The 56628-nt window shown below is 68.3% G+C and carries 54 protein-coding genes (2 of these 54 only partly in view); 34 read left to right on the plus strand and 20 right to left on the minus strand.

Annotated elements, in window-relative coordinates; all coding sequences use genetic code 11:
• The 7 genes in view from alr to ACZYYX_RS10055 are tightly spaced (each overlapping or abutting the next) and all read left to right on the plus strand, a layout consistent with a single transcriptional unit that may run on beyond the window.
• On the plus strand, positions 1-535 hold the 3' portion of the coding sequence (alr, locus tag ACZYYX_RS10025; RefSeq protein WP_463814241.1) for an alanine racemase. It extends 629 nt beyond the left edge of the window; only the last 535 of its 1164 coding nucleotides appear in the window; its start codon lies off the left edge, out of view; it ends in the stop codon at positions 533-535.
• On the plus strand, positions 532-1620 hold the full coding sequence (locus ACZYYX_RS10030; protein WP_463814242.1) for an alpha/beta fold hydrolase: 1089 nt from the start codon (positions 532-534) through the stop codon (positions 1618-1620). Before alr ends, ACZYYX_RS10030 begins: the two co-directional genes overlap by 4 nt.
• Positions 1613-2074 carry a tRNA (adenosine(37)-N6)-threonylcarbamoyltransferase complex ATPase subunit type 1 TsaE gene (gene tsaE / locus ACZYYX_RS10035; RefSeq protein WP_463814243.1) on the plus strand — a complete coding sequence of 154 codons (462 nt, stop codon included), beginning with the start codon at positions 1613-1615 and terminating at the stop codon, positions 2072-2074. Before ACZYYX_RS10030 ends, tsaE begins: the two co-directional genes overlap by 8 nt.
• The gene (tsaB, locus tag ACZYYX_RS10040) at positions 2071-2697 is read left to right on the plus strand and encodes a tRNA (adenosine(37)-N6)-threonylcarbamoyltransferase complex dimerization subunit type 1 TsaB (RefSeq protein ID WP_463814244.1); all 627 of its coding nucleotides are present in this window, start codon (positions 2071-2073) and stop codon (positions 2695-2697) included. Before tsaE ends, tsaB begins: the two co-directional genes overlap by 4 nt.
• Positions 2694-3146 (plus strand): ribosomal protein S18-alanine N-acetyltransferase, encoded by a 453-nt coding sequence (gene rimI, locus ACZYYX_RS10045; protein ID WP_463814245.1) that lies wholly within the window; start codon positions 2694-2696, stop codon positions 3144-3146. Before tsaB ends, rimI begins: the two co-directional genes overlap by 4 nt.
• A complete protein-coding gene (gene tsaD / locus ACZYYX_RS10050) occupies positions 3143-4165 on the plus strand; it encodes a tRNA (adenosine(37)-N6)-threonylcarbamoyltransferase complex transferase subunit TsaD (protein WP_463814246.1) in 1023 nt (340 codons plus the stop codon). Before rimI ends, tsaD begins: the two co-directional genes overlap by 4 nt.
• Positions 4162-4602, plus strand: a complete 441-nt coding sequence (locus ACZYYX_RS10055; protein ID WP_463814247.1) for a nuclear transport factor 2 family protein — start codon at positions 4162-4164, stop codon at positions 4600-4602. Before tsaD ends, ACZYYX_RS10055 begins: the two co-directional genes overlap by 4 nt.
• On the opposite strand, the gene ACZYYX_RS10060 is transcribed toward ACZYYX_RS10055, so the two are convergent.
• Positions 4599-6266, minus strand: a complete 1668-nt coding sequence (locus tag ACZYYX_RS10060) for an HNH endonuclease signature motif containing protein (RefSeq protein WP_463814248.1) — start codon at positions 6264-6266, stop codon at positions 4599-4601. The two genes, ACZYYX_RS10055 and ACZYYX_RS10060, sit on opposite strands and share 4 nt — an antisense overlap.
• Positions 6267-6530: 264 nt before the next feature.
• Here ACZYYX_RS10060 and groES point away from each other — a divergent pair, with 264 nt between their 5' ends.
• From groES to ACZYYX_RS10075, 3 genes are all read left to right on the plus strand, one after another.
• On the plus strand, positions 6531-6833 hold the full coding sequence (groES, locus tag ACZYYX_RS10065; RefSeq protein ID WP_032668542.1) for a co-chaperone GroES: 303 nt from the start codon (positions 6531-6533) through the stop codon (positions 6831-6833).
• Between the two features lie 88 nt (positions 6834-6921).
• Positions 6922-8553, plus strand: coding sequence for a chaperonin GroEL (gene groL, locus ACZYYX_RS10070; RefSeq protein WP_463814249.1), 1632 nt, complete (start codon positions 6922-6924; stop codon positions 8551-8553).
• 84 nt (positions 8554-8637) lie between these two features.
• A complete protein-coding gene (locus ACZYYX_RS10075; protein WP_463814250.1) occupies positions 8638-10152 on the plus strand; it encodes an adenylate/guanylate cyclase domain-containing protein in 1515 nt (504 codons plus the stop codon).
• 33 nt (positions 10153-10185) lie between these two features.
• Here ACZYYX_RS10075 and ACZYYX_RS10080 read toward each other — a convergent pair whose 3' ends face one another.
• A complete protein-coding gene (locus ACZYYX_RS10080; RefSeq protein ID WP_463814251.1) occupies positions 10186-11466 on the minus strand; it encodes a carboxylesterase family protein in 1281 nt (426 codons plus the stop codon).
• A gap of 173 nt (positions 11467-11639) precedes the next feature.
• Here ACZYYX_RS10080 and ACZYYX_RS10085 point away from each other — a divergent pair, with 173 nt between their 5' ends.
• The gene (locus tag ACZYYX_RS10085; protein ID WP_463814252.1) at positions 11640-13025 is read left to right on the plus strand and encodes a threonine/serine exporter family protein; all 1386 of its coding nucleotides are present in this window, start codon (positions 11640-11642) and stop codon (positions 13023-13025) included.
• On the opposite strand, the gene ACZYYX_RS10090 is transcribed toward ACZYYX_RS10085, so the two are convergent.
• The 4 genes from ACZYYX_RS10090 to ACZYYX_RS10105 all read right to left on the minus strand — a co-directional run bounded on the left by ACZYYX_RS10090 (position 13022) and on the right by ACZYYX_RS10105 (position 15317).
• Complete coding sequence (locus tag ACZYYX_RS10090) at positions 13022-13336, minus strand: thiocyanate hydrolase (protein WP_463814863.1); 315 nt, start codon at positions 13334-13336, stop codon at positions 13022-13024. The two genes, ACZYYX_RS10085 and ACZYYX_RS10090, sit on opposite strands and share 4 nt — an antisense overlap.
• Positions 13337-13362: 26 nt before the next feature.
• Positions 13363-14025: a thiocyanate hydrolase subunit gamma gene (scnC, locus tag ACZYYX_RS10095; protein WP_463814864.1), complete on the minus strand. Its 663-nt coding sequence runs from the start codon at positions 14023-14025 to the stop codon at positions 13363-13365.
• Positions 14026-14105: 80 nt separating this feature from the next.
• Positions 14106-14942, minus strand: a complete 837-nt coding sequence (locus ACZYYX_RS10100; RefSeq protein ID WP_463814253.1) for an SH3-like domain-containing protein — start codon at positions 14940-14942, stop codon at positions 14106-14108.
• Positions 14943-15026: 84 nt separating this feature from the next.
• Positions 15027-15317, minus strand: coding sequence for a WhiB family transcriptional regulator (locus tag ACZYYX_RS10105; protein WP_043406099.1), 291 nt, complete (start codon positions 15315-15317; stop codon positions 15027-15029).
• Between the two features lie 397 nt (positions 15318-15714).
• Here ACZYYX_RS10105 and ACZYYX_RS10110 point away from each other — a divergent pair, with 397 nt between their 5' ends.
• The 3 genes from ACZYYX_RS10110 (at position 15715) to ACZYYX_RS10120 (ending at position 18355) form a co-directional block, all read left to right on the plus strand.
• Positions 15715-16494, plus strand: coding sequence for a hypothetical protein (locus tag ACZYYX_RS10110; protein ID WP_463814254.1), 780 nt, complete (start codon positions 15715-15717; stop codon positions 16492-16494).
• A gap of 99 nt (positions 16495-16593) precedes the next feature.
• Positions 16594-17172, plus strand: a complete 579-nt coding sequence (locus ACZYYX_RS10115) for a sigma-70 family RNA polymerase sigma factor (RefSeq protein ID WP_463814255.1) — start codon at positions 16594-16596, stop codon at positions 17170-17172.
• Positions 17165-18355 (plus strand): anti-sigma-D factor RsdA, encoded by a 1191-nt coding sequence (locus ACZYYX_RS10120; RefSeq protein WP_463814256.1) that lies wholly within the window; start codon positions 17165-17167, stop codon positions 18353-18355. The genes ACZYYX_RS10115 and ACZYYX_RS10120 overlap by 8 nt, the downstream gene beginning before the upstream one ends.
• 19 nt (positions 18356-18374) lie before the next feature.
• Here the strand turns inward: ACZYYX_RS10120 and ACZYYX_RS10125 are convergent, their stop codons facing one another.
• A complete protein-coding gene (locus ACZYYX_RS10125) occupies positions 18375-18779 on the minus strand; it encodes a DUF5319 domain-containing protein (protein WP_043406106.1) in 405 nt (134 codons plus the stop codon).
• A 159-nt stretch (positions 18780-18938) separates the two neighbouring features.
• Between ACZYYX_RS10125 and guaB the strand changes: the two genes are divergently transcribed.
• The 5 genes from guaB (at position 18939) to ACZYYX_RS10150 (ending at position 26120) form a co-directional block, all read left to right on the plus strand.
• On the plus strand, positions 18939-20492 hold the full coding sequence (guaB, locus tag ACZYYX_RS10130; RefSeq protein ID WP_463814865.1) for an IMP dehydrogenase: 1554 nt from the start codon (positions 18939-18941) through the stop codon (positions 20490-20492).
• 42 nt (positions 20493-20534) lie between these two features.
• The gene (locus ACZYYX_RS10135; protein ID WP_463814866.1) at positions 20535-21662 is read left to right on the plus strand and encodes a GuaB3 family IMP dehydrogenase-related protein; all 1128 of its coding nucleotides are present in this window, start codon (positions 20535-20537) and stop codon (positions 21660-21662) included.
• A gap of 85 nt (positions 21663-21747) precedes the next feature.
• On the plus strand, positions 21748-23514 hold the full coding sequence (locus tag ACZYYX_RS10140) for a GMC family oxidoreductase N-terminal domain-containing protein (protein ID WP_463814257.1): 1767 nt from the start codon (positions 21748-21750) through the stop codon (positions 23512-23514).
• Positions 23515-23543: 29 nt separating this feature from the next.
• Positions 23544-25103, plus strand: a complete 1560-nt coding sequence (gene guaA, locus ACZYYX_RS10145; RefSeq protein ID WP_463814258.1) for a glutamine-hydrolyzing GMP synthase — start codon at positions 23544-23546, stop codon at positions 25101-25103.
• A gap of 36 nt (positions 25104-25139) precedes the next feature.
• Positions 25140-26120 carry an alpha/beta hydrolase gene (locus tag ACZYYX_RS10150; protein ID WP_463814259.1) on the plus strand — a complete coding sequence of 327 codons (981 nt, stop codon included), beginning with the start codon at positions 25140-25142 and terminating at the stop codon, positions 26118-26120.
• Here ACZYYX_RS10150 and ACZYYX_RS10155 read toward each other — a convergent pair whose 3' ends face one another.
• Genes ACZYYX_RS10155 through ACZYYX_RS10175 form a run of 5 tightly spaced genes read right to left on the minus strand, consistent with a single transcriptional unit; the run spans position 26121 to position 31312 of the window.
• Positions 26121-26993, minus strand: coding sequence for a MerR family transcriptional regulator (locus tag ACZYYX_RS10155; protein ID WP_463814260.1), 873 nt, complete (start codon positions 26991-26993; stop codon positions 26121-26123).
• 5 nt (positions 26994-26998) lie between these two features.
• On the minus strand, positions 26999-28498 hold the full coding sequence (locus ACZYYX_RS10160) for a flavin-containing monooxygenase (protein ID WP_463814261.1): 1500 nt from the start codon (positions 28496-28498) through the stop codon (positions 26999-27001).
• Positions 28499-28501: 3 nt separating this feature from the next.
• Positions 28502-29461 (minus strand): ferritin-like domain-containing protein, encoded by a 960-nt coding sequence (locus tag ACZYYX_RS10165; protein WP_463814262.1) that lies wholly within the window; start codon positions 29459-29461, stop codon positions 28502-28504.
• Between the two features lie 12 nt (positions 29462-29473).
• Positions 29474-30301, minus strand: coding sequence for an SDR family NAD(P)-dependent oxidoreductase (locus ACZYYX_RS10170; protein ID WP_463814263.1), 828 nt, complete (start codon positions 30299-30301; stop codon positions 29474-29476).
• Positions 30302-31312: an alpha/beta hydrolase gene (locus ACZYYX_RS10175; protein WP_463814264.1), complete on the minus strand. Its 1011-nt coding sequence runs from the start codon at positions 31310-31312 to the stop codon at positions 30302-30304.
• 155 nt (positions 31313-31467) lie between these two features.
• Between ACZYYX_RS10175 and ACZYYX_RS10180 the strand changes: the two genes are divergently transcribed.
• The 3 genes from ACZYYX_RS10180 (at position 31468) to ACZYYX_RS10190 (ending at position 34252) form a co-directional block, all read left to right on the plus strand.
• On the plus strand, positions 31468-32163 hold the full coding sequence (locus tag ACZYYX_RS10180; RefSeq protein ID WP_463814266.1) for a hypothetical protein: 696 nt from the start codon (positions 31468-31470) through the stop codon (positions 32161-32163).
• A gap of 45 nt (positions 32164-32208) precedes the next feature.
• The gene (locus tag ACZYYX_RS10185; RefSeq protein ID WP_463814267.1) at positions 32209-33750 is read left to right on the plus strand and encodes a DNA polymerase Y family protein; all 1542 of its coding nucleotides are present in this window, start codon (positions 32209-32211) and stop codon (positions 33748-33750) included.
• Positions 33751-33829: 79 nt separating this feature from the next.
• Positions 33830-34252, plus strand: coding sequence for an organic hydroperoxide resistance protein (locus tag ACZYYX_RS10190; RefSeq protein ID WP_463814268.1), 423 nt, complete (start codon positions 33830-33832; stop codon positions 34250-34252).
• On the opposite strand, the gene ACZYYX_RS10195 is transcribed toward ACZYYX_RS10190, so the two are convergent.
• Both ACZYYX_RS10195 and ACZYYX_RS10200 read right to left on the minus strand, forming a co-directional pair.
• On the minus strand, positions 34239-35273 hold the full coding sequence (locus tag ACZYYX_RS10195; protein WP_463814269.1) for a nucleoside hydrolase: 1035 nt from the start codon (positions 35271-35273) through the stop codon (positions 34239-34241). The genes ACZYYX_RS10190 and ACZYYX_RS10195 overlap by 14 nt on opposite strands.
• On the minus strand, positions 35270-37258 hold the full coding sequence (locus ACZYYX_RS10200; protein WP_463814270.1) for an SDR family oxidoreductase: 1989 nt from the start codon (positions 37256-37258) through the stop codon (positions 35270-35272). The genes ACZYYX_RS10195 and ACZYYX_RS10200 overlap by 4 nt, the downstream gene beginning before the upstream one ends.
• A gap of 87 nt (positions 37259-37345) precedes the next feature.
• Here ACZYYX_RS10200 and ACZYYX_RS10205 point away from each other — a divergent pair, with 87 nt between their 5' ends.
• The 3 genes from ACZYYX_RS10205 to ACZYYX_RS10215 are packed head-to-tail and all read left to right on the plus strand — an operon-like array spanning position 37346 to position 40391.
• The gene (locus tag ACZYYX_RS10205) at positions 37346-38068 is read left to right on the plus strand and encodes a GntR family transcriptional regulator (RefSeq protein WP_463814271.1); all 723 of its coding nucleotides are present in this window, start codon (positions 37346-37348) and stop codon (positions 38066-38068) included.
• A gap of 53 nt (positions 38069-38121) precedes the next feature.
• Entirely contained in the window at positions 38122-39678 is a 1557-nt protein-coding gene (locus ACZYYX_RS10210) for an NCS1 family nucleobase:cation symporter-1 (RefSeq protein ID WP_463814272.1), read from the plus strand.
• Positions 39675-40391 (plus strand): aspartate/glutamate racemase family protein, encoded by a 717-nt coding sequence (locus tag ACZYYX_RS10215; RefSeq protein WP_463814273.1) that lies wholly within the window; start codon positions 39675-39677, stop codon positions 40389-40391. Before ACZYYX_RS10210 ends, ACZYYX_RS10215 begins: the two co-directional genes overlap by 4 nt.
• Here ACZYYX_RS10215 and puuE read toward each other — a convergent pair.
• Together puuE and alc are read right to left on the minus strand one after the other, a co-directional pair.
• Positions 40373-41278: an allantoinase PuuE gene (puuE, locus tag ACZYYX_RS10220; protein ID WP_463814274.1), complete on the minus strand. Its 906-nt coding sequence runs from the start codon at positions 41276-41278 to the stop codon at positions 40373-40375. The genes ACZYYX_RS10215 and puuE overlap by 19 nt on opposite strands.
• Positions 41275-42237, minus strand: a complete 963-nt coding sequence (alc, locus tag ACZYYX_RS10225; RefSeq protein ID WP_463814276.1) for an allantoicase — start codon at positions 42235-42237, stop codon at positions 41275-41277. Before alc ends, puuE begins: the two co-directional genes overlap by 4 nt.
• Positions 42238-42330: 93 nt before the next feature.
• On the opposite strand from alc, the gene ACZYYX_RS10230 reads away from it, so the two are divergent.
• From ACZYYX_RS10230 to ACZYYX_RS10245, 4 genes are all read left to right on the plus strand, one after another.
• On the plus strand, positions 42331-43197 hold the full coding sequence (locus tag ACZYYX_RS10230; protein WP_463814277.1) for a MaoC/PaaZ C-terminal domain-containing protein: 867 nt from the start codon (positions 42331-42333) through the stop codon (positions 43195-43197).
• A gap of 120 nt (positions 43198-43317) precedes the next feature.
• Positions 43318-44481 carry a diguanylate cyclase domain-containing protein gene (locus tag ACZYYX_RS10235; protein WP_463814278.1) on the plus strand — a complete coding sequence of 388 codons (1164 nt, stop codon included), beginning with the start codon at positions 43318-43320 and terminating at the stop codon, positions 44479-44481.
• Positions 44482-44513: 32 nt separating this feature from the next.
• Positions 44514-47807: an error-prone DNA polymerase gene (locus ACZYYX_RS10240; protein WP_463814279.1), complete on the plus strand. Its 3294-nt coding sequence runs from the start codon at positions 44514-44516 to the stop codon at positions 47805-47807.
• 16 nt (positions 47808-47823) lie between these two features.
• Positions 47824-48465: a nitroreductase family protein gene (locus ACZYYX_RS10245; protein WP_463814280.1), complete on the plus strand. Its 642-nt coding sequence runs from the start codon at positions 47824-47826 to the stop codon at positions 48463-48465.
• A 15-nt stretch (positions 48466-48480) separates the two neighbouring features.
• On the opposite strand, the gene ACZYYX_RS10250 is transcribed toward ACZYYX_RS10245, so the two are convergent.
• A complete protein-coding gene (locus ACZYYX_RS10250; RefSeq protein ID WP_463814281.1) occupies positions 48481-48945 on the minus strand; it encodes a tRNA (cytidine(34)-2'-O)-methyltransferase in 465 nt (154 codons plus the stop codon).
• Positions 48946-48966: 21 nt separating this feature from the next.
• Positions 48967-49119, minus strand: coding sequence for a hypothetical protein (locus ACZYYX_RS10255; protein ID WP_185976216.1), 153 nt, complete (start codon positions 49117-49119; stop codon positions 48967-48969).
• Positions 49120-49358: 239 nt separating this feature from the next.
• On the opposite strand from ACZYYX_RS10255, the gene ACZYYX_RS10260 reads away from it, so the two are divergent.
• From ACZYYX_RS10260 to ACZYYX_RS10280, 5 genes are read left to right on the plus strand one after another with little or no spacing between them, the layout of a single operon-like run.
• Positions 49359-51722, plus strand: a complete 2364-nt coding sequence (locus tag ACZYYX_RS10260; protein WP_463814282.1) for a HAMP domain-containing sensor histidine kinase — start codon at positions 49359-49361, stop codon at positions 51720-51722.
• On the plus strand, positions 51688-52107 hold the full coding sequence (locus ACZYYX_RS10265; RefSeq protein WP_463814283.1) for a roadblock/LC7 domain-containing protein: 420 nt from the start codon (positions 51688-51690) through the stop codon (positions 52105-52107). Before ACZYYX_RS10260 ends, ACZYYX_RS10265 begins: the two co-directional genes overlap by 35 nt.
• Positions 52108-52114: 7 nt before the next feature.
• A complete protein-coding gene (locus ACZYYX_RS10270; RefSeq protein WP_463814284.1) occupies positions 52115-52471 on the plus strand; it encodes a DUF742 domain-containing protein in 357 nt (118 codons plus the stop codon).
• Entirely contained in the window at positions 52452-53036 is a 585-nt protein-coding gene (locus ACZYYX_RS10275) for a GTP-binding protein (protein WP_463814285.1), read from the plus strand. Before ACZYYX_RS10270 ends, ACZYYX_RS10275 begins: the two co-directional genes overlap by 20 nt.
• A 5-nt stretch (positions 53037-53041) precedes the next feature.
• On the plus strand, positions 53042-53593 hold the full coding sequence (locus ACZYYX_RS10280; protein WP_463814286.1) for a pentapeptide repeat-containing protein: 552 nt from the start codon (positions 53042-53044) through the stop codon (positions 53591-53593).
• Here the strand turns inward: ACZYYX_RS10280 and ACZYYX_RS10285 are convergent, their stop codons facing one another.
• Positions 53594-54160: a TetR-like C-terminal domain-containing protein gene (locus ACZYYX_RS10285; RefSeq protein WP_463814287.1), complete on the minus strand. Its 567-nt coding sequence runs from the start codon at positions 54158-54160 to the stop codon at positions 53594-53596.
• A gap of 166 nt (positions 54161-54326) precedes the next feature.
• Positions 54327-56628, minus strand: partial view of an FHA domain-containing protein gene (locus tag ACZYYX_RS10290; protein WP_463814288.1) — the 3' portion only. The gene runs 272 nt beyond the window's last position; only the last 2302 of its 2574 coding nucleotides appear in the window; its start codon lies off the right edge, out of view; the stop codon is at positions 54327-54329.

The following is a 56628-nucleotide window of genomic DNA, read 5'->3' on the forward strand; positions in this document are numbered from 1 at the left end:
GGTCGTGCACCTGAGCAACTCCCCGGCGGCGCTGACGCGGCCCGATCTGGCCTTCGACATGGTCCGGCCGGGCATCGCGGTCTACGGCCAGACACCGATCCCGGAGCGGGGCGACATGGGGCTGCGGCCGGCGATGACGCTGACGTGCCCGGTCGCCATGGTGCGCTCTGTACGCGCCGGTGACGGTGTCTCCTACGGCCACACGTGGATCGCCGAGGCCGATACGACGGTCGCGCTGATCCCCGCCGGATACGCCGACGGGGTGTTCCGCCTGCTGAGCAACAAGATCTCCGTGCAGATCAACGGCCGTCGCTACCCGAACGTGGGGCGCATCTGCATGGATCAGTTCGTGGTGGACCTGGGGCCGGGGCCGGTCGGCGTGACCGAGGGCGACGAGGCGATCCTGTTCGGTCCGGGCACCCAAGGTGAGCCGACGGCGCAAGACTGGGCGGACCTGCTGAGCACCATCAACTACGAGGTGGTCACCAGCCCGCGCGGCCGGATCACCCGGGCCTACCGGGGCGGTGCACGTTGAGCCCCCGTGCCGGGTGGCTGGCGGGAGCGGCGGGGATCGTCGCGGTCGGCTCGGCGGCGGGAGTCACCGCGGCGCGCTCGCTGCGCCGCCGGGTGACGGACGACGATCCGTACCGGGACGAGGATTTCGAACTGCTCGACGCCGACCGCAGCACGGTCGTCACCACCCCGGACGGGGTACCGCTGGCGGTGCGTGAGGTCGGGCCGACAGATGCGCCACTGACGGTCGTGTTCGCGCACGGCTTCTGTCTTCGCATGGGCTCCTTCCACTTTCAGCGGGCCCGTCTGAGCGAGCAGTGGGGCGCGCAGGTGCGCATGGTGTTCTACGACCAGCGAGGCCACGGACAATCCGGCGAGGCGCCGCCGGACACCTACACGGTCGAACAGCTGGGCCAGGACCTCGAGAGCGTGCTGGCGGTCATGGCACCGCGCGGGCCTGTGGTGCTCGTCGGGCACTCGATGGGCGGGATGACGGTGCTCTCCCACGCCCGCCAGTACCCGCAGCGTTACCCGAGCCGTATCGTCGGCGCGGCGATCATCGCCTCCGCCGCCAAAGGGGTGTCACGATCGCCCCTCGGTGAGATCCTGAAAAACCCTGCGCTGGAGGCGGTTCAGTTTGCCGCCCGCTATGCACCCAAGACAGTGCACCGCTTCCGTGGCAGCGCACGGTCGGTCATCGGGCCGATCCTGCGGGCGGCGTCATACGGTGACGAGAAGATCAGCCCCAGCGTGGCGGCGTTCTCCGAGAGGATGATGCACGACACCGCGATCACCACGCTCGTCGAATTCCTGCACGCGCTGGAAGTGCACGACGAGACTGCGGGCCTGGAGACGCTGCGGAAGGTGCCGACGCTGATCGCGTGCGGAGACCGGGATCTGTTGACGCCTGCCGAGTCGTCGCGGGAGATGGCGGAGGCGCTGCCGAAGTCGGAATTGGTGATCGTCGGTGGCGCAGGACATCTGGTGCAGTTGGAGCAGCCCGAGATCATCGACGAGGCCCTGGTGAGGTTGGTCGAGAGGTCGACACCGTCAAAGCTGGTGGCGATCACCCGTCGGGTGCGCGATCGGGTGCGCAGCAATGGCTGACTCGGGGGTACAGCAACTGGCCAGCGCGCAGGACACGCTGGCATTTGGTGTAGAACTGGGGCGTGGGCTGCGCGCAGGCGACCTGGTGGTGCTCTCAGGTCCGCTCGGTGCGGGAAAGACAGTGCTGGCCAAGGGAATCGCCGAGGGTATGGACGTCGAGGGTCCGGTGTTGTCGCCGACGTTCGTGCTGGCTCGGGTGCACCGGCCGCGTCGGCCGGGGGCGGCGGCGATGGTGCACGTCGATCTGTACCGGTTGCTGGACGAGAGCTCGGTGGATCTGCTCGCCGAACTCGATTCGCTGGACCTCGACACCGATCTCGACGACGCGGTCGTCGTCGTGGAATGGGGCGAAGGGGTGGCCGAGCGGTTGTCGGAGCGGCACCTCGACATTCGGCTCGAGCGAACCTCGGACAGTGACGAGCGCACTGCCATCTGGCAGTGGTGCACGCCATGAGCAGGCTGGTGCTCGCCGTCGACACAGCCACCCCCGCGGTGACGGCGGGAGTGGTGCGGCTTGGCGCCGGAATCGAGGTGCTCGCCGAACGTGTGACGGTCGACCCCCGCGCGCATGCAGAAACGTTGACGCCCAACATCGTCGGGGCACTGGCGGACGCCGCCGTCGAGGTGAGCGCACTGGATGCCGTGGTGGTCGGGTGCGGGCCGGGACCGTTCACGGGGTTGCGAGTGGGTATGGCGACCGCGGCGGCGTTCGGCCATGCGCTCGGCGTCGTCGTGCACGGAGTGTGCAGCCTGGATGCCATCGCCGCGGGAACGACGGGGGAGGTGCTCGTCGTCACGGATGCGCGCCGACGTGAGGTGTACTGGGCGCGGTATCGCGACGGGGTGCGGATGGACGGTCCCGCGGTCAACGCTGCGGCCGACGTGCCGGCCGACGCGGCTGCGGTGGCCGGTTCACCCGAGCACGCGGCGCTGTTCGAGCTCCCGAGGCTCGCGCCGGTGTCGCCGTCGGTGGCGGGTCTGGTTGCGGCGGTGGCGGATTGGGACGCGGAGCCGGAGCCGCTGGTGCCGCTGTATCTGCGCAGACCCGATGCGAAACCGTCGGCGGTGAAGCGATGAACGTGCAGTACGCGACGCTGATGGCCGCGGACGCGGCGCGGTGCGCGGAACTCGAGGCGCAGGTGTTCGACGGGGACGATCCGTGGCCCGAACGCGCCTTTCTGGCCGAGATCGCGGCCAAGCACAACCATTACGTGGCGGCGCGGGCCGACGACAAGCTGGTGGGATATGCAGGCATCGCGCGGCTGGGGCGCTGCAAGCCGTTCGAGTACGAGGTGCACACCATCGCCGTCGATCCCACCTATCAGGGCCAGGGCATCGGCAGGGAGATGTTGCGCAGGCTGGTCGAGTACGCCGATGGAGGGGCGATCTTCCTGGAGGTGCGCACCGACAACGAAGCCGCGATCAAGCTCTACGAGAGCGAGGGATTCGCGAGGATCGGGCTGCGCAAGCGGTACTACCGCGTCAGCGGCGCCGACGCCTATTCGATGAAGCGGGAGCCGCGATGATCATCTTGGCGATCGAGAGTTCGTGTGACGAGACCGGTGTCGGTATCGCGCAATTGGACGACGACGGGACGGTGACGCTGCTGGCCGACGAGGTCGCCTCCAGCGTCGACGAGCACGCCCGCTTCGGTGGAGTGGTTCCCGAGATCGCGTCCCGGGCGCACCTGGAGGCGCTGGGGCCGACGATGCGACGCGCACTCGAGAGGGCCGGGCTCGATCGGCCGGACGTGGTGGCGGCGACGATCGGCCCGGGATTGGCGGGTGCGCTGCTGGTGGGAGTGGCCGCGGCCAAAGCGTATGCGGCGGCATGGCAGGTGCCGTTCTACGCCGTGAACCATCTCGGAGGGCATCTGGCCGCCGATGTCTTCGATCACGGGCCGCTGCCGGAGAGCATCGGCCTGCTGGTGTCCGGCGGGCACACGAATCTCCTGCACGTGCGGTCGCTCGGTGAGCCGATCGTGGAGCTGGGCTCGACGGTCGACGATGCGGCGGGGGAGGCCTACGACAAAGTGGCGCGACTGCTGGGCCTGGGATACCCGGGTGGCAGGGTGCTCGATGAACTGGCGCGCGAGGGTGATCCCGACGCGATCGTCTTTCCTCGCGGCATGACCGGCCCACGCGATGACCGGTATGCGTTCAGCTTCTCGGGCCTCAAGACCGCGGTCGCGCGCTACGTGGAGAGTCATCCGGAGGCCTCGCAGGCCGACATCGCGGCGGGCTTCCAGGAGGCGGTCGCGGACGTGCTGACGGCGAAGGCGGTGCGCGCGGCTGGCGAGCTGGGTGTGTCGACGCTGTTGATCGCCGGTGGCGTGGCAGCGAACTCGCGTCTGCGGGAGCTGGCCGAGGAGCGTTGCGCGGCGGCCGGTCTGACGCTGCGGGTGCCGCGGCCGCGGTTGTGCACGGACAACGGGGCGATGATCGCGTCGTTCGCGGCGCACCTGATTGCGGCCGGTGCCGAGCCGTCACCGCTTGGCGTCGCGAGCGATCCGGGCCTGCCGGTGGTACGGGGGCAGGTCGCATGAGCGGGTGGGCCGACTCGTCGGCCGTCACCGAATTGCTCTACCGCTATGCCGAATTGATCGACGCCGGTGACTTCGACGGTGTCGGTCAGTTGTTGGGTCGAGGCAACTTCATGGGTGTCGCGGGCAGTGAGGCGATCGCGGCTCTGTTCGCCGCCACGACCCGCCGCTTCCCCGATCACGGAAACACCCCGCGGACCCGCCATCTCGTTCTCAATCCGATCGTCGATGTCACCGGCGATACTGCGGCTGCCCGGTCCACCTTCTGTGTGGTGCAGCAGACGGATTCCGTCGCGCTGCAACCGATCGTCGTCGGTCGGTATGCGGACACCTTCGCCCGCGACCACGGCGGCTGGTACTTCACCGAGCGCACGGTCGACGTCGAGATGATCGGCGACGTGTCCGACCACCTGCTGATGGACCCCAGCCAACTCCGCTAGAACGGCGGCGGGTCGTCGCCGTGCGGGGTGAAGTCTGCATCCCAGTTGTGTTGCGGTGAAGCATGTTTGGTACGTCCGTGTATGCGTTCGCGTTGGTTGAGTTCGCGTTCGCGGGCGACGTAGGCGGCGCGGTTCTGCCTGCGGCTGCGGGCGCGGGTGGGCATCTTGAGGTGGCGGCCCGGGGCGGGTCGCTGCGAGGTGGCGGTGGGCGCGGGTGGTGGTCCGGTGCGGGTGTTCCAGGATGGGAACAGCAGCGCCGACAGAGGTGTGGTGGTGTAGGTGTGGCCGGTCGGGCTGGTCAGATGCAGCCGCCCGTCGGGGGTTTGGCGTTCGGTCCAGCCCTCCCAGAACGTTTTCACGAGATGATGTGCGCGGCAATAACATTTGGTGTTAGCCGGGTGGGTGGCCCCGATGGGGTAGGGGATGGTGTGGTCGATGTCCGCGTGGGTGGCGGGTCGGTCGCAGCCGGGGAAGCGGCAGGTCAGATCACGCGAACGCACGAACCGGTCCAGGGCCGCTGAGGGTCGGTAACCCTCGGTAGCTCCGCAGTCGGGATCGATGACGCTCACGGTGGCGCCGTGGGCGATCAGTTCGGCCAGCAGCGGCGCGGGCACGATGCCGCCGCCGGGGCCGACGATCAGCGCCGCGCGGCGAGGTGGTTTCGCGATGGGCTCAGGCTCCGCGGGTTGTGCAGAGCCGACAGGCCCCGTCACCGCATCCACTTCCGCGACAGTGCTGTCGCCATCTTCGACGACGGTCTCAGCGCATTGCTCAGGCCCCGCCGGCTCAGGCTCGGCGGGTGTGGTGTTGCGCGGCGTATAGGCGGGCTGGGGTGCTTCGCCGTGCAGCGCAGGGTCGGGCTCGGCATCGAGGGCGGCCTGGTCGGCGATCACCGTAACCGTGATGCTGGATGCGCGGCCGTCGTCGATCTGCGCGGCCGCACAGTCGGGGCGGCCGCAGCGGCAGGCCAACACCATCGACCCCGCGGCGATCGCACCGAGCGAGTCCGCGCGCTTTTGATCCAGGGTCCGGGGGTCGAACTCGCACACCGCGGCGATCATCATCGCCAACCGCGTTGCCAGCAGCGCGGCGTCCGAGGCGGCCAGCTGCCCGTACACGCTGGTGATGCCGGCCGCGTCGTGGCGATCGCCGATGGTGAACGAGCGATCCCGAGACCGGTCGCGCACCCGCCGGACCGCATCGGGGTCGTAGGTCTCGATCCACACATCGATGGCGGCCTCGAGCTTCTTCTGCGACAACACGCCCCACCCGGTGGCTGCGTCGACGAAGTGTCCGTCGAGCCGCGCCAAAGTAGCCGGGTCGAGGACCAGCGCGGTGCGGGACACGATCGTGGTGACCACATCCATCGTCACCTGCCCGTCGGCCAACAGTGCTCCCAGGCGGGGGAGACGGTCGCGCAGTGTCAGCGCCAGGTCCATCTGCACCGATGCCCGCCCGGGGCTGATGGTCAACGCGGCACCGATCTCGGCGGCGGTGGCGTCCCAGTCCGAGCACACCCACCGCTCCCGCTCGGGGCGGCGCCGCCGACGCCACAACTCAGCGATCGCGGCGAGCTTGATCGCCTCAGCGCGCGCAGCGGCGGCCGCGGAACTGGTCATCACATCGACCAGATCCGCCTCACCCACCCGAGTTAGTTCGAACACATGTACTAATTTACCGACAGGCGGCCCGGGCGGGCGCAGCAAAAACCCAGCCTGTGGATAGCTAGCGGGCTGTGGATGAATCCGCTGCCGTTCGCTCGGGGCGTACACACGAGCCCCAACCTTGAGCACCTAGCACTCACATGTATAGAGTGCTAGGTGGCAGTCGGTTCAGCCCTGTGTCGGCACCCGCGACGACGGCGCGAGGGCGGTCACTGACCGCCGTGTACGCACACCCACATCAATATCTCCAGTGAAGGGGCTCCAATCGTGGCAGTCAACATCAAGCCACTCGAGGACAAGATCCTCGTACAGGCCAACGAGGCCGAGACCACGACCGCTTCCGGTCTGGTCATCCCCGACACCGCCAAGGAAAAGCCGCAGGAAGGCACCGTCGTCGCAGTAGGCCCCGGCCGCTGGGATGAGGATGGCGAGAAGCGGATTCCTCTGGACGTGTCTGAGGGCGACGTGGTCATCTACAGCAAGTACGGCGGCACCGAGATCAAGTACAACGGCGAGGAGTACCTGATCCTCTCGGCCCGCGACGTGCTGGCTGTCGTCTCCAAGTAAGCGAATCGTGTTCCGCCCCGGACGTTCCCGCATCGACGGGTGATGTCCGGGGCGGTGCGCGTTACACCCGTCCTAGGGAAAGACATTCATGAGTAAGCAAATTGAGTTCAACGAAACCGCGCGTCGCGCCATGGAAGCAGGCGTCGACAAGCTCGCCGACGCGGTCAAGGTGACGCTGGGTCCCCGCGGTCGCCACGTGGTGCTCGCCAAAGCCTGGGGTGGACCGACCGTCACCAACGACGGCGTGACCATCGCCCGAGAGATCGATCTCGAGGATCCGTTCGAGAACCTCGGGGCACAGCTGGTCAAGTCGGTGGCCACCAAGACCAATGACGTCGCCGGCGACGGCACCACCACCGCCACCGTTCTGGCTCAGGCGCTCGTCAAGGCCGGCCTGCGCAACGTGGCGGCAGGCGCCAACCCGATCGCCCTCGGTTCGGGCATCAGCAAGGCCGCCGACGCCGTGTCCGAGGCGCTGCTGGCTGCGGCCACCCCGGTCGCCGACAAGAAGGCCATCGCACAGGTCGCCACCGTGTCCTCGCGTGACGAGCTCGTCGGTGAGTTGGTCGGCGAGGCCATGACCAAGGTGGGCACCGACGGCGTCGTCACCGTCGAGGAGTCCTCGACGATGAACACCGAGCTGGAGATCACCGAAGGTGTCGGCTTCGACAAGGGCTTCGTCTCGGCCTACTTCGTCACCGACTTCGATTCCCAGGAAGCAGTTCTCGAGGACGCGCTGGTGCTGCTGCACCGAGAGAAGATCAGTTCGCTTCCCGACCTGCTGCCGCTGCTGGAGAAGGTCGCCGAGGCCGGCAAGCCGCTGCTCATCGTCGCCGAAGACGTTGAGGGCGAAGCTCTCTCGACGCTGGTGGTCAATGCGATCCGCAAGACGCTGAAGGCTGTCGCCGTCAAGGCGCCGTTCTTCGGTGACCGTCGCAAGGCCTTCCTCGACGACCTCGCGGTCGTCACCGGCGGACAGGTCGTCAACCCCGACGTCGGCCTGATCCTTCGCGACGTCGGCCTCGAGGTGCTCGGTACCGCGCGCCGCGTCGTCGTCGACAAGGACAGCACGGTGATCGTCGACGGCGGTGGCACCCAGGACGCGATCGACGGCCGCAAGTCGCAATTGCGTGCGGAGATCGAGGCATCCGATTCCGACTGGGATCGGGAGAAGCTCGAGGAGCGGCTGGCCAAGCTCTCCGGCGGTGTTGCGGTCATCAAGGTCGGCGCAGCCACCGAGACCGACCTCAAGAAGCGCAAGGAAGCCGTCGAGGACGCCGTGGCCGCAGCCAAGGCTGCCGTCGAAGAGGGTGTCGTCGTCGGTGGCGGCGCGGCGCTGGTCCAGGCCCGCGGTGCACTCGACACGCTGCGCGCGGAGCTCTCCGGAGACGAGGCGCTCGGCGTCGGCGTGTTCGCCGCCGCGCTGTCTTCGCCGCTGTACTGGATCGCCACCAACGCCGGGCTCGACGGTTCGGTCGTCGTCAACAAGGTCTCGGAACTGCCTGCGGGACAGGGCTTCAACGCCGCAACGCTGGAGTACGGGGATCTGATCGCCGACGGCGTCGTCGATCCGGTCAAGGTGACCCGGTCCGCAGTCGTCAACGCCGCATCGGTGGCACGCATGGTGCTCAGCACCGAGACCGCGGTCGTCGACAAGCCGGCCGAGCAGCAGGATGACGGTCATGGCCACAGCCATGGGCATGGCCATCACCACCACTAGGAGTTGAGTGCGAAACACCCCCGGTCCCCGCGGACCGGGGGTGTTTTCGTCCACCGCTGAATGCTCGGGATCTAGTCTCCGGGCATGGACCGCATCTGGCAGTGGGCGTGGGACCGGTTCGGGGCGAGGCATCGCTGGGCGGGGCTGGCCGTCGTCGTGCCGGTGGGACTGCCGATCTACCTCTTCTTTTCGTTTCTCATCGTCGGTCTCGAAGGATCCCGCCACTACGTCGAGGCGGTCGTCATCACACTCGCCGTCCTGCTGGGGATCAATGCGTACGCGGGGCTCGCTGACCGCAAGCGTTACCGCCCTGTCGAGCAATGGGCGGGCGGTCACGACGTCGATCGGGCAATGGCGCTGGAGGCAACCTACAGCTTCGCCCGTAGCGCGGCTCTGCGTGCCGTGTGGTTGGGTGCGGTCGGTTTCGCCGTGATGTCGGTGATCGTCGGCGTATTCGTTGGGGCGGACGGATCACACCTCGTGCAGTACGGATTGCTCGGCGCCGCCGTCGGAACCGCCACCTACCTCATCAGTGTGCACAGCATGTTGGAGGCGACGACTCGGCCCGCGCGCCTTGCGATCGCGGGTGATACGAACATCGGCGACTCCCTACCGCGATCTCGCCCGACGATCGCCGCGTGGTCGAGCATGACGGTCCTGGGCACTGCCTTCATCTTTTCCGTCGAGGGCGCGATGTTGGCAGCTGCGATCGTCGGGGCCAGCCCACAGCCGCTCGTGTTTCTCGGGATCGGCGGTGCGATGACCGTCGGGTTCGGAATCCCGATGGTCGTCGGCGTGGGGTTCTCACCGTCGATGCGGCCCATTCGGGATCTCGCGGAGGGAACCGAACGCGTCACCGCCGGCGACTACGGCAAACGGGTGCCGGTGGTTCAAGACGACGATCTCGGGGTGCTGGCAGCGTCATTCAACCGCATGCAGGCGGGATTGGCTGAGCGGCAACGACTTCAGGCAGCATTCGGCGCTTACGTGGACCCCGCTCTCGCCGCGCGATTGCTCGAGCAGGGTGACGACGTGTTCACCGGCGAACGTCGCGAGGTGACGGTGATGTTCGTCGACATCCGTGACTTCACCCCGTTCGCCGAGAGGAACACCGCCGAGGACGCCGTCGCCCGCCTCAACGCACTCTTCGAGATCGTGGTGCCGGCCGTTGTCGACGCTGGTGGTCACGTCAACAAATTCCTCGGTGACGGCGCGATGGCGGTCTTCGGCGCTCCCAACGATCTTGCGGACCATGCCGATGCCGCAGTGCACGCCGCGGTGCAGATCCATCGGCTCGTCGCCCGGCAATTCGGCGGCGAGTTGCGGATAGGAACGGGCATCAACACAGGTCCCGTGATCGCCGGCACGATCGGTGGTGGTCATCATCTCGAGTTCACCCTGATCGGCGATACTACGAATGTCGCTGCCCGCGTCGAACAGCTCACCAAGATCACGGGCGACCCCATCCTTCTGACCCAGCGGACCGTCGACGCGCTGGCTTCCCGTCCGCCCGTCCTGATCGATCGCGGGTTCCACGCCTTGAAGGGCAAGTCGGCTCCCACAGCGGTCTTTGGTCTGGACCCGACGGACAGGGGTTAGCAGCGGCGCTCGTTGAGTTAGCAACAAGTGACGTCACGAGGTCGAGATCGGAACCCGATCGTCGCGAACGTCCCCGTGCGCGAACGCACTCCACTGCGCGCGCATCCGCACCGCCAACTCGTCGTCGACCCCGCTCGCGCCCAACATCGGTGCGTCTGACCATGTTTCGCGCGAACCCAGCAGCAGCGGAACCTCGATACAGTGGCATGCGCCGAACGGGCCCGGGGTCCAGTCGACGCGGTAGGTGTGAGCCCGCCCGCCGGCCGCGCGCCAGGATGCGGCGAGCGCGATCGCGGGGGCCCCGAACATCTGCCGCGTGATCACGCGTCCCACCGCCGATGACGCCGCGCCTCCGACTGCTGCCAGCCGGCGCAACCGCGCGCCGCGCGGGTCGAGCATGACGAACGGCAGCGCGTCGTCGCGGGTGTACCCGACGAGAATCTCGACGCGCGACGCCGCGGACGTCATCGCCGCACCCATCGGCGCCTGTCCCACCGTCGGGGCGAACGGCATCTTGCCGATCATGCCGAACGGCGCAGCGGCAGTCAGTGCGGCCACCTGCGCCTCCAGCAGCAGCCCGATGTCCGCAGTGTCCGGTGCCACGCCCGACAGCCGTGCCACTGCCGCCTCCCGCATGGCCGAGACCATCGCGGTGCGGTCCACGCCGTGTACGCCCAGCGGTGCGCTCTGCAGAATCGCCCGGGAGAAAAAGGTCTGGGTCTCCGGGCACATCATCAACGCCAGCGCCGAATAGCCGCCCGCGGACTGGCCGAACACCGTGACTCGTCGAGGGTCACCGCCGAACGCGGCGATGTTGTCCTGCACCCACCGCAGCGCGGCGATCTGGTCCTGCAGCCCGAGGTTCTCGCAGCCCGCGTCGGCGAGGTTGAGGAAGCCCAGAATGCCGAGCCGGTAGCTCACCCGAACGACGATCACCCGGCCTTCGCGCACCAGCGCGTCGGGATCGTACTTGGCGGCTTCACCGCTCCCCGACACGTAAGCGCCGCCGTGGAACCACACCATCACCGGCAGGTCGGTCGCGTCTGCCGGGGCGGTCACGCTCAGCACCTGGCACTGCTCGCTCGTTTCGAGTTCGTCGCCCACGGGCCCGGTGAGGAAACCCAGCCGCGACGGCAGTTGAGGGCAGGCAGGGCCACGCGCGGTCGCGTCGACGACGTCGGGTGACGCGACAACGGGGAACGGCGGCGCGAAACGATCGGCCGTCGCATACCGCACCCCGCGGGCCTGGATCAGCCCGTCGACCTCACTGACCAGCAGTCGGCCACCCGTCGAGGAGATCTCACGCGTGGCCACGGTCCAACCCTAGGGTGATGTGCCCACACTCACCCTGCCAGGCCCTGGTCATCGAGCCTGCCATGAGTAAAATGGATTTTGCTCATGACCGAGACGGATGAGCGAATCCACAGAACCAGGAGGGCACAGCCGTGGGCGCGCAGTCACGCCAGCGGGGGCTATTGAGCCGGATCGTGCGGGAGACCGACCCGCCGACCGGCGCCATGCCGCGGCTTCCGGCATCGACGGCCGACATCGACGACGCCTACTACGCGCGCGTCGGTGACGTGCTCGACCTGGCCGGAAACATCGGCGCCATCCTGATGGCGTCGGGCACACCTGCCACCGCCACGATGGATCAGGTCACCGCGATCACGTCGGCCTACGGCGTCGAACGCTGTGAGGTCGACGTCATCAACACCACGATCCACATCGCCGCGTATCGCGGACCGTCGTCACCGGTCAGCACCCTGCACATCGTGCAGTCGCGCTCCATCGACTTCAGCAGGCTGGCGGCTGTGGACCGGCTGATCACCAAGATCCGTGCCGGTGAGATCTCGCCGAGCGACGCTCGCGCCGAACTCGACCAGATCATCATCGCCCCGCACCCGTATCGCCGGTGGATCGCCACCCTGGCCTGGGGTGCGCTGGCGTTCGCCACCGCAGGCACGCTCGGCGCGAGCTGGCTGGCCTGCGTGGTCAGCGCGTTGAGCACCATGACCATCGACCGCGTGAACCGCCGCCTCAATCGGCACGGCCTTCCCTTCTTCTTCCAGTACGCGGTCGGCGGTGCGATCGCTGCCGCGCCGCCGATCATCCTGTACTGGCTCAGCCCCAGACTGGGTCTGCACTTCGAGCCCAGCGTGGCCATCGCGGCCGGCCTGGTCGTGCTGCTCGCGGGACTGTCCCTGGTGGGGTCGGTCGGCGACGTCATCAGCGGTGCGCCGGTCACGGCTGCCGGACGCTTCTTCGAGCTGGTGATGATGACGGGAGCGACGATCGCCGGCGTGGCTCTGGTGCTGCACCTGGCCAACCGTTTCGGCGCGCCGTTCGTGGCCATCGACGCCCACTCGCCCCCTGCCATCGCCGAGTTCCCTGCCCGCGTCGCGTTCGGCGCCGCAAGCGCGGCGGCCTATGCACTGGCCTGCTACGCCGAACGCTCGGCGGCCATCGCGGCCGCCTTCGGTGGGGCGGCGGGCACCATCGCGTTCCTGCTCGCGCAGGGCGCGGGCCTGGGAACTGTGGTGGCGTCGTTCGTGGCGGCAGTGCCGATCGGACTGGTCGGCCGGCTCATGGAGCGCCGCAACCTGGCCCCGCCCATGGTCGTGTCGATCGCGGGCATCGTGCCGCTGCTGCCGGGTCTTTCCCTGCTGCACGGCATCTACGCGATCCTCAACGATCAGAGTGCCGTGGGCTTCGCGTCGGTGCTGGGCGCCTTCGCGATCGGCACGGCGCTGGCCGCGGGCGTGACGCTCGGGGAGTGGAGTTCGTGGAAGGTCCGCAGGCGGCGTCTGCAGGCGCGGCGCACGAACCGAAACCTCAAGCTGGCGGGACGCTCGCCGCTGAGCTCAGCGGATTAGGTGGCTTCCAGCCGGGCTCGCACGGCGGCCATCCGCTGCTGAAGGTCGGCCTCGGAGATGACCCCGCGCGCCAGCAGCGAGTGGGTGAGTGCGACGAGCTGGTTCTCGGGGTACGGCAGATCGGAGTAGGTGGTCGCCACGAGGGCGTCCTCCTCGTCGCGGCGCTCCTTGAACGTCGGCACGCCTCCGTCACAGGCGGCGCGGTCCAGCGCGTCGCACAACCCGTCCAGGCTGGTCTTCCACGGCGGCACCGGGTTGTCGACGCCGTACTTCGCGGCCATGCGCGGCCAGATCTGATCGCGATCGATCATGCCGCGCAACGCTGAGCTGTCCACCGTCACTCCGCGATCGGGTGCAGCGCGGGCCGGGTGTCGGTGACGACGTTGGTGGTCACCCCGGGCTTGGGCAGCGCGACGCCGATCAGGCAGTCGCGGGTGACGATCTCGGCCAACTGGTCCTCGGTCCAGCCCTCGGTGCCGGCGGGCCGCATCGGCATCACCATGAAGCGGTGCTTCTGGTTGGAGTCCTGCACCCGGACCTCGACGTCGTCGGGCAGATACAGCCCGAACTCGGCGAGGACCTGACGGGGCCAACGCACCAGCCGACGGCGGTAGTTGGGCGTGCGGTACCACTCGGGCGAGTTCCCGAGGATCGGTCGGGGATAGCACGAACACAACGCGCACACGATGACGTGGTGCACACCGGGGGTGTCGACCAGGATCTCGAAAGCGGTGAAATCGCTGGGTGTTCCGAATCCGGTCGGTTCCATCCAGTCGACGCCGACCTCCTTGCTGGCGGCCATCGGTTCGGTCTGCGCGAGCTGTGCGAAGTCCGGATCCAGCCATGCCCGGGCCACCAGCCGTGCGGCGGGCGTCGGGCCGATCTGCTCGGCGAACTCGGTGAACCGCCGGTGGTCCTCTGCGGTGAAGATCCCCTTCTCGATGCACAGTTCGCGCAGTGCGATCTCCAACACCTCGAAATCGGTGATCTCGTCGACCATGGGCTTGACGGTGCGGTCGTGGTCGTGGTCGTGGTCGTGGTCGTGAGACACAGTCGGATTCCCCTCTCGGACGGCGCAATTCAGCGTGGCGCGAGCCAGCGCTCGGGTAGCTCGGTACGCAGTGTGTCCGCGGCGGTGCCGGTATAGCCGTCCCAGAGCTCGCTCTGGGTGAACTCGACGACGTAGAACCACTCCGGGCGCGCGTCGGGCCGGTCCCAGGTCTCGTCCTCGGCCGCCGGGCTCTCGTAGGCCACGGTGGCGATGCGCCCCGCCGCGCCGCGCACGTATTCGGGGGTGCGGGTGTAGAAGATCACCGGGAGGTCGCGTACGACCACCTCATCGCCGACGGAGAAGCGCGGGGGACCGGCCTGTCCGGCGTAGACCTGAGGGTCACCCTTGCCGACGGCGTGCCGGTGGTGAGCGTTGCGGGCGACGTCGGCACCGTCACCGTGCGATCTCGGCTGCGCCTCCGGGGCGCGGCCCGCCAGTCCGCCGGCGTAGCGCTGCGCCACCTCAGCCATGCGCTCGCTGAGCTCTCCGAGGCTGACGTGGTGCTTCTCGACGAGCACCCGGGCCACGGCGAGCAGCCATCTGCCGTAGTACGGCAGCCCCAGATACTCGGCGCGGCCCACGTCGACGTTGCCGATCCGGCGACGCTCCTCGGAGAGCCAGATGCCGCGCGCGGCGAGCACCTCGCACATGACGTAGGTGAGCTCTTCCCACTGTTCGTACTGTTTGTTCTCGTACTTCATGGGAGCGTCGGGCTCACCGCCGACATCGTGAACAGGCTTGAGATAGGCCTTGATTCGCGCGGAATCGAGTAGGTCGGGCGGGGGAGCGTCGGGCAACTCGGGAAAAGCGGATTTCAGGCGCGCCACCAGCTCGAGTTGTGTGGCGCGCTCAGCGGCGGTACTCATCCCTGTGACCCCCGGGGGTGGCAGCTAGGCCTTGCGGTCCGAGCCTAACCTCGGCTCCGGCCGTCCCGGGGGGTTTCGGGACGATCAGGCGGAGCGGCGAATTCCGCGCTTGAGCAGGAGTTCGCGCTCGGACTCGCTCAGGCCGCCCCAGATGCCGTAGGGCTCACCCACAGCGAGCGCATGTGAGCGGCACTGGGTGATCACGGGGCAGCTGCGGCACATCTCCTTGGCACGCATCTCACGCTGTGCGCGGGCACGACCACGCTCGCCGTCGGGATGGAAGAACATCGAGGAGTCGACTCCCCGGCAAAGCCCCTGCATCTGCCAATCCCAGATGTCGGCGTTCGGACCGGGAAGCTGCTGCGGCTGTGGCATTGCGAAACCCCTCTCGGCACATCCCATTTGTCGAAAACTCAACGGATGCGTCAGTCGTGGAATAGATCCGAGCCAAGTCGCCGATGACCACTCGTGCACACAACGTAGAAGGGCTCCGGAATTTCCGTCAATAGCCTCCCCTGTGCGAAAGCGCATACGGCCCAGGCGAGATTTAACACCGCGTTCATCGGTGCGACTCGTTCGCAACGACGGAGGTGATAAACGCTTGCGGTTCACCGCGCCGTTCGGCGTCATTTGACCCGGTCAGTTAATGTCGCGCTGACAGAACAGAACTCGACACCCGTCGATCAGTTTTCATGTTCGTAACACGGCGAGCATGAACTGTTAACTGACGGGCAGAACAGATTGGCCGTTGTTGATAGCGTCGGCTCTCGACATGGTCTTCGATCCAGACGTGGCAGCGTTCGGTAGCAACCCCGGCGCGTGGCCGCTGGCAGCTGCGAACACTCCCCACGGGCTGTGGCTGCGTGCCGTCGCCGCCGGTGGCCAGGGTCGCTACGCCGCGGCCGAGGCGGATCTCGATGAGCTGCTGCGCCGCGCCGAACGCGGGCCGCTCGCCTCTCTGGCGCTGAGCACCCGCGGCTCGTTCCGGCGCCAGCTCGGCTGGCACGAGCGCGCCCGCTCCCACGACGGTGCCGCATGGAGGCTGTCCAACGGCGCCGGCGACGCGGGCGCTGACGCGCTGATCGGGCTGGCCGCCGATGCGTTGGGCGTCGGACGGTTCGCGGCCTCACAGCGGGCGCTGGGCCGCGCCGCCGACCTTTTGTCGGCAACGCCGTCGTCCCGGCTCCCGATCCGCCTGGCGTGGGTCGCGGCGGAGCTGGCGATGGCCCGGGGCGACGCCTCCGCCCTCGGCCACGCGGAGCGGGCCGTCGAGCTGGCCGAGCACACACCGTCGGTGCGACACCGGGTCAAGTCGCTGCTCGTGCGGGCCGCGGCGCACTGCGCATCCGGCGACCTCGATGCCGCCCGTGAGGACGGCGATCGCGTCCTCGCGCAGACCGCCGAGCACGGCCTCGTCCCGTTGCGCTGGGCAGCCGCTTCGCTGCTCGAGGGCATCGGGAGTGTGAACAGTTCCGAGCGCGAGGTCACGGACATTCGTCGGAGTTGCGCCGAAACCGTGATCAGACGGGGCGGCGTGTGGCGCTCGCGCTAACGGGGCTGCGCCCCCAGTGGTCGTTATTGTTTAGCTGAGCCACACAACTGACACCTCCGATCCGGTGTCCCTGACGTAACGCTGGAGAGCCTGCTCACGATGACAATTTCGGGAGAACGTCTCGATGCTGTCGTGGCAGAAGCCATTGCCGGCAACCGGGATGCACTCCGGGAGGTGCTGGAGATCATCCGCCCCCTCGTCGTCCGCTATTGCCGGGCGCGAGTGGGAACCGCGGAACGAAGCGGTCTCTCAGCTGATGACGTTGCTCAGGAGGTGTGCTTGGCTGCCATCACCGCGCTGCCGCGGTACAAGGATCAGGGACGACCGTTCCTGGCCTTTGTGTACGGCATTGCAGCGCACAAGGTTGCCGACGCACATCGGGCCGCCGGACGTAACAAGGCAGACCCGATGGAGGTGGTGCCGGAACGCTTCTCCGGCGAGGCCGGTCCCGAGCAGATGGCCATCGACTCCGAGGCGTCGGCCAGGATGAACGCCCTCCTGCAGATCCTTCCCGAGAAGCAGCGCGAGATCCTGATCCTTCGGGTCGTCGTCGGCATGAGCGCCGAAGAGACCGCCGAGGCGGTCGGCAGCACAGCGGGTGCGGTCCGGGTGGCTCAGCACCGCGCGCTGTCTCGCTTGAAGACGGAGATCATGGCGACGGGACGTGACCATGCCTGACTTCGGACGCTGGAACAACAGCGGGGGAGATCCGTCGCTGAACGAGATCAACCGCACCGATCAGTTCCTCGACGCACTGGCCGGGCAGCAGCCCGTCTACTCCACCGACCGCGGCGACGCGGAATTGGCGCAGTTGTTGGCCGGCTGGCGCGACGACGTACGCGAGACGCCGATGAACGACGTGCTGACGCTGCAGGACGCCGCCGCGGCCCTCGATCGCGTGAGTTCGCCGGGGCGGCGGCGCCGGGTGTCGCTGGCCGTGGTCGGCTCGGCGGCGGCTGCAGTGCTGTGCCTGGGTGGGTTCGGCGCGGTGGTCGCAGGCTCCGGCCCGGGTGATGCGCTGTACGGCTTGCGTACCGTGCTCTTCGGCGAGCAGGCGCAGACCCGCGACGACGCGGTCGCCCTGGCCGCGCAGACCGAGATGCAGCAGGTCCAGAAGCTGATCGAGCAGGGTGACTGGCAGGGCGCCCAGGCCAAGCTCGAGGCGGTCACCACGACCGTCGCGACGGTCGGCGACGACCAGCGCAAGGCTGAGCTGGTGTCCCAGTGGCAGGAGCTGACCGTCAAGGTCGAGGCTCAGAATCCCGCCGCGACAGTGGCGCCGGGTGCACCGCTGCCCACGTTCCCGGTGGTGAGCATCGACCCGAGCGCTGTTCTTCCGACCTCACCGTCGGACACGACGTCTGTGACAGGGTCTTCGGAGACGACATCGGTGACCACGTCGGTCACGCCGTCCTCTCCGGCCGAGACCACCACCTCGGGCGAGGCCACGTCGAGCGAGGCCCCGTCGTCGACCGCGGTGACGACGCCGTCGTCGGCAGCATCCTCGTCGGTCGCTGCGACACCGTCGAGCACTGCGGTTCCGACGTCGACCACGCAGCAGCCGGCTCCGTCGTCGACCACGTCGCGCACGACTGCCGCCCCGACGAGCTCGTCCCCGGCGTCGACGTCGGCGGCGGCCGTCCCGCCGACCACGACGACCTCGGTGGTGGTGCAACAGTCGACGACGACCGCGGCACCGCGGGTGACGACAACGGCAGCACCGACGGCGGTAGCGCCTCCGGCGAATACATCCGCGCCGATCGTCGCGATTCCGCCGAGCGCGGTGGAGCCCGTCGTGCCCGCAGTTCCTGCGTTACCGACCACGACGATCCTGCCGGTGGTCCCGGAGGCGCCCCGCTGACGGGCGAGGAATTCAGCCCTCAGCGATAGCCGTCGGACTCCGAGGCCGCTTCGTTCAGCGACGCATCGGCGTACCCGCGGCAGTAGTCCCACGTGACATACGAATCCGGCTCGGGATCGTAGGCCGGCTCGTGCGGCCGTACGGTGCCGTCGACCAAGAGCTGCAGCAGGTTGGCGCGCAGCATGTCCCAGTCGTGGTAGTGGTCTTGCTGGCACTCGTCACAGCAGACGACCAACCCGCGAATTCCCTTGTGCGCCAACAGCGCTTCATAAACAGCCAGGTCGGCCAGGTCGGCCTCCACGGCGGTGCGTTCCTGCGGATCCAGCGGCTGCCCCGGCTCCAGTGCATCGAGTGCTGCCGACGGGTCGCTCGGGTCGTCGGCGAACGGGTCAGGCGGCAATCCTGGTGGCAGGTGGTCTCGCACGCCACAAGAGTACGCAGCCCTGCGGGTATCGCGCCAGCACTCGCGCGGCACGTCATGGCGAACACAAATGACGTGCTTGATGCCGATAAGATGGGCTTTCAGGTCGCGTTCGTCTCCGGATCGAAGGGCCTGTCCCGTGTCTGGTTACTGGAGGCTCCCATGTCGATCGCCGAGAGCAGCATTCCCCTGGCCGTGCCGGTGCCCACCGGCGGCGATGATCCGACCAAGGTGGCCATGCTCGGCCTCACATTCGACGACGTCCTGCTGCTGCCCGCCGCCTCCGATGTGATTCCCGCCACAGCGGATACATCCAGCCAACTGACCCGCAAGATCCGGCTGAAGGTGCCGCTGGTCAGCTCGGCGATGGACACCGTGACGGAGTCGCGGATGGCGATCGCGATGGCCCGCGCCGGCGGCATGGGGGTGCTGCACCGCAATCTGCCCGCGGCCGAGCAGGCCTCCGCAGTGGAAACCGTCAAGCGGTCCGAGGCCGGCATGGTGACCGACCCCGTGACCTGCTCGCCGGACAACACGCTCGCCGAGGTCGACGCGATGTGCGCGCGGTTCCGCATCTCGGGTCTGCCCGTGGTCGACAACGCGGGCCAGCTCGTTGGCATCATCACCAACCGCGACATGCGCTTCGAGCTCGACCAGTCCAAGGCCGTTCGTGAGGTCATGACCAAGGCCCCGCTGATCACCGCGCAGGAAGGTGTCTCGGCCGAAGCCGCACTGGGCTTGTTGCGCCGCAACAAGATCGAGAAGCTGCCGATCGTCGACGGGAACGGCAAACTCACCGGTCTCATCACGGTGAAGGACTTCGTCAAGACCGAGCAGTTCCCGCTGGCCACCAAGGACAGCGACGGGCGGCTGCTGGTCGGCGCGGCGGTCGGCGTCGGCGACGACGCGTGGTCGCGCGCGATGACGCTGGCCGACGCCGGCGTGGACGTGCTGATCGTCGACACCGCGCACGCCCACAACCGCGGTGTTCTCGACATGGTGCACCGGCTCAAGGTCACCATCGGCGACCGCGTGGAGATCGTCGGCGGCAACGTCGCCACGCGTGCGGCGGCCGCGGCGCTGGTCGAAGCGGGTGCCGACGCGGTCAAGGTCGGCGTCGGACCGGGCTCGATCTGCACCACCCGCGTGGTCGCCGGGGTCGGCGCTCCGCAGATCACGGCAATTCTGGAAGCCGTCGCCGCCTGTGCGCCGCACGGTGTGCCCGTGATCGCCGACGGCGGGCTGCAGTACTCCGGTGACATCGCCAAGGCGCTGGCTGCGGGTGCGTCGACGGCCATGCTCGGCTCGCTGCTGGCCGGCACCGCCGAATCGCCCGGTGACCTGATCTTCGTCAACGGCAAGCAGTTCAAGAGTTACCGCGGCATGGGCTCGCTGGGAGCGATGCAGGGTCGCGGCGCGGGCGGCAATCTGCGCGGCTCCTTCTCCAAGGACCGCTACTTCCAGGACGACGTGCTGTCGGAGGACAAGCTGGTGCCCGAGGGCATCGAGGGCCGGGTGCCGTTCCGCGGACCGCTCTCGCAGGTCATCCACCAGCTCGTCGGCGGGCTGCGTGCGGCCATGGGGTACACCGGCTCGGCCACCATCGAGGCACTGCAGCAGGCGCAGTTCGTGCAGATCACCGCGGCTGGTCTCAAAGAGAGCCATCCCCACGACATCACGATGACGGTGGAAGCCCCCAACTACACCACCCGTTAGGGTCGTCGCGGGATCTACAGGGGAGTGGACAACATGCGAGACATGGTCGAGATCGGCATGGGCCGAACCGCGCGCCGTACCTACGAGCTCGGCGACATCAACATCGTGCCGTCACGGCGCACCCGGTCGTCCAAGGACGTCTCGACCTCCTGGCAGCTCGATGCCTACCGGTTCGAGATCCCGGTGCTCGCCCACCCGACCGATGCTCTGGTGTCTCCGGAGTTCGCCATCGAACTCGGCCGCCTCGGCGGGCTGGGCATCCTCAACGGCGAGGGCCTGATCGGCCGACACGCCGATGTCGAGGCGCGCATCGCCGAGGTCATCGAGGCGGCCTCGAAGGAACCCGATCCGTCGGTGTCGGTTCGGCTGCTGCAGCAATTGCACTCTGCACCAATCGATCTCGATCTGCTCGGAGCCGCGGTGGCGCGGATTCGGGAAGCCGGGGTCACCACCGCGGTGCGCGTGTCGCCGCAGAACGCGCAGGCGCTGACGCCGACGCTGGTGGCTGCCGGAATCGACCTCCTGGTCATCCAGGGCACCATCATCTCCGCGGAGAGAGTCGCTTCCGACGGGGAACCGCTGAACCTGAAGACGTTCATCTCCGAGCTCGACGTGCCGGTGGTCGCCGGCGGCGTGCTCGACCATCGCACCGCGCTGCATCTGATGCGGACGGGGGCGGCCGGCGTGATTGTCGGGTACGGCTCGACGGTCGGGGTGACGACGTCCGACGAGGTGCTCGGCATCAGCGTGCCGATGGCCACCGCGATCGCCGACGCGGCCGCCGCGCGGCGCGAGTATCTCGACGAGACGGGCGGCCGGTATGTGCATGTCCTCGCCGACGGCGACATCCACACCTCCGGTGAGTTGGCGAAGGCGATCGCCTGCGGCGCCGATGCCGTCGTGCTCGGCACCCCGCTCGCATCGGCGGCCGAGGCGCTCGGCGGTGGCTGGTTCTGGCCGGCCGCGGCCGCGCACCCGTCGCTGCCGCGCGGCGCCCTGCTGCAGGTGGCGACCGAGGAGCGTCCGTCGCTCGAGCAGGTGCTCGGTGGTCCGTCGGACGATCCGTTCGGCTCACTGAACCTGGTCGGAGGTCTGCGACGGTCGATGGCCAAGGCCGGGTACTGCGATCTCAAGGAGTTCCAGAAGGTCGGGTTGACCGTCGGTAACTGAGTCATGAGCGCCCGCCGAAGGAGAGCTTTACAAATTAGGGCAACCTGTCTAGAAACTACCGGTCGGTAAGTTCATAATGGACGCCATGGAACCTGACTACGACGTCGTGATCATCGGTTCGGGGTTCGGCGGCAGCGTCAGCGCGCTGCGACTCACCGAGAAGGGCTATCGGGTCCTGGTACTCGAGGCGGGCAAGCGCTACGAGGACCCTGACTTCGCCAAGACGTCATGGAACCTGCGCCGGTTCCTGTGGGCGCCGCGGTTCGGCATGTTCGGCATCCAGCGCATCCACCTGCTCAACAACGTGATGATCCTGGCGGGTGCCGGCGTCGGCGGCGGCTCACTGAACTATGCCAACACGTTGTACGTGCCGCGTGAGCCGTTCTTCAACGATCCGCAATGGCGCGACATCACCGACTGGCGCGCCGAGCTGTTGCCGCACTACGACCAGGCGCAGCGGATGCTGGGTGTTGTCACGAACCCGACCGTCACCGACGCCGACCGCATCATGCAGGAGGTCGCCGAGGACATGGGCTGCCGCGACACCTGGGTGCCTACGCCGGTGGGCGTCTTCTTCGGCCCCGACGGCGAGAAGGCCCCCGGCCAGCTCCTTCCCGATCCCTACTTCGGTGGCGCCGGCCCGGCGCGCACCGGCTGCATCGAGTGCGGATCGTGCATGACCGGCTGCCGCTTCGGCGCCAAGAACACGCTGGTGAAGAACTACCTCGCACTCGCAGAGCGGGCGGGCGCGCGCATCGAGCCGATGACCACAGTGACCGACTTCAGCGAGCGCCCCGACGGTACCTGGCAGGTCCGTACGGTCCGTACGGGGAGCTGGGTGCGTCGCACTCGTCGCACCTTCACCGCCAACCACGTCATCGTCGCCGCAGGCACGTACGGCACGCAGCGGCTGCTGTTCAAGATGCGCGACACCGGCCGGCTGCCGAAGCTCTCCCGCCGCCTCGGCGAGCTCACACGCACCAACTCCGAGTCGATCGTCGGGGCCGGGCGCTTGCAGGTGGCCGACGATTTGAACCTCACCCACGGCGTGGCGATCACCTCGTCGATCCACCCCACCTCCGACACCCACGTCGAACCCTGCCGGTACGGCAAGGGCTCCAATGCCATGGGGCTGCTGCAGACGCTGATGACCGACGGCTCCGGGCCGGAGGGCACTGATGTGCCGCGCTGGAAGCAGTTGGTGCGCACCGCTCGCGAGGATCCGAAGGGCACGCTGCGCCTGCTCAATCCTCGCCGGTGGAGCGAGCGCACGATGATCGCGCTCGTCATGCAGAACCTGGACAACTCGATCACCACGTTCACCAAGCGGACCCGCTTCGGTTTCCACCGCTACCTGAGCAAGCAGGGCCACGGCGAACCGAACCCGTCGTGGATTCCGGTCGGCAACGAGGTGACCCGCCGCATCGCCAAGAAGATCGACGGCGTCGCAGGCGGAACCTGGGGCGAGCTGTTCAACATCCCGCTCACCGCGCACTTCCTGGGCGGGGCGGTCATCGGCAACAGTCCCGAGCACGGAGTCATCGACCCCTACCATCGGGTGTGGAACTACCCCACGCTCTCGGTGGTCGACGGGTCGGCCATCTCGGCGAATCTCGGTGTCAATCCCTCGCTTTCGATCACCGCGCAGGCCGAGCGCGCCGCCTCGCTGTGGCCGAACAAGGGCGAGAAAGATCAGCGGCCCGCGCAGGGTGAGCCCTACCGTCAGCTGGATCCGATCGAGCCCTCCCACCCGGTGGTGCCCGCGGGCGCACCCGCCGCTCTGGACTGGGGGGTGTCGGCCGAGACGGTCAACCGGCGCGATCCCACCACAGCGGAAGCGCAGGGCGCCTGACGTCGGAGGCTCCCCACTAGACTGTGCGGGTGAATTCCGCTGCTCCCCGCCCGGTACTGGTGGTCGATTTCGGTGCCCAGTACGCCCAGCTGATCGCACGCCGGGTGCGCGAGGCGCGGGTGTTCTCAGAAGTCATCCCGCACACCGCGACCGTCGACGAGATCAAGGCCCGCAACCCGCGCGCGGTCGTGCTGTCCGGCGGCCCGGCCAGCGTGTACTCCGAGGGCGCGCCTCAACTCGACCCCGCGCTGTTCGACCTCGACATCCCGGTGTTCGGCATCTGTTACGGGTTCCAGGCGATGGCCCAGGCGCTCGGAGGCACCGTCGCGCACACCGGGACCAGTGAATTCGGCCGCACCGAGCTGAATGTGGTCGGCGGAGAACTGCATTCGGACCTGCCGGCCAGGCAGCCGGTCTGGATGAGCCACGGTGACGCGGTCACCGAGGCCCCGGCCGGGTTCGACGTGGTGGCCACCAGTTCCGGTGCACCGGTGGCGGCTTTCGAGAACCGGGCGCGCGGACTGGCGGGTGTGCAGTACCACCCGGAGGTCATGCACAGCCCGCACGGGCAGCAAGTCCTCAGCCGCTTCCTCCACGAGTTCGCCGGCATCGACGCGACGTGGACGCCGGCCAACATCGCCGACGCCCTCGTCGAGCAGGTGCGCACCCAGATCGGAGACGGGCGCGCGATCTGCGGGCTGTCCGGCGGCGTGGATTCCGCGGTCGCCGCGGCACTGGTCCAGCGCGCCATCGGTGACCGGCTGACGTGCGTGTTCGTCGACCACGGTCTGCTGCGCGCCGGGGAGCGCGCCCAGGTGCAGCGGGACTTCGTCGCCGCCACCGGTGCGAATCTCGTCACCGTCGACGTGGCCGACCGCTTCCTCGAGGCGCTGTCGGGGGTCACGAACCCGGAAGGCAAGCGCAAGATCATCGGGCGCGAGTTCATCCGGGCGTTCGAAGGTGCAGTGCGGGATGCGTTGGGAGCGGCCGAAGGTGATGTCGAGTTCCTGGTCCAGGGCACGCTGTACCCCGACGTCGTGGAATCGGGCGGCGGCACCGGCACCGCGAACATCAAGAGCCACCACAACGTCGGCGGCCTTCCCGGTGATCTGAAGTTCACACTCGTCGAACCACTGCGGCTGCTGTTCAAGGACGAGGTCCGAGCAGTCGGCCGCGAACTCGGGCTGCCCGAGGAGATCGTTGCGCGCCAACCCTTTCCGGGGCCAGGGCTGGGCATCCGGATCGTCGGCGAGGTCACCGCGGACCGGCTCGACACGCTGCGTCGCGCCGATGCCATCGCCCGCGAGGAGCTGACCTCGGCAGGCCTGGATCACCAGATCTGGCAATGCCCGGTGGTGTTGCTGGCCGACGTGCGGTCGGTGGGCGTCCAGGGCGACGGCCGCACCTACGGGCACCCGATCGTGCTGCGGCCGGTGTCGAGCGAGGACGCGATGACCGCGGATTGGACCCGCGTGCCCTACGAGGTGCTGGAGCGGATTTCGACGCGCATCACCAATGAGGTGCGCGAAGTGAACCGTGTTGTGATGGACGTCACAAGCAAGCCGCCGGGGACGATTGAATGGGAGTGACGTCACTTTTGACGCAAATAAGGTAAGAATTCCGTCATGATCAAGCAGACGCGCGGGGGCGCGATCGTTGCTGTATTCGTCGTTTCGCTCATATCCGTGTTCGGGATGTCCATCCCGGCGCAGGCGCAGCCCGAGGGCGCGCACATCACCGGCATCGAGAAGATCAACGACCGCTGGGACAAGGTCTCGGTGTTCTCCCCATCGATGAACAAGGTCGTCGTCAATGACGTGTTCAAGTCGGCCAAGACGGGGGCGCCCACCTTCTATCTGCTGCCCGGTATCGACGGCGGCGACGACCTCGACGGGCCGCGCGCTCCTGGCACCAAGAGCTGGTTCGGGATGACCGACATCCAGGGCTTTTTCGCGGACAAGAACGTCAACGTGGTGTCCCCGCTGGGTGGTCCGTTCAGCTGGTACACCGACTGGGTCGCCGACCCGAGCAAGCAGTACCAGACCTACATGACCAAAGAGCTGCCGCCGCTGATCAACGCCCAGTACAAAGCCAACGGTAAGAACGCGGTCGGCGGCCTGTCCAGCACCGGCGGCACCGCGGTCGACTACGCCATCCAGGTCCCGGGCCTGTACAAGGCCGTCGGCTCGTACAGCGGCTTCCTGACTCCGGCTGACAACGCCCAGCAGGTCGCGCTGACATTGGGCAGCGGCGGAGCCAACGCGGATGCCATGTGGGGTCCGCAGGGTGGACCGCTGTGGGTGGCCCACGATCCGTCCAAGAACGTCACCAAGCTGGCCGGCACCGCGGTCTATGTCGGCGCGTCAGGCTCGGGCAACGTCGGTTCGGTCGACCGGCTGCCAGAAGGCTTCGGCCCCAACATCACCGGCGGATTCATCGAGCGGATCGTCGCCGACAGCACGCGGGTCTTCGCCGACGCGGCCAACGCCGCGGGCATCCCCGTGACCTACGTCGTGCGGCCCGACGGCTCCCACACCTGGGGTCTGTTCGAGTCGGAGATGCAGGAGTCCTGGAACACGACGATCGGCCCGGCACTCGGCGCCTGATCAACTGCCGGGCGCGCTCTTCTCGATCAGATCGGCGAGCATCGTCGCGACCGTGGTCTCGACTGCCGACTCGATCGAAAAGCCCAGTGTCGCACTGACAGCGCTCACCGCCTGGGTGCGGAACCGTACCAGGGTGGTGATGAGTTCGGCGACCGTGACGTCATCGGGCATCGCGGCGCCCGGGTTGATCTTGTCGACGACCTCGTCGAGACCGGCCTGCACCAGGATCGCGCTGATCTGATCGAGCAGCGGTCTCACCTGCTCGTGGATGTCGATGAGTCTGTCGTATGTCACGCCGTAGCGGTGGATCTCGGTGAAGGCCTCGACCAGCGTCGGCCGCACCACCGTGGCCTGCTCGCCGTCGACACGGATGATGTCGAGGGCGACCATGCGATCGAACGCCGCGTCGTCGCCGATGGTGTCGCGGGCTTCGGACAGCCCCATGCGCCGAGGTTTCTCGGTGGCCCAGCTGCCCGCGATCGCCGACTCCAACCCGAGCATGTCCCCGACGTCCTTGCCCTGCTCCCAGGCAGAGAGCATCTCGTTGACGTGGGTGAGGTTGTAGCCGCGGTCGAGCAGCGACGTGATCAGCCGCAGCCTGGTGAGGTGGGTGTCGTTGAACAGCGCGATGCGGCCGACCCTCAGTGGCGGGTGCAGCAGACCGCGGTCCCGGTAGACGCGGACGTTGCGGGTCGTCGTGCCGCCCAGTCGCGCCAGTTCGTCGATGCGGTACTCACCGGATTCAGCGACACCGTGCGGCTGCACAGCAGCGTCGAACAGTTGGGACACCGCGGCTTCGACGACGTCCCGCGAACCGCGACGGATCCGCCGCAGAATCGTCGGAATCGGTCCGCCGGACTTCGGCTGGGACATCACATTCAGGCAGTGGAGGACACGGCGCGTGCCCGCGCGCCGTGTGCCACCGCGGCATAGTCGTCGAACCGGAATTGGCGCATCTGTCGAAGATACTGTGTCGCCAGTCCGGGATACATCGACGCGTTGAAGCCGTCGGCGGTCAGATACCAGCTGCGGCAACCCGACATCCACGTCGTCGCGGCCAGCCGCTGCTGGATTCCGGCGTTGTACCGGCGCTGCACATCGGCGCGGACGTCGAGGTACAGCAGATTCTCCGCAAGGATCGTCGTGATGCCCGCCACCGCGTAGTCGATCTGCCCTTCGATGTAGACCAGCAGCGAGTTGTGACCAGGCCCGGAGTTGGGGCCGGTCATCAGGAACAGGTTCGGATAGCCGTGCACGCTGGCGCTCTTGTGTGCCTCGGCGTGTTCCGCCCAGTCCTGCTGCAGCGAGCGGCCTCCCAGCCCGGTGACGGGGAACGGCGGACCGGACAGGTGCACGTCGTAACCGGTGGCGAACACGATCGCGTCGAGATGGTGCTCGATCCCGTCGGCGGTGCGGATACCGGCGGGGCTCAACGTGGCGATCGGCCAGTCGATGAGTTTGCAGTTCTCCCGTTGCAGAGCGGTGTAGTAGTCGTTGGAGATCAGCATCCGTTTGCACCCCGGGGTGAAGTCGGGGGTGAGCTGGCGGCGCAGCCACGCATCCTTGACGCGCAGACGCAGATGAGCCCGGCCCAACGCCGACACCAGCCCGGTCAGCGGGGTGTTCCACACCAGAGCGGCCGCACAGGCCTCGTGCCCCCAGAACAACGCCTGACGGGTGAGCTCCTGTGCCGCAGGAACTTTGGCGAACAGCTGCTGGACTGCGTCAGGGATGCCGACGTCGGGCCGGGGAAGCACCCAGCCTGGGGTGCGCTGGAACACCTTGACGAACGCTGCGTCCTTGACCAGTTCGGGAACGATCTGCACGGCGCTGGCGCCGGTGCCAATCACACCGATCCTCTTGCCGGTGACGTCGAAATCGTGATCCCACGAAGCGCTGTGGATCGTGGTGCCCGTGTACGTATCGATTCCCCGGATGTCGGGAAGGCGATGATCGGCCAGCGGTCCGGAGGCCAGCACGACCGTGCGGGCGCGGATCTTCCTGCGCCCGTTGACCGTTGCCGTCCACACTCCGGTGTCCCCGGCGAAGCTCAGGCCGGTGACCTCGGTGCCGAATCGGATCAGCCGGCGCAGTCCGTGGTGCTCGGTGAGATCCTCGATGTGTTTCCGGATCTCGCCGCCGGAGGGGTACATGCGCGACCACGCCGGATTACGGGCGAACGAGAACGAATACAGCATCGTCGGGATGTCGCAAGCCACTCCGGGATAGGTGTTGTCCCGCCAGGTCCCGCCGACGTCGTCGGCACGTTCGACGATCACGACGTCCTCGACGCCTGCCTGCCGGAGCTTGATGGCCGCCCCCAGACCGGTGAATCCGGCCCCGACGATCAGTGTGTCCTGTACGCGCGTCTCGGCCATGGATCAGGCCGCCGGTTCGTGGGTGAGCTCTTTGAACCAGGACGGGATGGGTCGCAGCAGCATCTTGGGGTAGTAGTCGGACGCCCACACCATGGGGTTGGCGAGCCAGTGGTAGGGGTTGCGCGGATTGATGACGGCGCGGCCGTGGTACTTGAGCAGCTGATACGTCGGTACCCGCCAGGTCTTCTCGCCGCGCTCACCCAGCGTCTGGAAGCGCTTCATGGCGTTGTAGAGCTTCTCGGGCTGCAGGCCCATGTCGATGATGTTGTTGCGCATCCGGTTGAGCAGCGGGACGTACAGCATCATGCCCATGATCAGGCCGGGGGAGGCGACGTTGCCGACGAACTGCACGAGCAGATGGCGCAGATCGCCATGGCCGATCATGTCGAGCACTGCGAAATCGACGGCGATGTGCCGGGATTCGTCGTTGTTGATCTTCTCGAACACCTGGTGGCAGACCGGATCCTGCACCTCTTCGAGCAGGAACTTCAGGAGCGCACCGTCGAGGGCCACCTCGAGCATCGGGATGACGGTGCCCAGGATCGACAGCGACATGTCGTCGGAGTACGCGTCGAGCCACTCGATGGCCAGCCGGATGTTGACGTTCGGTTCCGGCATCTCAAACTCCGGTTCTCCCGTCGCTTCGCTCGCCCTGGCATCGAGCATGCCCCACCGCTTCATCAGCGCCAGCTCGGCGTTGGCGTGCCGCTGCTCCTCGGCGTGGAAGTACCGGTAGATCTCGGCGATGGTCGGGGTGGGGGCTTTCTTGGCCAACGCGGCGAACCCGCGGGCTCCGACGTTCTCGATCCAGCAGAGGTCGGCCATGAAGGCCTTGAGCTTCGGCCGCATCTCGTCGGTGATCGTCTCGGCGCCCGGTGCGTCCCAGTCGATGTCGGCCAGTGCCCACTGCCGGTCCTTGATCTTGGCCAGCATGGCGTCCATGTCCATCGTGGCTTGTGCCATCGGTGTCTCCTCTCAGGTGGTGACGCGGGTGATCAGGCCGGCGGCGCGGGTGTACACCGTCGGGGTGAAGCGCTTGATGCCCCAGCCGATCCGGGCTTCAGGCTGCGGCATGCAGTACAGGCCACCGCGGTCGAGGGTGTCCAGACACATGCGCGCGACGCGGTCGGGGGAGAAGCCGATCCAGCGCATCAGGTTGTCGGCGAGATGGGTGGAGCGGTCGGAGATCCGGCCAGAGCTGACGATATTGGTCTTGACGAAGGTGGGACACAGCGCCGTCACGGTGACACCGGTGCCGGCGAGTTCGGCAGACAGCGTCTCCGACAGTGACAGCGTGCCCGCCTTGCTGACGTTGTAGGCCGCCATCCCGGGCGCCGCACCGAAAGCGGCTGCGGAGGCGACGTTCACGATGCCGGCGGGACGGCTGGCGTCGCGCAGGATCGGGGCGAACACGTGGCAGCCGTGGATCGGACCCCATAGGTTGACACCGAGCACCCACCTCCAGTCGGCGAGATCGATCTCCCCGATCGGAGCACCACCGGAACCCACACCGGCGTTGTTGATGACGATCGTGGGGGCGTCACCGAAGAACGTGTGCGCTGCCTCGGCGAGCCGGTACACGTCGTCGACGTCGGTGACGTCGCATCGAACTGCCGAGGCCTCGGTTCCGTTGCTGCGCAATGTGTCCGCGGTGGCCGTGGCGGCGTCGAGGTCGATGTCGCTGCACAGGACCCGGCCGCCGCGGCGGGCCAGCTCGACGGCGAATGCGGCGCCGATACCGCTGCCCGCGCCGGTGATGACCGCATCGGCGCGGTGGGTGCGTTTGGTGCCGAATATGCCCATCTAGCCGGCCTGCTCGACGGTGGCCGACTCGGTGGTGAGGACGTCGGCGACGAAGCCGGCCACATCACGCATCGCGGGCACCGCTTCGGGGGTGAGCCGCGGAAGAGCTTGGAATACGTGGACCTGGTCAGGCCAGATCTGGAGGTGTGCCTCACCGCCGGCGGCCCGCAGGCCATCGGCGAGGGCGATCGCGTCGGCGGTGAGCATTTCGGCTCCGCCGACCTGAATCAACGTCGGGGGCAGCGTGCGTCCTCCGGCGATGTCGAGTGCCAGCCGGGGGTGCGTGGATTCGATTCCACGGCAATATAACTCGACCAGTCGTGCGGCGTGCCTCGAGCGCATGGCGGGGTCGGGGCGGGTGTTTTCCCGCGAGCGGGCGAGTGCGAACGTGAGATCCAGCAGCGGGGACATCAACACCATGCCCGCGGGATGACGGACGTCGGGCTGCAACAGCAGGTCGACGCTGAGATGGCCGCCGGCCGAATCGCCGGCGATCACAGTGCGTTCGGGGTCGATGCCGCAGGAATCGATCAGCCATTCCCAGCCTCGGCGGACGTCGTCTGCGGCGGTGGGGAATCGATGCCGCGGCGCCAACCGGTAGTCGATGCTGAAGACGCCGATGCCGGTGCGGCGGGACAACCAGGACACCAACCGCCGGTGGGTGCGGGTCGAGCAGAGCGCGAAACCGCTGCCGTGGACGTAGTAGATCGCCCGGGTGGTGTCACGGGGAACGCCTCGGCCCCACACCCATTCGCCGACCACGCGCCCGCCGTCGGGGGTGCGGACGTCGACGGGTTCTGTCCGGGTCCCGGTCAGTGAGGGTCCGAGGGTGTCCATCAGCCCGGCGATGATCTGGCGGGAGGTCCACAGTCCCCACGGCTGATCGGGCGGAAGGACGAGGCCCAGCTGGCGAAGGGTCAGGCCGGCGAGTGCGGCGGCGCCACGGGAGCGGGGGGATCCGCGGTGGGTTCCGCTGTGGGTGAGTTCGGCGGTGACGTCTCCGGGGGGCACGGATGGATACAACAACCAATGCTGACATTTGTCAATGACACTATTGCTCGATGGCAGGGTTGATTGGTTGACGATGTCGGTGGGCGGGTGTTTACTGGCGGAGTCGAACAAACATTCGAACACAGGGTGAGGCGGATGATATGCACGGTGCAGTTGTGACAGGGGTGAAGGCGGTGAATCGGTCCCCTGTCACCCGTGCTGAGCAGCTGGAACAGCTCCGCAAGCAGATGGCGTCGGTGTCGGGAAAAGTGGGGCCCAGTCGCCGGCCCGAACCCGTGACGGCGGCCCCGACGGAGGCCTCGCAGCCCACGGATTATTTGCTGGAGCTGTCCGATCTGGGCTCGCTGCCACGAGGAACCGTGGCGGTGGTGTCAGGGGCGCGGTCGCTGGAGTTGAAGATCATCGCCGCCGTGACTGCCGAGGGGGGCCATGTCGCGATCATCGGCCAGCCGGACGTGGGTCTGCTCGCGGCGGTGGAGATGGGGGCGGATCTGAGCCGGATCGCCGTGATCCCGGAGCCGGGGGCGGACCCGGTCGAGGTGGCCGCGGTCCTGATGGACGGGATGGATCTGGTGGTTCTCGGCCTGGGCGGTCGGTCGGTGCCGCCGTCCCGGGCCAGGGCGGTGGTGGCTCGTGCGCGCCAGCGGGGGTGCACGCTGCTCGTCACCGATGGCACCTGGGAGGGTGCTTCCGCTCGGTTGGAGGCCGCGGTCAGCGGTTTCGACTTCGCCGGTCCGGGGGGTGAGGCGCCTGTCCCGGGCTGCGGGCGGATCAGTCGGGTCCGCCTGGCGATGCGAGCCCGGGGTCGGCTGGCCGGACCTGGGGCGCTCACCCATGTGGTGAACGGTTAGGTGGCCGCCTCCAGATCATCGGGCAGGGTGCTGGCGCTCTGGTGCATGGACTGGCCAGCGGTCGCCGCCGCGGCGGCGGCTGGTCTCCCGCCCACCGTGCCGGTCGCGGTCACGCTCGCCAACCGGGTGGTGGCGTGCTCGGCCGCCGCCCGCGCCGCGGGGGTGCGGCGCGGGATACGGCGACGGGAATCCCAGGCGCGGTGCCCGGACCTGCATGTCGTCACCGCCGACCCGGCGCGTGACGCTCGGCATTTCGAACGGGTGACCGCGGCGGTCGATGATCTCGTGCCCCGGGCGGAGGTGTTGCGGCCTGGTCTGCTGGCGCTGTCGGTGCGCGGGGCCGCCCGGTACTTCGGCTCGGAGCAGGTGACGGCCGAACAGCTGGTCGACACGGTGGCCGCGGTAGGCGCCGAGTGCCAGGTCGGCATCGCCGACCAGTTGCCCACCGCCGTCTTCGCCGCCAGAGCGGGCCGGATCGTCGATCCGGGAACGGATGCGGAGTTCCTGTCGGGGTTGTCCGTCAAGGCGCTGGCCTCCGAACCCAGCCTGGCCTCCGGGACGCGCGCCGAGCTGGTGGACCTGTTGTGGCGCATGGGTATTCGGACTGTCGGACAGTTTGCCGAGGTGTCCCGCAGTGATGTGGCCTCGAGGTTCGGGGCTGATGCGGTGGTCGCCCATCAGCTGGCGCGCGGCGAGCCCGGCCGGGGCCCTTCGGGGCGCGACCCCGATCAGGAACTCGACGTCGAGATGGCCTGCGATCCGCCCATCGAGCGGGTGGACGCGGCCGCCTTCGCCGGGCGGGCGCTCGCGGGGCGGCTGCACCGCAGCCTCGAGGCTGCGGGGGTGGGCTGCACCCGGCTGGCCATCCATGCGGTGACCGCCACCGGTAGCGAACTCGAACGCGTCTGGCGGTGCGCCGAGCCTCTCACCGAGGAGGCCACCGCCGACCGGGTGCGGTGGCAGCTCGACGGATGGCTGAACCGCCGGCGGGCAGATGAGCGCCCGGGTGCGCCGATCACGATGCTGCGACTGCGGCCGGTGGAGGTGGTCTCGGCCGAGGCGCTGCAGCTTCCGCTGTGGGGTGGAATCGGAGAGGAGGACCGGCTCCGTGCGCGGCGGGCGCTGGTGCGGGTCCAGGGGTTGCTCGGTCCCGACGCGGTGAAGGTTCCGATCCTCAGTGGCGGACGAGGCCCCGCCGAACGGATCACCCTGACCCCACTCGGCGACGAACTCGTCCCCCGCGCCGATCCCCGACAGCCGTGGCCGGGGCAGCTTCCCGAGCCGTCACCGTCGGTGCTGCTCGACGATCCGGTGGACGTGCTCGACGAGCAGGGCAACCCGGTGCGGGTCACCGCGCGGGGATTGTTCTCCACCGATCCGGCCCGGCTCACCGCGCCCGGCCGGTCCGGTCGGCTGTCCTGGTGGACCGGACCGTGGCCCGTCGACGAACGGTGGTGGGACACCGCGGGAGCAGGACCTGGGCGCACCGCGCGCGCCCAGGTCCTGCTCGATGGCGGGGACCGGCAGGAGGCGCTGCTTCTCTGCTATCGGCAGCGACGGTGGTACCTCGAAGGGAGATATGAATAACGCCACATCGATTGCGCACAACTCAATTGCGTCCTATGGTTCAAGTCGGAACGCCGGTTCACGATCGAAAGGACGACGCATGAAGACGCTCTACACCGCAGAGGCTCTCGCCACCGGGGAGGGCCGCGACGGCCACGGCCGGTCCTCCGACGGCCGGCTCGACTTCGATCTGGCCATCCCGAAGGAGATGGGCGGTAGCGGCAACGGCACCAACCCCGAGCAGCTCTTCGCCGTCGGCTACGCAGCGTGCTTCCACTCGGCGCTGCGCCTCGTCGGCCGACAGGACAAGGTCGACGTCTCGGATTCGGCTGTGGGCGCGCGGGTGTCGATCGGTCAACTCGACAACGGCGGATTCGGCCTGGCCGTGGAACTCGAGGTCACCCTGCCCAACGTCGACGCCGAGACCGCCCGCCAGGTGACCGAGAAGGCCCATCAGGTGTGCCCGTACTCCAACGCCACTCGCGGCAACATCGACGTGAAGCTCACCGTCACCGACGACTGAGCGCGCGGGCGAACGCGCCCACCCGGTCGATGAAGTGATCGAAGAACGCCGCCGGGTCGACCTCGACGCCGATGAGAGCGTTGGGTCCTCGACCCCAATGGCCGCTCCAGTCGGCGATCGTCATTCCGCGCGTCAGCGTCCCGGTGAGTTCGACGTCGACGGGGGCGGGGCGGTAGGTGACCAGGTCGGGATCGAGTGCCACTGCCGCGGCCAGTGGGTCGTGGAGGTGGGCCAGGTAGCCCTCGCCCTGATCGTGATGGAACTCGAAGTAGAACCGCATGGCGTCTTCGAGTACCCGGATCACGGGGTTGTCGGCCGTCGAGGTCGTGCCGCGCGGATCGTGCGCCGACATCGGCGGTGACGGTGCGCCGGCGGCCTCGGCGAGCCGGCTCAACAATTCCGGGGTCATCGCGATGTTCTCGGTGACGTTGAGTCCCAACACGATCGGTAGGTGTTCCGCACCGCGACAGGCTGCGAACACCTCAGCCGCTGACTCCGGGTCCACGCTCGTGTTCCATTCCGCCACGGGAGTGGTGTTCCCGCGGTAGTCGAACGAGCCCCCCATGATCACCAGCCGGCGCAGCAGTCGCGGCAGCTCGGGTTCGGCGCGTATCGCCAACGCGAGATTGGTCAACGGGCCGGTGGCCAATCCGATCAGCTCGCCCGGATGTGCGTGCGCGGCGCGCACCCAGGCCTGTGCGGCGTCGTGGTCGGTGACGCTTGCCGTGGCCTTCGGAAGCGAGGCATACCCCAGCCCCTGCGGCCCGTGCGTGTCTTCGGCGGTACGCAGCGGAATCACCAACGGCGTCTCCGCGCCCCTGGACACCGGGGCCCCAGTCACACCGCACAGTTCGAGCAGGCCGAGATTGTTCTCGCACACCTGCTGCACACCGACGTTGCCCGCGGTCGACGCGATGCCCACCACCTCGGCCTGCGGACTGCCGAACAGGTACACCAACGCCATCGCGTCGTCGACCCCGGTGTCGACGTCGCAGAACACCGGCAGTCGCGGCTCGTTCACCAGTGCACGCCGGGCACCAGCCGCACCGCCTGCTTGACCGGCCGCGGCACCCGCACCGCCGGTACGGTGCGCCGCGGGCGCCGGGACGCGCGGACCGGGGTCGGTCGCTGCTCGGTGACACCGCGGGCCGCCGGCGAATCGGGATATCCCAGATACAGCTGGTGCAGGACTCGCCGCGACAACCGAGGGGTGAAGTAGTGGCCGATGTCCGACAGTGTGCCGACGGGGGTGTCGATGCGCGGCGGCTTGTCGACCAACCCGCGGATGACCATGGCGGCCGCGTGTTCGGCGGTGATCGGAGGCATCGGGTTGAGCCTACGCGACGGTGCGATCATCGGTGTGGACACCAGCGGCATGTGGATGTTGGTGAACGTGATGTGGTCCGAAAGAGTCTCGGTGCCAACGACTTCGGAGAAGGCATCGAGCGCGGCCTTGCTGGGGATGTAGGCGCTGTACTTCGGGCTGCTCGCCTGGACCCCGGCGCTGGAGACGTTCACGACGTGACCGAACTGCCGCTCACGCCAATGGGGGAGCAGGGCGAGCACCATCCGCACCGGCCCGAAGTAGTTGACCGCCATCACCCGCTCGTAGTCGTGCAACCGGTCCGTCGACGCGATCACCGACCGCCGGATCGACCGCCCGGCATTGTTCACCAGATAGTCGACATGCCCGAACTTCTCGAGAATGGCGGCGACGGTCTGCTCGACGTCTGCTGAGTCGGTGACGTCGCAGCGGAACGCGTGGGCCGCTCCGCCGGCGGCGCGGATCTCGGCGATCACCTCGTCGAGCGCGTCGGCGTTGCGCGCCAACGCGAACACGGTGGCTCCCCGGGCGGCCACCGCGATCGCCGAGGCTCGTCCGATTCCGCTCGAGGCGCCGGTGATGACGACATGGCGTCCGACCAACGGGTCGTCGCGCCGCACTCGGTTCGGATCCAGATGCTCTGCCCAGTAGCGCCAGAGCTGAGGCGCGTAGTCGGCGAACTCGGGCACGGTGATTCCGGTGCCGCGCAACGCGTCCTCGGTGTGAGTGCGCGTGAACGTCGGTTCCAACTCGACCACGTCCAGGACCTCCGCGGGCAGACCGAACTGGGTCGCGGCCATGTCTCGTAACACCTTTGCGCGACCGCGGGCGTGCAGGAACGGGCCTGCCACGCTTCGCGGCAGCGACCCCACCAGTGTGGGCAGGCCGGCCGCGGGCGCGACCCCCCGGTAGATGCCGCGCAGCCCGGTCGTCGTCGGAGCGGTGAGGTGGAACGTCTGCCCGTCACGGCCGTCGACATGGCTGAGCGCCGTGATCGCGTCCACCACGTAGTCGACGGGCACGAGGTTGGTCCGACCCGCGGCGGGCAGCATCATCGGGGTGAAGCGGGGTAGCGCGGCCAGGGCGGCCAGGATCGGGAAGAAGTAGTAGGGCCCGTCGACCTTGTCCATCTCACCGGTGCGCGAATCGCCCACCACGACCGCGGGACGATAGATGCGGTAACGCAGCCCCGAAGCGGACCGGACCAGCAGTTCGGCCTCGAACTTGGTCTGGTGATAGGGCGTCGGCAGGTGCTGCCCGACATCGAGGTCGGCCTCGGTGAACTCGCCGCGGAACGTCCCGGCGACAGCGATCGAGGAGACATGGTGCAGCGTCGCGTCGAGGCGGCGCGCCAGCCCGATGACCGACCGGGTGCCCTCCACGTTGGCGGCCCGCTGCTGGTCCTCGGGGGCGGTGAGGTCGTACAGCGCGGCGCAGTGCATGACGTGGTCGACCTGCCCGAGTGTGGTGAGCTGTTGGTCGTCGAGGCCCAGCGCGGGTGCTGTCAGGTCGCCCACCAGCGGTGACACGCGCTCGTCCCAGCCTGCGGCCAATGCGGAGAAGCTGTTCAGCGACTGTCGGCGCACCAGCACGTGCACTGCCTCGGTGCCCGGGCGGACCAGCAGCCGGTCCACGAGATGACGCCCCAAGAACCCGGTACCGCCGGTAACGACATAGCGCATGCGGGACATGCTCGCCTGCGGGTGGGGAAACGTCAACACCCCGTGCGCGGTAGCACAGACGAAACATTGGCCGCCTACTGTTCTGGCATGTCGTCGCGTCGACGGTCGGCCCTGCTCGACAAGCTCGTCGTCGACCAGCCCGGCCGCCCCCAGCACGCGATCCTCGACGAGCTGCGCCGGGTCATCCTCTACTGCGCGGTGCCGCCCGGCAGTCCCATTCCGCTGGCCGAGGTCGCAGACCTGTTCGGTGTCAGTCAGATCCCGGTGCGCGAAGCGCTCAAGACGTTGATCGGCGAGGGACTGGTGTCGCACCGCAGCAACGCCGGATACGCGGTCGCGCAGCTCACCCGCCAGGAGCTGCGCGAAATGTACATCGTGCGAGAGACTTTGGAGTCGGCGTCGCTGGCGGCCGCCATCGCCAACGCCACCGACGCCGACCGCGCCGCCATCACGGCCGCCAACGACGTGCTGCACGACGCACTGCGCGCCGACGATCCGGCGGCCTACCACCGGCAGAGCCGCGAATTCCATCTCGCGCTCGCCCGGCCGTCGCGCATGTACCGCCTGCTCCACATGCTCGAATCCGCCTGGAACGTCACCGAACCCGTGCAGTCGATGGTGCACGTGCGCGCCGCGGACCGTGCCGACCTCCACGCCGACCACTGCCAGATGGTGAGCGCCTTCCTGGCAGGCGACGTGGAAGAACTACTCACCGCATCCGAGACGCACTCTCAGCGACTGAATGCGCTCATCGCGACGCTCCCGGTGGACACCGGCCTGCTCGCGGTGGATATATCTTCCCCGCAATAACGGAGTGTTTTCGCTGAAACACTGGCGCAATACGCCCTGGTTACCGTCCGCGCATGACCGAGATCGACACTCCGCAGACCGCCAAGCGTCTTCCGCCCAGCGCGGTCGTCGGCGCAGGTGACATCGTCGAAGCATCCGGTCACCCCGTCGGGGGTGGCGTCATCAAGCCCGGCTACGACCCGCGGCTGACAAACGAGGACCTGGCGCCGCTGGGTAAGCAGACGTGGACGTCGTACAACATCTTCGCGTTCTGGATGTCCGACGTGCACAGCGTCGGCGGATACGTCACCGCCGGCAGCCTGTTCGCGCTCGGGCTGGCCAGCTGGCAGGTGCTCGTCGCGCTGCTGATCGGCATCGTGATCGTCTACGTGTTCTGCAACCTCGTGGCCAAGCCGAGCCAGGCCACCGGTGTCCCGTACCCGGTGATCTGCCGCAGTGTGTTCGGCGTGCTCGGCGCCAACATCCCGGCGATCATCCGCGGTCTCATCGCGGTGGCCTGGTACGGCATCCAGACCTATCTGGCCTCTGCTGCGTTGGATGTCGTTCTGCTCAAGCTCTTTCCCGGTCTCGCCCCATACGCCGACGTCGACACGCACGGCTTCCTCGGGTTGCCGCTGCTGGGGTGGGGCAGCTTCATCGTCCTCTGGATTCTGCAGGCGTGCGTGTTCTGGCGGGGCATGGAGGCCATCCGCCGGTTCATCGACTTCTGCGGTCCGGCCGTGTATGTCGTGATGTTCATCCTGTGCGGTTACCTGATCTACAAGGCGGGCTGGGGAGCGATCGACCTCAACCTCGGTGACGTCAAGTACACGGGCCTGGATTCGGTGCCGGTCATGCTCGGCGCGATCGCCCTTGTCGTCTCCTACTTCTCGGGGCCGATGCTCAACTTCGGTGACTTCTCCCGCTACGGCAAGTCTTTCGACGCGGTCAAGCGCGGTAACTTCCTCGGGCTGCCGGTGAACTTCCTGCTGTTCTCGCTGCTGGTCGTCGTGACCGCGTCGCTGACCGTGCCAGTGTTCGGGGAACTGATCACCGACCCCGTCGCCACCGTCGCCCGGATCGACTCGACGTTCGCGATCGTTTTGGGCGCGTTGACATTCACCATCGCGACGATCGGCATCAACATCGTCGCCAACTTCATCTCCCCGGCCTTCGACTTCTCCAACGTCAGCCCGCAGCGGATCAGCTGGCGTGCCGGCGGCATGATCGCCGCGGTGGGATCGGTCCTGATCACCCCGTGGAATCTGTACAACAATCCCGAGGTCATCCACTACACGCTCGAGACGCTCGGTGCGTTCATCGGCCCGCTGTTCGGTGTGCTCATCGCCCACTACTACCTGGTGCACAAGCAAGTTGTGGTGATCGACGATATGTTCACCCTCGACGAGAGCGGAAAGTACTGGTACACCAAGGGATACAATCCTGCTGCGGTCATCGCGACCGTCGTGGCCGCCGTGGTGGCCGTGGTTCCCGTCCTGCTGGGCGGCTCGGTGGCCGGCATGTACACCGCCGCGCAGTACAGCTGGTTCATCGGGTGTGGAATCGGCTTCGGGCTCTACTACCTGTTGGCCACCCGGACCGCCAAGTTCGCCGTCGAACCGATCGCGTGACGCTGATCTGGGTGATCAACCCGAACACGACCGAGGCGATGACCGATGCGATCGCGCGCAATGCCCGCGCGGTCGTCGCCCCCGGGACCACGGTCGTCGGCATCACCCCGCTCTCGGGACCGCCGTCCATCGAGTCGCATTACGACGAGGCGATGAGCGTGCCGGGGCTGTTGGCCGCGATCAAGCGGGGCGAAGACGAGGGCGTCGACGGTTACGTGATCGCCTGCTTCGGTGATCCCGGACTCGAGGCGGCCAGGGAGGTCGCCGACGGGCCCGTGATCGGCATCGCCGAGGCCGCCATGCACACCGCGAGCCACCTGGGCCGGGGCTTCAGCGTCGTGACCACGCTGGCGCGCACCATGGGTCGGGCCACCGATCTCGCCGAACACTATGGCATGCAACGATTCTGTCGAGGCATCCATGCCTGCGCGCTGCCGGTGCTCGACCTCGACAGCAATCCCGACGCGGTGAAGATCGTCACCGAGGCGTGTCGGCGGGCGGTGGAGGACGACGACTCCGATGTCGTCGTGCTCGGCTGCGCAGGCATGGCCGACATGTGCGCGCCGATCTCCGCCGAACTCGGCGTGCCGGTGGTCGACGGTGTCACCGCGGCGACGTTGACCGTGCAATCGCTGATCGCGATGGGGCTGCGCACCTCGACGCGCGGCGAGTTCGCGCCGCCGCCGGACAAGGTCTACCGCACGGGCGGGTGAACCCGCCGCCAGTGTTCGGCGATCTCGATGCGCCGAGCCAACCACACCTTGTCGTGGGACAGCACGTGATCGAGGAACCGCTCCACGGATCGGCTGCGCGCCGGCCTGCCTGCGAGCCGGCAATGCAGCCCCACCGAGAGCATCTTGGGCCGGCCGGCGAGCCCCTCGGTATAAAGCACGTCGAACGCGTCCCGCAGGTGCGCGAAGAACTCCTCACCGTTGGAAAACCCTGCGGGAGAGGCAAATCGCATGTCATTGGTGTCCAGGGTGTAGGGCACCACCAGGTGGTCTGCGCCGTGCACCCGCACCCAGTAGGGCAGGTCGTCGGCGTAGGAGTCGGAGTCGTAGACGAACCCGCCGTGCTCGACGACGAGTTCGCGGGTGTGGGGCGAGTCGCGCCCGGTGTACCACCCCAGCGGCGCTGCCCCGGTCAGCTCACGCAGGAGCTGCACGGCCTCGGCCATGTGCCTGCGCTCGACGTCGGTGGGAATCCGTTGATAGGACAGCCATCTCAGGCCGTGGCAGGCGATCTCGTGGCCCAGCTCGGTGAACGCCGCGACGGCGTCCGGGTTGCGCTGCATGGCGCGTGCGACCGCGAAGACCGTCAACGGGACTCCGCGGCGCGAGAACACGTCGAGCAGCCGCCACAGCCCCGCGCGGGAACCGTACTCGTAGAGCGACTCCATGCTCATGTGCCGGTCGGGGAACGCCTCGGCGGGCGTCATCTCCGACAGGAAGGTCTCCGAGGCCGCATCGCCGTCGAGCACCGAGTTCTCTGAGCCCTCTTCGTAATTGAGGACGAACTGGACGGCGATCGCCGCGCCGCCGGGCCACTGCGGGTCGGGCGGGGTGCGGCCGTAGCCGACCATGTCCCGCGGGTAGGTCATGCCAGGCGGCCGAACAGGCGTAGACGCGCCATCCCGCCGTCGGGGTAGATGTCGAGGCGAGCCTCGGTCACCACGGCGTCCGACTCGACGGCGAAGCGGTGCCGCGTATCGGGAAGAAGCTCTGTGCGGGGCAGCAATTCGACCCAGGTGCCGTCGGCGGTGAGCCCCGTCAGGCGGGCCGCGCCGGGGCTGTTGCCGACGAAGTAGCTGGTGTCCACCTCGGCCATGCCGATCACGCCGGGGCCGGCCAACCGCAGGTGCACCCAGTCGTTGCCGTCGTCGCGCCGCCGCGCTGTCTCCCACCCGTCGCCCATCACCGAGGCGACCCCGGGAAAGATCAGGTTCTGCGGCGAACTGTAGAACCGATTCGAACAGTTGAGCACCAGCCCGCCGTTCTCCAGCGCCGCGAGGTCGAGGCCGGGCACGTCGGCGTACCGGGGGTCCGGGCGGCCCTCCCCGTGCACGCGGAAGCGCGCCACCCCGCCGTCGGGATAGATGCTCAACCGGGCGTGCGTCCACCGCTTCGACGAGGACACCTCGAAGGTGTTGCGGGTGTCGCCGTACACCTTGGCGCGCTCCACGATCGTCGTCCAGTCGGTGGCGGCCGCCAACGTCTCCGCGGTCGGGTAGCCGTCGATCTCGACGGCCTCGACCGAGACCTCCGGCGGGTAGTTGCCGGTGAAAAACGCCGTGTCGACCACGACGCCGCGGATCACCCCGGGCACCCCGAGACGAACGATCGCCTCGTCATGGCCGGGCTCGCGCCGGCGTCGGGTCTCCCAGCCGTCGTAGATCTGCCCCTTGTGCCCGAACGTGGCGGGGCGATAGGAGGCAGGGCCCGGGTTGATCAAGTTCTCCTTCTCGGCGAACGTGTCATCGTTGGCCCAGACCACTGCGCCACCGAGAGTGCGCAGAGCGAGGTCGGGCAACCACGTGAAGTCCGGTTCTGCGTCGGCCATCGGATCATCGTCACAGAAGACGCGTCCGGTGGCGCGTCGAGGGCAGGCCGGAAGGCTTGCCAAGCCGTACCGCCATGGCATAGGGAATGATTCATGCCCATCGATCCGAACGCCGTTGGCGTCACCACCCCGCCTCAGACCTTCCGCTGGAAGGACCGCGACACGCTGCTCTACGCGCTCGGCGTCGGAGCGGGCACCGCGGACCTGGCGTTCACCACCGAGAACAGCCACGACATCGCCCAACAGGTGCTCCCCACCTACGCGGTGATCGCGTGCTCGCCGTTCGCCGCGGCCGGGGCCATCGGATCATTCGACTTCTCCAAGCTGCTGCACGGCTCGCAGAGCGTCCGCCTGTTCGCACCGCTGCCTGCCGCCGGCGAGCTCAGCGTCGTCAACGAGGTCGCCGACATCCAGGACAAAGGTGAGGGCAAGAACGCCATCGTCATGCTCAAGGCAACCGGCAGTGATCCGGCCACCGGCGCCGCGGTCGCCGAGACGTTGACCACGCTGGTGATCCGCGGTGCGGGCGGCTTCGGCGGTCAGCCAGGAACGCGGCCCGCCGCGGGGGAGATTCCCGCTCGCGACCCCGACGCGACGGTCGCTCTGCCCACCCGGGAAGACCAGGCGCTGCTGTACCGGCTCTCCGGCGACCGCAACCCCCTCCACAGCGATCCGTGGTTTGCTGGATTGGCAGGTTTCCCGAAACCGATCCTGCACGGACTATGCACCTACGGCGTTGCCGGACGCGCGCTCGTCGCGGAGCTCGGGGCGGGGGATGCCACCCGCGTCACGGCGATCTCGGCCCGCTTCACCTCTCCGGTGTTCCCCGGCGAAACGCTGACGACGTCGATCTGGCGGTCGGGACCCGGGCGCGCGGTCTTCCGGACCGAGGCGGCCGGCCCGGACGGATCCAACGCGAGGCTCGTTCTCGAGGACGGCGAGGCGGAGTTCGTAGACTGACGCGGTCTCGGCACCCCGTCGCATTCATTAGGGTGGGCAAGTATTTGCTGCGCTGGTAATCTTCGCCTGTGGGTGGGGGGTGTGACCGGAGCCGCAGAACAACTCGACGAGGGTGGGCGCATGCTTGACCGTTTGCGAGGTTCGGGGCTCGGCGCAGTCGGTGCTGCGCTGTGGGGTTCTGACCACTTTTACTGGTTTACTGCGATCCTCGCGGCCCGGGGTATGCAGACCGCCACCTGCCGGCTGGTCGCCCTGTGTATCGCCTGTCTCGGCGTGCTGCCACTCGGGCTGCTCGCCAGCCCCGCAGGCCCCCAGACGCCGGCGGGGCGTATCGCCACCGTGGTCATCGCGGTCTTCTGCTTCGCCCTGTCGACGCTGTGGCTGCGGGCGCACTGGCCGTCACGGGCGCAGTCGCTGCTCTGCGTGCTGGTCGCCTCGGTGGCCATCGGGGTATCGGTCCTGATCCAGACAAACCCCGTGGTCGGTCTGACCGGGGCGGCCAACTACGCGGTGCTGACGGCGTTCGTGGTCAGCTTCCACACGCCGCGCCTGCTGGCGGTGGTCTGGTCGATGGGGGCGGTGACGCTCGGTGTGCTGATCATCGGTGTCGCGGTCGGCGACCCCGCGCTGGCCATATGTGCGGCCGGAATCATCGTGTTGCTCAACGTGTTCGTCGCGTTCGCGTGCCGGGCGATGCTTGCGCTGATCCAACCCGAGACCCACCACGGCGACATCGAGCAATTGACCGGGCTGTTGCACCGCGATGCGTTCTATCACGCGGTCGCGACACTGCTCGCCTCGCGCAGCCGCAGCGACGACAGATACCTGGTCGTGGTCGCGGTGAACATCGACAGCTTCTCGCTGCTGCTGGGTTTGAGCGGGGCCAGCGGCGGCAACCGTGCCCGCGTCTCGGTCGGGCAGGCCCTGCGCGAGACCGTGCGGCACAACGCGATCGTCGCCCATGTCTCCGACCACGACTTCCTGATCGCCGACACGTTCACCACCGCCGACGCCTCGCCGTTGGTCGAGCGGATCCGCGGTGCGATCTCCGCGACACCGCAGCGGCTCACCGCCAGCATCGGGGTGGTGTGTACGCCGCTGCCGCCGTTGGCGGCCGAGCCGCCCGACGACGTGCTCGACAAGCTGATCGCCATAGCCAACCAGGCGATCGAGCAAGCCCGCATGGCAGGCGGCAACCAGGTTCGCTACGTGTTGCGGCCGACTCTGGACGAAGACCCCGACGGTGACGACGAGCCGCAGCCCGGCAACGGCAGGATCGCCTGACGCATCGAACGGATGTTCGATAGACTGCCCGGGTGGGATGGCACAACGGTCCGCCGGGTTGGGGCGAGATGGAGCGCGTCCTCAACAGCAAGCCGCGCCGTGCCGGCTGGCCCATCGACGCGCAGGTCGGAGACGGGGGCGACAGCCCGGCCTGGTCGCGTAAACGGGGGGAGTACCAGCCGCCGGAAGCGCATGCCGGCGCGCGTTCGTCCATGCCCTACGCCGAACTGCACACGCATTCCGCCTACAGCTTCCTCGACGGTGCGAGCACGCCCGAGGAACTCGTCGAGGAGGCGGCTCGGCTGGGTCTGCGGGCCATCGCGCTGACCGACCACGACGGCCTGTACGGGGTGGTCCGGTTCGCTGAGGCGGCCAGGGAGCTCGACATGGCAACCGTGTTCGGTGCCGAACTGTCCCTCGGAGGGGGCAGTCGCACCGACGATCCCGACCCGCCGGGGCCGCACCTGCTGGTGCTGGCACGAGGGCCGGAGGGGTACCGACGGCTGTCCCGTCAGCTGGCCGCGGCCCACCTGGCCGGCGGGGAGAAGGGCGTGCTGCGCTACAACTACGACGCGCTGACCGAGGCCGCAGGTGGGCACTGGCAGATCCTCACCGGATGCCGAAAAGGTCATGTGCGCCAAGCGCTGTCCTCCGGCGGTCCGGAGGCCGCGGCGGCCGCGCTCGCCGATCTGGTCGACCGGTTCGGCCGCGACCGGGTCACCGTCGAGCTCACCCACCACGGACATCCCCACGACGACGAACGCAACGCCGCGTTGGCGGCGCTGGCGCCGCGGTTCGGGGTGGGTGTCGTGGCCACCACCGGCGCACATTTCGCCGAGCCGGGCCGGGGCAGGCTCGCCATGGCGATGGGGGCGATCCGGGCCAGGCACTCGATGGACGAGGCCGCGGGATACCTTGCCCCGCTCGGAGGCGCCCATCTGCGCTCGGGGGAGGAGATGGCGCGGGTGTTCGCCCACTGCCCCGAGGTCGTCAGTGCCGCAGCCGAACTCGGTGAGCAGTGCGCGTTCGGCCTGGCGCTCATCGCGCCGCAGCTGCCGCCCTTCGACGTGCCTGCCGGCCACACCGAGAACAGCTGGCTGCGGCACCTGGTGATGCAGGGGGCGCGCGAGCGTTACGGCCCACCCGATCGGTCACCGCGTGCCTATGCCCAGATCGAGCACGAACTGCGGATCATCGAGCAGCTGAACTTTCCAGGGTATTTCCTTGTGGTACATGACATCACGCGGTTCTGCCGGGACAACGACATCCTGTCCCAGGGCCGGGGGTCAGCGGCCAACTCGGCGGTCTGCTACGCGTTGAAGGTCACCAATGTCGATCCGGTGGCCAATGACCTTCTGTTCGAACGGTTCCTCTCGCCTGCCCGCGACGGTCCACCGGACATCGACATCGACATCGAATCCGATCTGCGCGAAGAGGCCATCCAGTACGTCTACCAGCGCTACGGCCGGGAGTACGCCGCACAGGTCGCCAACGTGATCACCTACCGCGGGCGCAGTGCCGTCCGCGACATGGCGCGCGCGCTCGGTTTCTCGCAAGGTCAGCAGGATGCGTGGAGCAAGCAGCTCAGTCAGTGGGGCAACCTGGCAGACGTCACCCACGTGGAGGGCATCCCCGAGCAGGTCATCGATCTGGCGCAGCAGATCTCGAATCTGCCACGGCACATGGGAATTCACTCCGGGGGCATGGTGATCTGCGACCGTCCCATCGCCGACGTGTGTCCGGTGGAGTGGGCCCGCATGGAGAACCGCAGCGTCCTGCAGTGGGACAAGGACGACTGTGCGGCCATCGGTCTGGTGAAGTTCGACATGCTGGGGTTGGGCATGCTCTCGGCACTGCACTACTGCATCGACCTGGTCGCCGAGCACAAAGGCATCGTCGTGGATCTGGCCGCGCTGGATCTGTCCGAGGCCGCGGTGTACGAGATGCTGCAGCGCGCCGACTCGGTCGGGGTGTTCCAGGTGGAATCGCGCGCGCAGATGGCCACCCTGCCCCGGCTGAAGCCGCGGATGTTCTACGACCTGGTGGTCGAGGTCGCGTTGATCCGGCCCGGCCCGATCCAGGGCGGCTCGGTGCACCCCTACATCAAGCGGCGCAACGGTGAGGAAGAGGTCACCTACGACCATCCGTCGATGGAGTCGGCGCTGCGAAAGACGTTGGGGGTGCCCCTGTTCCAGGAGCAACTCATGCAGCTGGCCGTGGACTGCGCGGGCTTCTCGGCTGCCGAGGCCGATCAGCTGCGTCGCGCCATGGGCTCGAAACGCTCGACCGAGAAGATGCGGCGGCTGCGGGGCCGGTTCTTCGATGGGATGGCCGAGGTGCACGGCATCACCGGGGACGTGGCGCAGCGGATCTACGAGAAGCTCGAGGCGTTCGCGAATTTCGGCTTCCCCGAGAGCCATTCGTTGAGTTTCGCCTCGCTGGTGTTCTACTCGTCGTGGTTCAAGCTGCACCACCCGGCGGCGTTCTGTGCCGCGCTGCTGCGTGCGCAGCCGATGGGCTTCTATTCGCCGCAATCACTGGTGGCCGACGCCCGTCGACACGGCGTGGTGGTGCACGGCCCGGATGTCAACGCCAGTCTCGCCCACGCCACGCTGGAGAACCTGGGGACCGAGGTGCGGCTCGGGCTCGGCAGTGTCCGGCACATCGGTGACGACCTCGCGCAGCGGCTGGTCGAGGAGCGGGACAGCGGCCCGTTCGCCTCGCTGCTCGACCTGACGGGGCGGGTGCAGCTGAGCGTGCCGCAGACCGAGGCGCTGGCCACCGCCGGTGCCCTGGGCTGCTTCGGCATCACCCGGCGGGAGGGGTTGTGGGCGGCCGGGGCGGCCGCCGCTGAGCGTCCCGACCGGTTGCCCGGGGTGGGATCGTCGTCCCACGTCCCGTCGCTGCCGGGGATGACGGAGCTGGAGCTGACCGCCGCCGACGTCTGGGCGACGGGGGTGTCGCCCGACCGGTATCCGACCGAGTTCCTGCGGGAGGACCTCGAGGCGATGGGAGTCGTGCCGGCCGATCAGCTGCTGTCGGTGCCCGACGGCACCCGCGTCCTGGTCGCCGGTGCGGTGACTCACCGGCAGCGGCCCGCGACCGCGCAGGGGGTGACGTTCGTCAACCTCGAGGACGAGACCGGCATGGTCAACGTGCTGTGCATGCCCGCGGTGTGGGCGCGGCACCGCAGGGTGGCGCAGACCGCAGCGGCGCTGGTGGTGCGTGGCATCGTGCAGAACGCCACCGGGGCGGTGACCGTGGTGGCCGACCGGATCGGTCCGCTGAGTCTGCGGGTGCGGTCGACGTCCCGCGATTTCCGCTGAATGTACCCTCGGCACAATGACACTCAACATTTCGGCCGACGACGTTCTGACCACGACCCGCTCGGTGCGCAAGCGCCTCGATTTCGACAAGCCCGTGCCCCGCGACGTGCTGATGGAATGCCTCGACATCGCGCTGCAGGCGCCGACCGGCAGCAACAGCCAGGGCTGGCAGTGGGTCTTCGTCACCGATCCCGACAAGAAGCTCGCGCTGGCCGAGATCTACCGCACCAACGCGACGCCGTACCTGAACGCCGAGAAGCCCACCTACGGCGACGAGCGTGACGAGCGGGCGCCGAAGGTGATGGACTCCGCGAGCTACCTCAACGAGAACCTCGAGAAGGCCCCGGTCATGTTGATCCCGTGCCTGGAAGGCAAGCCCAAAGACACCGTGTCGGGCGCCAGTGCGGGCTATTGGGGATCGCTGCTGCCTGCGGTGTGGAGCTTCATGCTGGCGCTGCGCTCGCGGGGGCTCGGCTCGGCCTGGACCACGCTGCATCTGCTCGGTGACGGCGAGCGTCAGGCCGCCGAACTGCTGGGCATCCCGTTCGACTCCTACAGCCAGGCCGGGCTCTTCCCGATTGCCTACACGAAGGGCACCGACTTCAAGAAGGCCAAGCGGCTGCCCGCCGAGCGGCTCACCCACTGGGATACGTGGTGACTCAGGCCCGATGAGTCAGATGCTGCCTGCGAAGTCGTGCTGACGCCACGCTTCGTACACGGCGACGGCGGCGGCGTTCGACAGGTTCAGTGACCGCCGTCCGTCCAGCATCGGGATGCGCACCCGGGCGGTGACGTGCGGGTCGGCCAGGGTCTCGGCATCCAGACCCGTCGGCTCCGGCCCGAACAGCAGTACGTCACCGGGTTGGTAGGCGATGTCGGCGAATGGCACGTTGGCATGTGCGGTGAACGCGAACACCCTTGCCGGCATCACCGCCGACCACGCCGATTCCAGATCGGCGTGCACCGTCACCGACGCCAGGTCGTGATAATCGAGCCCGGCGCGACGCAGCTTGGGCTCGGACAGATCGAAGCCCAGCGGCTCGACCAGGTGCAGTTCACACCCGGTGCCGGCCACCATGCGAATCGCGTTGCCCGTGTTGGGCGCGATACGCGGCGAATAGAACATCACCCGGAACACCCTTGGCAGGGTAAACGGGTGTCAGTCCAGGCAGGTCTCGTAGCTCGCGATCGAGATCAGGCCTTCGAGAGTGTCGATGTCGACCATCTCGCTGCTCATCGCTCGCATCAGGGGTGAGTCGCCGATTTCGGACGCATCGGCGAGCAGTGCCATCTCCACGCCATTGTGGGTCATTGCTACTCCTCCAGTAGGTCACCTTCGATTGTGCCCGCAGATCGGCGCTGCTTCACCCTCTGACACGCAACGGGTCAGAAACGAAATCGCAACGCCCACAACGCACTCGGCGCCGTCTCCTTTGCTGTTTCTGCACCCGTGCGTCTAACTCTGGCGACCCGATGACCGGGCTGGCATACTCAGCGCATTCGCCAGGCGCTTCACGCCCCCCGACGAGGGCGCCATCAGCAGGAAGCCTCATGACCCACGCTCGATCCCCGATCAAGCGGCCGCCTCGGTGGGCGCTGTCCAACTGGCCTGTCCGCGTCAAGGTCCTGGCCATCGTGGTCGTGCCGCTGCTGTTGGCCGGCATATTCGGTGGATTGCGCATTCACGCCGCAAACTCGGCCGCACAGAATCTGCGGGTCGCGGCCGCTCGCGCGGACATGGTGCCCGCGGTGGGGCGGTACCTGGCTTCCGTGGAAGCGGTGCTGGTGAGCGCCACGGACGGCGGCGACGTGCCCGCCACCGTCACCGCGTTCGAGTCGCAAGCCGCTGATCTGCAGCGCGAGCTGGCCGGAACCGACGTCGACGACGCAGTCCGCCTGGCTACCAACACCTTGCTCGACTTCGGGCGGGATCTCGTCGCGAAGTCCACCTCGGGGGGCAACGATCTGCGTTCCCGGGTGATGACGTACGCGCCGCTGTTGATCACCGCCGAGACCGCGATCACCGGTCTGGTGGCCGGAGACGACGAGTCGGTACGGCAAGCGGGCGAGGCGCTCGCCCGCGCGATCGGTGCACGCGGCCAGATGACGATGCAGCAGATGCTCGTCGACCGCGGCGCAGATTTGCCTGAGCCCGAATTGCGCTCGTCGATGATCACGCTGGCCGGAACCGAACCTTCGACGGTGGCCGCGATGGGCGCCTACCTCGGCGGCTCCACCGACGCGGCGGCGTCGCTGCGATCGGAGATGGTCAAGCGGATGTCGCTGCTGTCGGACCCCGGCGTGGCCCTTGCGGGCAACCCCGATCTGCTGGCGTCGCAGCGCATCACCCGCGGCATCGCCGACGGCATCATCACCGACACGTCCCGCGCCATCCCCGCGACAGTCACGGATCAGGCCGCCGCCGCCCGTACCGCTGGCCTGCGCGATGCCGCGATCGTCGGCGCGGCGATCCTGATTGCGCTGCTGCTGGTCACCCTGGTGGCGCGCAGCCTGGTGCGGCCGCTGCGAACTCTGCGCGACAGCGCGTTGCGGGTGGCGCACGAGGATCTGGCACGAGAGGTCGAGCAGGCGCGCACCGACGGGAAGACGCCGACCATCGCGCCGCTCGCGGCGCCGACGTCAGAAGAGATCGGCCAGGTCTCGCACGCCGTCGACGAACTGCACGAGCAGGCGGTTCTCCTCGCGGCCGAGCAGGCGCGGCTGCAGATGCAGGTGACCGACATGTTCGAGACGTTGTCCCGTCGCAACCGGACGCTGGTGGATCAGCAACTCGCCGTGATCGATGAGTTGGAGAACGACGAAGAGGACGCCGACCGGCTGCAGAGCCTGTTCCGCCTCGATCACCTCGCGGCTCGGATGCGCCGCAACGGGGCCAATCTGATGGTGCTGGCCGGTGCCCGCATCCCGCGCGAGAACGCCGAGCCCGTCCCCGTCGTCGCCGTGGTGCACGCCGCAGCGTCCGAGGTCGAGGATTATCAGCGGGTCGACGCCGACGGGCTGCCCGACAGCGCGGTGGCCGGCGCGATGGCCGGTGACCTCGTGCATCTACTGGCCGAACTCCTCGACAACGCGCTGCGGTATTCGCCGCCGAGCGCTCCCGTGCGTGTCTCTGCGGTACACACCGGAAACGGTGGCCTCGTGCTCGAGGTCGCCGACGCGGGCCTGGGCATGAGTGAATCCGATCTGCGGGTTGCCAACACCCGATTGCAGTCGGGTGGCGAGGTGAACCCCTACACCGCCCGCCACATGGGGTTGTTCGTGGCGGGCCGCCTCGCCCGCCAGCACGGCCTGGTGGTGCGGTTGCGCAGCACCGTCGCCGGACGCCCGTCGTCGGGGACCACCGCCGGGGTGTACGTACCGGCCGAACTGCTGGCAGCACCCCCGCCCGCGCCGGCACCCCCGCCGGCACCCGCTCCGATGCCGGCACCCCCGCCAGCGCCGGCACCCGCTCCGATGCCTGCACCCGCACCGACACCGGCGCCCGCCCCCGTCGCTGTGGCTCCACCCCAGAACGGCCACACCCGCGCGCGGCACGCCAGGGACGACTCCGACGACGACGCGATCTATCAGACGATGCTCTCCGAATGGCTCGTCGACCCGCACGAGCTGTCCCACAGCACCGACCTGAACTGGCAGACCGTCTGGGACCACGGCTGGTCCGCCGCGGCCGCTGCCCAGGCCGCCCCGGTGCAGGAGCGCACCGCCGAGGGGCTGCCCATCCGACGTCCCGGCGCCCGGCTGGTTCCCGGCGCGGCCCCGCAGACCGACGCCGGGGACGGCGGCCGCGCGGTCCGCGATCCCGACGCGGTCCGCGCCGGCATCGCCAACCATTTCGGCGGGGTCGCCGCCGGGCGTCGGCATGCCCGCGACGAACGAGAGGACACAGGTGACTGAGACGCTCGACTGGCTGGTGGCACGGTTCGCCCGGGAGACGCCGGGGGTGTCGCACGCGATCCTCGTCTCGGCCGACGGCCTGCTGACCGCGGCCAGCGAGCACATGCCGACCGAGCGGGCCGACCAGATGGCTGCCGTCGCCTCGGGGCTGGCCAGCCTGTCGGCCGGCGCCGCACAGCTGTTCGACGGTGGATACGTGCTGCAGTCGGTCGTCGAGATGGAGAACGGCTATCTGCTTCTGATGCGGGTGGGTGACGGCTCCAACCTCGCCGCGCTGGCCGCGCGAGGCGCCGACATCGGCCAGATCGGCTACGAGATGGCGATCCTCGTCGAGCGCGTGGGCGCCGCGGTCGCATCGCCGCGCCGGGATCCGTTGCGCTCGTGACCGGCCGATGACAGAGGACCCGGGGCCCCGCCTCGTGCGCCCGTACACGCTGACCGCGGGCCGCACCGACGCGCGGGTCGATCTGCCGTGGGAAGCCCCGGTGGGGCCTGCGACGCCGCCGCCCGCGTGGGACTGGCCGAGCGCCGACGTGCGGGCACAGATCATGTCGGTGTGCGCCGGTCGGCCGTCGGTCGCCGAGATCGCCGCGCATCTGCGTCTCCCTCTCGGCGTGGCGCGGGTCGTCGTGGGTGATCTGGTGGTGCAGGGTTATGTCACCGTGCACGACACCCTGTCGACGACGGCGACGGTCGACGAGCGACGGGATCTGATCGGAAGGACGCTGCGTGGGCTCCGAGCACTCTAGGTCTGCGCACTCCAGGGCCGCCTCGACGAAGATCGTCGTGTCCGGCGGGTTCGGTGCTGGCAAGACCACCTTCGTCGGCGCGGTGTCGGAGATCGTGCCGTTGCGCACCGAGGCGCTGCTGACCGACGCCTCACTGGGGGTCGACGAACTCGCCGGACTACCCGACAAGACCACGACGACGGTTGCGATGGATTTCGGTCGCATCAGCCTCAGCGAGGACCTGGTGCTCTATCTGTTCGGCACCCCCGGACAGCGCCGGTTCTGGTTCATGTGGGACGACCTGATCCGCGGTGCGATCGGGGCGATCATCCTGGTCGACGTCCGCAGACTGGACGACAGTTTCGCCGCGGTCGACTTCTTCGAAGCCCGCGACCTGCCGTTCCTGGTGGCGGTCAACGAATTCGACATGGCGCCGCGCCATCCGTTGTCCGCGGTGCGGACCGCGCTGGCGCTGCCCGATCACGTGCCGCTGATCACCGTGGACGCCCGCAGTCGGGAATCGACGAAGGCGGCGCTGATCGCGGTGACCGAGTACGCGCTGAGCCGGTTGGCGCCTGCCGGCTGACCGCGATGGACGACACGACCGACCACGAATTCGCCGACGAGGACTTCCGCGACGACGATCTCAGCCGGTGGCGCACCGAGCGGGTCGTCTTCGACGGCTGCGACTTCTCCGGAGTCGACATGTCGGAGTCCGAGCACGTCGGCTCCGCGTTCCGGAACTGCACCTTTCGGCGTACCTCACTGTGGCACAGCACTTTTCGGCATTGCAGCTTTCTCGGATCCACATTCGTCGAATGCCGGATCCGGCCCGTGACGCTGGTCGAATGCGACTTCACACTCGCGGTGCTCGGCGGAGCCGACCTCCGCACGGTCGATTTGTCGGACTGCCGCCTCCGTGAGGCGAGTCTCGTCGGAGCCGATCTCCGCAAGGCAGTGCTGGCCCGCACCGACCTGACGGGGGCGAGGGTGCAGGGCACGCGCCTGGACGACGCAGACCTGCGAGGAGCGCGCGCCGATCCGACATTCTGGACGACGGCCACGCTACGCGGCGCCAAGATCGACATCGAACAGGCACTCGCCTTCGCTGCCGCCCACGGTCTGGACATCCACGGCGGCTGATCAGCTCTCGGTACTGACCGCGCGCGTGACCAGATCGGCGATCGTGCGGCAATAGTCGGGGTCTACTGACGCGCTGGTGTACAGCGCACAGGTCTGCAACGGTGAGACGAGCAACTGCAGCACGGTGATGGGTCGGACCTCGGTGCGGAACTCGCCGCGGACGGTCGCGCGCTCGACGATGGTTTCCATCATCGCGAGGTGCCGGCTCCAGAGCAGCCGCCGGGTCTCGTCGTCGACAGTGTGCGACTTGCTGTCGATGACGAGCATCCGGACGATGCGGCGGCCGACGGAATCGTTGAGGTAGACACCCACCGATTCCGCGAGCTCACACAGGTCTCCCGCAAGGCTGCCGGTGTCCGGCGTGCCGATCCGAAGGGAGGTGGAGCTCAGCAGCGCGTCGACCATCAGATCCTGGGAGCTCTGCCACGACTGGCGGATCAGGTCGGGATCGAGGTCGCATCGGTGCGCGACACCTTCGATGCTGAACCGGTCCACGCCCCATTGCTGCAGCTCCATCAACGCCGCATCCAGTGCCACGGCACGGTTCTCCGCATCGCTGTCACCCACGTGTAGGTACCCCCTGTCGACCCCGCCCCACTCTATTGCGTTCGCAAGGGCCCTCCGCGCAGAGGTTTTGTCGTCACGCGGTGTCTGATTGCGCGACTCCTCGCACGCTCGTCGTCACGCGGTGTCTGATTGCGCGACTCCTCGCACGCTCGTCGTCACGCGGTGTCTACGCGGCTTTCAGTCGGATCTTCCACCTCACGAACGCCACGTACACGACGCTGATCGCGAACAGCATGCCCACGTCGAACAGCCACGCGCCCGAGGTGTGCTTCCAGTGGTCGTCTTGCGGAGTCAGCGGCCCCGGCACCAGACGGATCAGGTCGATCGTCGACGCGGACGCGGCGAAGCCCCAACGGGCCGGCGTCGCCCATGACATCTGGTCGAGCACGATCCGGTCGGTCACCGGGATCATGCCTCCGGAGAACACCAGCTGGCTCATGATCGCGACCACCAGCAGCGGCATGATCTGCTCGGCCGAGCGGGCCAGCGCCGACAGGGCCAGGCCGACCATCGCCGCCGCGACGGTGGTGAGTGCGATGTCGATGAACAGTTCGAGGCTGCGGTTGCTGATCACGTTGCCGGCGTCGACGGCGCCGGGCCCCCAGCCCTTACCGATGATCGCGATCGCGGTCACGATCGCGGACTGCACGACCGCGAACGCGGTGAATACCACCATCTTGGCCAGCAGATACGCCGAGGTCGAGAGCCCGACAGCCTGTTCGCGCCGGAAGATGGCGCGCTCGCCGATCAGCGCGCGGATCGTCAGCGCGGTGCCCATGAAGATCGCGCCGACATTGAGCATCACCAGGATCTGGCCGGGTTCGTTGGGCGCTTCACCACCCTCGAGCGCCGTCTTCGGTACACCGAACCCGACATCGCCGGGCACCGAGAGGGACAGCACGCCCATGATGAACGGCAGCAGCATCAGGAACGCGAAGTACCCGCGATCGGAGATCACCAGCCGGATCTGCCGGCGCGCGATTGTGGACAGCTGCCTGCGCAAACTGGTGCGCGTGGGATTGCCGAGTTCCGACGGTGTCAGCGCCGGCGGCTGCGGCGGCGGTGGACCGTGCTGGTCCAGGTAGCGCTGCGCGGCCGCGTCGGGGTCGCCGGCGACGGCGGAGAAGATGTCGGCCCAGTTGGTGGTCCCCATCGAGGCGCCGATCTGATTCGGCGGTCCGTAGAACGCCGTCTTGCCGCCCGGCGCGAGCAGCAGCACCTGATCGCAGACGTCGAGATAGGTCAGCGAGTGCGTGACCACCAGTACGACGCGGCCGGCGTCGGCGAGTTGACGCAGCATCGTCATCACCTGCCGGTCCAGCGCGGGGTCCAGGCCCGAGGTGGGTTCGTCGAGGATCAGCAGCGACGGGCCGGTCAGCAGCTCGAGCGCCACCGAGGCGCGTTTGCGCTGGCCACCGGAGAGCTTGTCGACGCGGGTGTCGAGGTGCTTGGTCATCTCGAGTTCCTCGAGCACCTCGTTGACGACTTGCTCCCGGTCGGCCTTCGTGGTGTCCGGCGGCAGCCTTAGTTCCGCGGCGTACATCAGGGCCTGCCGCACGGTCAGCTGGCCGTGGACCACGTCGTCCTGCGGCACCATGCCGATCCGGGAGCGCAGCGAGGCGTACTCGGCGTGCACGTCGTGGCCCTCGAACGACACCTGCCCCGTCGTCGGGTGGGTGTAGCCGGCGACCAGCCGGGCGAAGGTCGACTTGCCGGCACCCGACGGGCCGATGACCGCGGTCAGCGTGCCGGGCCGCGCGGAGATCGAGATGTTGTCGAGCAGCGTCTTGTTGTTCTCGATCGTCCATGTCACGCCGTGGACGTCGAGGCCGCCGGTGGCGGTGGCGGCGGCCGTTTCGGTGCGCCGGACCAGCGTGCCGTCACGGAAGACCAGGTCGACGTTGCCGATCGTGACGGTGTCGCCATCGGAGAGAAGCTGCGTCTCCACGCGCGAGCCGTTGACGAACGTGCCGTTGATGCTGCGGTTGTCGCGGATCTCGGTGCCGGACGGCGTGGTGACGAGGGTGGCGTGGTGGCGCGATGCCAGCACGTCGGGGATGACGATGTCGTTGTCGCTGGCGCGGCCGATCTTCACCGAGCCGGGCGGCACCTCAGGCGCGCGACCGGGCCGCAGGATCTTCAGCATGCTGGTGGCGAGGTTGTTGTCACCACCTGACCGCGGTGCGGCGGCGGGGCCCATCTGGGTCACCGACTCCATCGCCGGTGACGAGATCGGTTGCTGCTGCAGGGGGCGCGACGGCGGCGGTGGCGGGGGATAGCCGGTCCGCTGCCCGGTGGTCGGGTAGGTCCGCGCACCGGGTGTCCGCGTGGGCGGTCCCGGGTGAGTGACCGGCTGGCTCGGCCACTGTCCGCTCGGGCGGCTCGGCACCGGAACCGCGGTGGTGGGCGGCGGTGTGCCCGCCGACCCCTGGTGCCTGCCGACCTCGAATGTCAGCAGCGGTCCGTCG

Source organism: Mycobacterium sp. IDUB_1 (assembly GCF_055419625.1).

Excerpts from the sequence above, each read along its gene's own strand:
- tsaE (WP_463814243.1), top strand. The coding sequence starts at position 1,613 with ATGGCTGACTCGGGGGTACAGCAACTGGCCAGCGCGCAGGACACGCTG.
- tsaB (WP_463814244.1), top strand. The coding sequence starts at position 2,071 with ATGAGCAGGCTGGTGCTCGCCGTCGACACAGCCACCCCCGCGGTGACG.
- rimI (WP_463814245.1), top strand. The coding sequence starts at position 2,694 with ATGAACGTGCAGTACGCGACGCTGATGGCCGCGGACGCGGCGCGGTGC.
- tsaD (WP_463814246.1), top strand. The coding sequence starts at position 3,143 with ATGATCATCTTGGCGATCGAGAGTTCGTGTGACGAGACCGGTGTCGGT.
- ACZYYX_RS10055 (WP_463814247.1), top strand. The coding sequence starts at position 4,162 with ATGAGCGGGTGGGCCGACTCGTCGGCCGTCACCGAATTGCTCTACCGC.
- groL (WP_463814249.1), top strand. The coding sequence starts at position 6,922 with ATGAGTAAGCAAATTGAGTTCAACGAAACCGCGCGTCGCGCCATGGAA.
- ACZYYX_RS10075 (WP_463814250.1), top strand. The coding sequence starts at position 8,638 with ATGGACCGCATCTGGCAGTGGGCGTGGGACCGGTTCGGGGCGAGGCAT.
- ACZYYX_RS10090 (WP_463814863.1), bottom strand. The coding sequence starts at position 13,336 with ATGATCGATCGCGATCAGATCTGGCCGCGCATGGCCGCGAAGTACGGC.
- scnC (WP_463814864.1), bottom strand. The coding sequence starts at position 14,025 with ATGGTCGACGAGATCACCGATTTCGAGGTGTTGGAGATCGCACTGCGC.
- ACZYYX_RS10100 (WP_463814253.1), bottom strand. The coding sequence starts at position 14,942 with ATGAGTACCGCCGCTGAGCGCGCCACACAACTCGAGCTGGTGGCGCGC.
- ACZYYX_RS10105 (WP_043406099.1), bottom strand. The coding sequence starts at position 15,317 with ATGCCACAGCCGCAGCAGCTTCCCGGTCCGAACGCCGACATCTGGGAT.
- ACZYYX_RS10110 (WP_463814254.1), top strand. The coding sequence starts at position 15,715 with ATGGTCTTCGATCCAGACGTGGCAGCGTTCGGTAGCAACCCCGGCGCG.
- ACZYYX_RS10115 (WP_463814255.1), top strand. The coding sequence starts at position 16,594 with ATGACAATTTCGGGAGAACGTCTCGATGCTGTCGTGGCAGAAGCCATT.
- ACZYYX_RS10120 (WP_463814256.1), top strand. The coding sequence starts at position 17,165 with ATGCCTGACTTCGGACGCTGGAACAACAGCGGGGGAGATCCGTCGCTG.
- guaB (WP_463814865.1), top strand. The coding sequence starts at position 18,939 with ATGTCGATCGCCGAGAGCAGCATTCCCCTGGCCGTGCCGGTGCCCACC.
- ACZYYX_RS10135 (WP_463814866.1), top strand. The coding sequence starts at position 20,535 with ATGGTCGAGATCGGCATGGGCCGAACCGCGCGCCGTACCTACGAGCTC.
- ACZYYX_RS10140 (WP_463814257.1), top strand. The coding sequence starts at position 21,748 with ATGGAACCTGACTACGACGTCGTGATCATCGGTTCGGGGTTCGGCGGC.
- ACZYYX_RS10150 (WP_463814259.1), top strand. The coding sequence starts at position 25,140 with ATGATCAAGCAGACGCGCGGGGGCGCGATCGTTGCTGTATTCGTCGTT.
- ACZYYX_RS10155 (WP_463814260.1), bottom strand. The coding sequence starts at position 26,993 with ATGTCCCAGCCGAAGTCCGGCGGACCGATTCCGACGATTCTGCGGCGG.
- ACZYYX_RS10160 (WP_463814261.1), bottom strand. The coding sequence starts at position 28,498 with ATGGCCGAGACGCGCGTACAGGACACACTGATCGTCGGGGCCGGATTC.
- ACZYYX_RS10165 (WP_463814262.1), bottom strand. The coding sequence starts at position 29,461 with ATGGCACAAGCCACGATGGACATGGACGCCATGCTGGCCAAGATCAAG.
- ACZYYX_RS10170 (WP_463814263.1), bottom strand. The coding sequence starts at position 30,301 with ATGGGCATATTCGGCACCAAACGCACCCACCGCGCCGATGCGGTCATC.
- ACZYYX_RS10185 (WP_463814267.1), top strand. The coding sequence starts at position 32,209 with ATGGACTGGCCAGCGGTCGCCGCCGCGGCGGCGGCTGGTCTCCCGCCC.
- ACZYYX_RS10190 (WP_463814268.1), top strand. The coding sequence starts at position 33,830 with ATGAAGACGCTCTACACCGCAGAGGCTCTCGCCACCGGGGAGGGCCGC.
- ACZYYX_RS10200 (WP_463814270.1), bottom strand. The coding sequence starts at position 37,258 with ATGCGCTATGTCGTTACCGGCGGTACCGGGTTCTTGGGGCGTCATCTC.
- ACZYYX_RS10205 (WP_463814271.1), top strand. The coding sequence starts at position 37,346 with ATGTCGTCGCGTCGACGGTCGGCCCTGCTCGACAAGCTCGTCGTCGAC.
- ACZYYX_RS10210 (WP_463814272.1), top strand. The coding sequence starts at position 38,122 with ATGACCGAGATCGACACTCCGCAGACCGCCAAGCGTCTTCCGCCCAGC.
- puuE (WP_463814274.1), bottom strand. The coding sequence starts at position 41,278 with ATGACCTACCCGCGGGACATGGTCGGCTACGGCCGCACCCCGCCCGAC.
- alc (WP_463814276.1), bottom strand. The coding sequence starts at position 42,237 with ATGGCCGACGCAGAACCGGACTTCACGTGGTTGCCCGACCTCGCTCTG.
- ACZYYX_RS10230 (WP_463814277.1), top strand. The coding sequence starts at position 42,331 with ATGCCCATCGATCCGAACGCCGTTGGCGTCACCACCCCGCCTCAGACC.
- ACZYYX_RS10235 (WP_463814278.1), top strand. The coding sequence starts at position 43,318 with ATGCTTGACCGTTTGCGAGGTTCGGGGCTCGGCGCAGTCGGTGCTGCG.
- ACZYYX_RS10245 (WP_463814280.1), top strand. The coding sequence starts at position 47,824 with ATGACACTCAACATTTCGGCCGACGACGTTCTGACCACGACCCGCTCG.
- ACZYYX_RS10255 (WP_185976216.1), bottom strand. The coding sequence starts at position 49,119 with ATGACCCACAATGGCGTGGAGATGGCACTGCTCGCCGATGCGTCCGAA.
- ACZYYX_RS10260 (WP_463814282.1), top strand. The coding sequence starts at position 49,359 with ATGACCCACGCTCGATCCCCGATCAAGCGGCCGCCTCGGTGGGCGCTG.
- ACZYYX_RS10265 (WP_463814283.1), top strand. The coding sequence starts at position 51,688 with ATGCCCGCGACGAACGAGAGGACACAGGTGACTGAGACGCTCGACTGG.
- ACZYYX_RS10270 (WP_463814284.1), top strand. The coding sequence starts at position 52,115 with ATGACAGAGGACCCGGGGCCCCGCCTCGTGCGCCCGTACACGCTGACC.
- ACZYYX_RS10280 (WP_463814286.1), top strand. The coding sequence starts at position 53,042 with ATGGACGACACGACCGACCACGAATTCGCCGACGAGGACTTCCGCGAC.